Here is a 55,772-nt window from a genome sequence, read left to right as displayed (position 1 = left end):
GGTGTCAGCCGGGGCCGCCGACGGGGAGCTGGCGTTGCGGAGGCAGTGACGGAGGTTCGGGAGCAGGGGTGGTCCGGCGCAGCCGCAGCCGGTGTCGTGTGCGCAGCAGTGTTGTGCAGTGAGTGTTTCGCAGTGAGTCGAGAGAAGTGAGGGCCCCGTGCCGCCACGGAAGAAGAAGGAAGCCAAGCCGGAGGACATGAAGTCCATCCTCTGGAAATCCGCGGACAAACTGCGCGGAAGCCTGGACGCCGCCGAGTACAAGCACTTCGTGCTCGGGCTGGTGTTCCTGAAGTACGTGTCGGCCGCCATGGAGGAGAAGCGGGCGCATCTGGAGGAGGGACTGCGGCCCGGGGGGTGGCTGCTGAAGGAACTCGGCTTCGACGGGGAGCCTCCGGCCGCCGCGATTCCGCAGATCCTGGAGGACCGCGATCTCTACACCGGCGCCGGCATCTTCTACGTCCCGCCGACGGCCCGTTGGGAGACCGTCCTGGAGCGTGCCAAGGGCACGCTGGACGACCCGACCCTCGGCGAGGTCATCGACACGGCCATGGAGACGATCGAGAAGTTCAACACCTCGCTGAAGAAGGGCACGCTGCCTCAGCAGTACAACAGCGGCCGCGTCGACGAGACGACCCTCGCCGGCCTGGTGAAGCTCCTCGACCGGCTCACCTTCCAGGCCCAGGTGGGCGAGGACGGGCAACGGGTCGGGGCGCGGGACCTCATGGGCGAGGTGTACGAGTACTTCCTGGAGCAGTTCGCCCTCCAGGAAGGTCGCAAGGGCGGCGAGTACTTCACCCCGCCGAGCGTGGTGAAGCTCCTCGTGGAGATGCTGGAGCCGGAGGAGGGCGAGCGGGTCCTCGACCCGGCGTGCGGCTCGGGCGGCATGTTCGTACAGGCGGAGCGGTTCGTGGAGACGCACGGCGGCGACCGCATGAAGGTCAGCGTGTACGGCCAGGAGCGCAACCTCACGACCTGGCGCCTGGCCCACATGAACCTCGCGATCCACGGCATCGAGGCCGACCTCGGCGAGGGCCCGGCCGACTCCTTCCGCGACGACCAGCACGGCGAGCTACGGGCCGACGTGGTCATGGCCAACCCGCCGTTCAACATCTCCGACTGGGGCGGGGAACTGCTGGGCGTCGACGACCGCTGGACGTACGGCACCCCGCCGGTCGGCAACGCCAACTTCGCCTGGGTCCAGCACATGGTCAGCCACTTCGCACCGGGCGGCCGTGCGGGCATCGTCCTCGCCAACGGCTCGATGAGCAGCAAGTCGGGCGGCGAGGGCGACATCCGGCGCGCGATGGTCGAGGACGACCTGGTGGCGTGCATGGTGGCGCTGCCGGGCCAGTTGTTCCGGTCGACGCAGATCCCGGCGTGCCTGTGGTTCCTCGGGGAGGGCAAGGGGCGGCACTCGAAGTGGGTGCGGGGCCGGAAGGGCGAGGTGCTGTTCATCGACGCCCGGGAGATGGGCGCCATGGCCTCGCGCACGGAACGGGTGCTGACGGCCGAGGAACTGGACCGGATCGCAGGGACGTTCAGGGCGTGGCGGGGTGCGGAGGGTCCGGACGTCGGGGTGTACGAGGACGTACCCGGGTTCTGCCGGAGCGTGCCGCTGGAGGAGCTGCGCGAGCACGACTTCGTCCTCACGCCAGGGCGGTACGTGGGGGTCGCGGAACCGGAGGAGGATCCGGACGCGGAGCCGGTGGAGGAACGGGTGGCTCGGCTGAGCAAGGAACTGTTCGGGCTGTTCGAGGAGTCGGGGCGACTGGAGGCTGTGGTGCGTGAGCAGTTGGGGAGGGTCAATGACTGAGTGGCTGACAATCCAGTTTCACGAAATCGCCGCCAATGAGAAGAGTGCGTTCTCAAAGCCTTACGGCTCCGCCTTCACGAAGAATGATTACGTATCGCAAGGCGTTCCGATGGTCAGAGGAATAAACCTAGGTCATGGAATTTTCCACGACGATGACTTTGTATTCATCAGCAAGGAAAAGGCCAACGAGATGCCGGGGGCAAATCTGCGCCCGGGTGACCTGATCTTCACTCACCGCGGGACGATTGGCCAGGTGTCAATGATTCCACGCGCACCCCAATATTCGCGGTACGTTCTTTCAACAAGTCAGGTAAAAGCTCGCCTCGATCAGAGTCAGGCACTTCCGGAGTTCTACTATTACTGGTTCTCCTCGCCGGGTGGCCAGCATGAACTTCTGAGCAATGCATCCACTGTTGGCGTTCCCGGCCTAAGGCAGCCAGTAGCAACCATCAAGTCGCTAAGGGTCCCACTTCCTCCCTTGGCTGAGCAGCGGGCCGTTGCCGAGGTCCTCGGCGCCCTGGACGAAAAGATCGCCGTCAACGAGCGGATCGCTCAAACCGCAGCCAACCTGTGCCGCGCCATGATGCAGAGCCTTTGGAAACAGGGACGGGTGCCATCGCTCACCGTTGACCAGAGCCTGGACAGTCATGGTTGGACCCGTAGCACTCTGGGAGCTCTCTGTGCCGCAGGAGGAGGATCAATCCAGACCGGCCCCTTCGGCAGCCAACTCCACGCCTCCGACTACGTCGATGCGGGCATTCCCAGCGTGATGCCTCAGAATATCGGCGAAAACATCATCACGGAAGACGGCATCGCCCGCATCACAGAGGGTGACGCACAGCGCCTTTCCAAATATCTCCTACGAGAAGGCGACGTCGTCTACTCACGACGCGGAGATGTAAAACGCCGCGCTCTCGTACGACGACATGAATCCGGTTGGCTCTGCGGTACGGGTTGCCTTCGAGTGAGAGCCGGAAATGCCGTGGAACCACTCTTCCTCAGCCACTATCTCGGCGAGCCGGAAGTGCAGAACTGGATTCATCAGCACGCGGTGGGCGCCACCATGCCGAACCTCAACACGTCCATCCTAGGGGCCGTTCCAGTCGTCCTACCGCCCAATGATGTGAGAGCGCGTATCAACAAGGACTTCACCGCCCTTGACGCCCGCTCCATCGCGGCTGTCGGTGAGAACAAGACCCTCGCCGCCCTCCGCGACACCCTCCTCCCCCAACTGGTAACCGGCAAGCTCCGCATCAAGGACGCCGAACGAGCCATAGAGGACGCCGTATGAGCGTGGACCCCGACGAGCAGCCGCACCCCACCTCCGAAGCCGCCGCCACCCACACCGAGGCGCTCACCTTCTCCGAGAAGGACTGGGAGCACATCGCACTGGATCAGCTCGCGGAGTTCGGGTGGCTGCACGTCGACGGGAAGGACCTCGGGCCCGCCCACGGGCACCGCAAGTCCTGGGACGACCTGGTCCTCTACCCCCGCCTGCGCACCGCCATCGCCACCCGCTACCCCCACCTGCCCGAAACGGCGGTCACCGCCGCCATCGACGAGCTACTCAAGCAGTCCCCCGGCTCCGACGTCCGCCAGAACTGGCTGTTCTACCGCCGTCTCACCATGGACGCCGTGAAGGTGTCCTACCGGGACCCGCTCACCGACACCGACAGGCACGAGACCGTCCGCGTCGTCGACTTCGCGAACCCGCACGGCAACGACCTCGTCGCCGCCTCCCAGGTCCGCGTACGCAGTAACTCCCGAGGCCGGGAGTTCGTGTTCGACATCGTCCTGTACGTCAACGGACTCCCTCTCGGCATCATCGAGTTGAAGAAGGCCAGCGGCCCCGACGACTCCCGCAAGGCCTACGACCAGATCCAGAACTACCGGCGGGAGCTGCGCAACGACGGCATCTTCAGGTCCCTGCTCCTGGCCGTGGCCACCGACGGCATAACCGCCCGCCTCGGCACCCCCTTCACGCCCTGGCAGCACATGGCCCCCTGGCACGCCGACGAGGACGGGACCCTGCTCCGCAAGAAGGAGTGGCAGGACGGACGCGCCCTGGAGCGCATGATCCAGGGCCCGCTCGAACCCGACCGCTTCCTGGACCTGATCGGCTCCTACCTCTCCTACTCCGCCGAAGGCACCGGCGCCGACGTCGACACCGTCAAACTTGCCAAGGCCCACCAGTACTTCGCCGTACGCGAGGCCGTCGCCGCCACCGAGTCGGCCGCAGCCACCGACGGCAGGGCGGGCGTCGTCTGGCACACGCAGGGCGCCGGCAAGAGCGAGGAGATGCTGTTCTACACCGGCAAGGTGGTCCGCACCCCCGAGCTGTCGAACCCGACGGTCCTGCTCCTGACCGACCGCATCGACCTCGACACCCAGCTCTTCGGCACCTTCGCCAGGAGCCACAGCCTGCACCGGATCACCGGTGAGCCCGACAAGGCCCACAACGCCAAGGAACTCAAGGACCTCCTCACCCGGGGCACCAGCGGCGGCGGGATTGTCTTCAGCACCCTCCAGAAGTTCCGCGTGAGCCCGGCCGAGCGGAAGGCCGGCGCCCGGCACCCCGTCATCTCCCCCCGCCGCGACATCATCGTCATCGTCGACGAGGCCCACCGCAGCCACTACGACTTCGAGGACGGCTTCGCCCGCAACCTCCGCGACGCCCTCCCCAACGCCACCTTCATCGCCTTCACCGGCACCCCCATCGACAACGCCACCGGCAGTACCGAGGGTGTCTTCGGGCCCACCATCCACACCTACGACCTCACCCAGGCCGTGGACGACGGTGCCACCGTCCCCGTCTACTACGAGGCGATCCTCCACAAGGTCAAGCTTCCCGACGACATCGACCTCGACGACCTCGACGCCCAGGCAGAAGGCTTGGTAGAGGGGCTGACGGAGGCCGAACAGAAGCGCGCTCGGCGCCGGTTCGGCGCCTTCGAGGACCTCATCGGCGCTGACGAGCGGATAGAGGAGCTTTCGAAGACGGTCCTTGAACACTGGGACAACCGCCGCAAGGAGATGATCAAGCTCACCGGCCGCCCCGGCAAAGGCATGATCGTTTGCTCCTCCCGCGCCATCGCCGCCCGCCTCTTTGAGGCCATTGCCCGCCGCCGTCCCGAGTGGACCGGCGAACGGGACCCGGACAGCGGCCTCTACCCGGACGACACCGGCAAGGTACGCGTCGTCTTCACCGGCAACCCCGGCCACGAGGACGACGAAGTCGCCGACTACGTCCGCACGCCCACCCAGCTCAAGCGGATCCAGAAGCGTGTGGTGGACAAGGAGGAGAAGGACGAGCTCGAACTCGTCATCGTCCAGTCACTCTGGCTGACCGGCTTCGACGCCCCGCCCCTCCACACCCTCTACCTCGACCGCCGGATGCGCGGCGCAGCCCTCATGCAGGCCATCGCCCGCGTCAACCGCACCTGGGGCGAGAAGCCCTCGGGTCTCGTCGTCGACTTCCTCGGCGTCGCTCAGGAACTCACCGACGCCCTTCGCGAGTACTCGACCCCCGACAAGGAGAACCGGACCATCGGCGCCCCCATCGAGGAGGCATGCGCGGCCGTACGGCGCACGCACCAGCGGATCGGGGAGGTACTGCGCCCCTGCCCCTGGCGCTCGACCCTGGACTCCCACGGCTACAAGGAAGCCCTGTACGACGTCCTCGAATTCCTCAAGGAAGCCGAACCGGACCTGGAGCCCGGCAAGCCCACCCGACACCAACTGTTCATGCACCACGCACAGTTGCTGTCCCGGTCCTTCTCCCTCTGCTCCACCCACCCGGACGTCCAGGACCTCCTGCCCGACATCCGGTTCTACTCCTCCGTCCGCACGTCCCGCCAGAAGCTCACCGTCGACGACCGCCGCGTCGACGGACTCGCCACCGAGGCCGACGTGAACCGGCTCGTCAGGCAGCTCAACGCCGAGGTCGTCGCCGCCGACGGTGTCGTCGACATCTACGACGCCGCCGGGCTCACCAAGCCCGACCTGTCCCACCTGGGTGAGGACTTCGTCCAGCAGATGCGGGCCAGCCGGCACCCCAACCTCGCCATCGAAGCCCTGCGGCGCGCCGTCAAGAAGGAGATCAGGGACGCCCACCCCGGCAACGTCGTACGCCAGCGGACCTTCACCGAGAAGATGCAGGCGGTCATGAACCGCTATCACAACGGTCTTCTCAGCTCCGCCGAGGTCATGGACCTGCTCGTCGATCTGGCCCGCACGATCTCCGCCGACCGTTCACGGGCCAAGGAGCTCGGCCTGACGGAGGACGAGTTGGCCTTCTACGACGCCGTCGCCGACAACCCCTCCGCCCTGGAACTGGGCCAGGGCATCCTCGCCGAGATCGCCCACAAGCTGTGCGAACTCGTCCGCAAGGACGTCACCGTCGACTGGCGCGTCAAGGGTCAGGCCCGTGACCGCATCCGGGGCAAGGTGAAACTCCTGCTCCGCCTCTACGGCTACCCGCCGGACCAGGCCCCGGACGCGATCGATCGCGTGCTGAAGCAGACGGAGGTCAAGGCGGACGAGTGGACGTGAGTCAGCGGGCGGTCAGGAGGGGAAGCCACCACTCCTGACCGCCGTGACGAACGTCGACCAGGCGGAGGCAGGCACGATCACTGCCGGGCCGTGGGGATTCTTCGAGTCGCGTACGGGAACGCCGGCGGGGTGGCCATCCAACACTTCGAGGCAGCTGCCAGCCTCAGGTCCGCTGTACGACGACTTCCGCCAACCGCCCAGCGGGGCAACATCCGCTATGAGGGACTCAATCACAACGTCCGCACTCCTTCACGATCGCCTGCATCATGGCGACGGACTCCTTGAGCGACAGCGCGTCGCTCAGTGCCAGATCGTAGGCTCCCTCAAGGCGCGTGACCACAGACGGAGAGTCGTGCACCTTGCCCATTTGGACACCCTCCGAGTAAGCCAGCGGCGGTTGGTCCTCGAAGGACATCAGTGTGACCAAGCCCTGTAGGAGTTGGTAAGCGCCTACCCCGTAGGGGATCACATGCACGCGTACACGGCGCCGTTCCACCAAGCGAACCAGATGCGTGACCTGCTCCGCCATGACCTCCCGGCCGCCCACGGCCCGTCGCAGCACCGCCTCGTCCAACAGCGCCCACACTACGGGCGTCACCGGGTCGTCCAGGACCTTCGCTCGCTCCAGGCGTGTGACAACGAGCCTGTCACGTTCCTCTTCACCCACCGGAGGGAACGACGTGCTCAGAACCGCACGCGCGTACCTTTCCGTCTGCAGGATGCCCGGGACGAACGACAGGGCGAACTCCCGGATCATCACCGCCTGTTGTTCGAGCAGCCGGGCCGCCTCGAAGTAGTCGGCGACGGCGACGTCCTGCTCCGGCAGGAAGCGGCTCAGCACATTCCCCGTGTTCAGCGCGTTGTCCAGCCGCCGCGCGTCCTCCCGCGAGGGCACCCGGCGCCCCGCCTCGATGTGCGCGATGTGCGTTCGAGTCATGACCGCCGCCTCGGCCAGCTGCTGTTGTGTCAGCCCGGCCGCCTCGCGCTGCTCCTTGAGCCAGTCGCCGTAGTTGGTGCCCACGAGATCAACTCCTCCGTGACAAATGCTCTGTCACCTCAAACCCCCTGGCGAGCCTAATACGCGCCGTTTCACTCTGTATGTCGATCGCTACAGAACGCGACATCGATCACGGAGTCACCTCATGCTCGGCCTCATCGCCCGCCTCTTCGAACCGCTGCTCAGCCTCGTCGCACCCGGTACCGGACGACGTCGGCTCGGCGCACGGGACGGATACGACCCCTCGCCCCCACCCACCAAGGGACCGGCCCCGCACCAGTTCGGCGCACGCCCTCTCCGCGGCGAGGACCACCACCTCGTACGCCCCTACGTCATCGCGCACGAGCGCCGTGAACAGGAACGGCGCCGACAAGCCCGGCGCCGTTCCCTGCTGATCACACCACAGGGCATCCGCCTGCCCCCGCACCCGCACCCGACGCACTGCCTGGGACTGACCGCATGACACACAACGCCCTCACCCCCGCCCGCCTCCTGCCCTGGGCGAGCCCCGAAGGCAAGCCCTGCTATCTCCTGACCGACGGCAGCGGACGCCTCTCCCGGGCCGCCGACACCGCCGAGAGCATCCAGCTCGACATGGCCGGCGACCTGCTCGCCCACCTCGCCGACATGTTGGACGACGATCACGTGACCGCCGTCCAGCTCCGCTACCTCCTCGCCCGCATGAGCGAGGCCCTGACCGACGTGTGCCGCATCGCGGAGAGCAGGGGCGCCCGGCTTCTCGTGTACACGGACGTCAAGGCGCCTTCCAGCCCGGACGGCGCCCCCTCCCCCGATGCCGGTCCGTCGTGAGAGGGTGGCCAGGCTCCGGGGCAGAGGGCAGAGGGCTGAGGGGAGGGGCAGGTGTACGTATCCGGCATCGGATTGTCGAACGTCCGAGGCTTCACCGGCGCACGTGCCGTGGAGCGCCGACTCCCCTTGACCGCGCCCCGGGACGGCGGCGGCTGGACCGTGATCGCCGGGCGCAACGGCTCGGGCAAGTCCACGTTGCTGCGTGCCCTGGCCCTGTCTCTGGCGGGCCCGCAGGTGGCGCGGTCGATGGTGCAGGACTTCGGCGGCTGGGTCAGCACCGGTGAGTGGTCCGCCTGGACTCGGGCGCACGTGCAGCCCGACCCCTCCGTCGACCGGTTCACCGGACGTGACGCGGTGCCGGACGACGGCCCCCTCACCCTCGGGGTCCGCTGGACAGTGCCCAAGGACGCGCTGGACCTGCCCCGCTACGGGGCTCCGCCGCAGCCGCACCTGGTGTCCGACTGCGGTGGGGAGGACGCGACCAGAACCGCCGCGCGCGGCCCCTGGGCCCACAGCCCCCAGGGCTGGTTCTGCGCCGCCTACGGCCCCTTCCGCCGGATGACGGGTGGCAGCGGGCAGGCACAGCAACTTATGCTCGCGCCCGGCCCCGCGGGCCGGATGGCCTCCCTCTTCCATGAGGAGGCGTCACTCGCCGAGGGGGTCTCCTGGCTGCGGGAGCTCAGACACCGGAGCCTGGAGGAACAGCGGGACGCCGGCGAACTGCTCGACACGGTCATGCGGTTACTGTCCGACGGACTGCTTCCGGACGGCTACCGCGCCCTGCGGGTGACCGCCGACGGGTTATGGGTGGCTCCCGCCGATGCTCCTGAACGGGCTTACCCCCTGCGCGAGATGAGCGACGGCTTCCGGGTCGTGGCCTCCCTCGTCCTGGACATCGTGCGGCAGATGCAGAACGCGTACGGCACTCTGGACGCGGGACTGGACGACGACGGGCACCCCGTGGTGCGCATGCCCGGCGTGGTGATCATCGACGAGGTGGACGCCCACCTCCACGTGACGTGGCAGCGCCGTATAGGCGACTGGCTGCGTACGCACTTCCCGCGGATCCAGTTCATCGTCACCAGCCACAGTCCGTACATCTGCCAGGCCGCCGACCCCGGCGGGCTGATCCGGCTTCCCGGCCCGGAGGAGCAGGGCGGTCCGGAGGTCGTGGACGACGCGCTGTACCGGAGAATCGTGTACGGCAGCGGCGAGGACGCGGTGCTGTCCGAGTTGTTCGGGTTGGAAACGCCGTACTCGAACCGGGCCGAGGAGGAACGCCGCCGACTCGTGCGCCTGGAGGAGAAGGTCTTCTCGGGGGAGGCCAGCGAGCAGGAAGCCCTGGCCTACCGCGAGTTGGCCGCCCGGCTCAACAGCAGCCGTTCGACCCGAGTGCAGGAAGTGGCGGCCCGGCTGGGGAGCAGCCAGTGATTCCGTTACGACGGCCGGAGGCCGACGACGACCTGCTGAGACAGTGCGCGGACCGCACGAAGCGGATCCGGAAGCTGGGGGCGACCAGCAAGGTCGCCCAGAGCCAGTGGAGCGCCGGGACCGACGAGAAGGCCGGCATCCGCGCACTTCTGTTCCGCATGGCGCCAGGTGTGGGGCGGTGCATGTACTGCCTGAACAGCACCGGCACGGACATCGACCATTTCGAGCCCAAGTCCCGGCGCCCACTGCGCACCTTCTGCTGGCACAACCACCTGCTTGCCTGCTCGCACTGCAACAGCAACTACAAGCGTACGGAGTACCCCTGTGACGACTTCGGGCAGTGCCTGCTGATCGACCCGAGCGTGGACGATCCCTTCGACCACCTCACACTCCTGCCGGCCAGCGGGGAGTTCAAGGCGAAGACCCGCAAGGGCCGGGAGACGCTGAGGGTCTTCGGTCTCAACGACCGCTTCGAACTGGTCTCCGGCCGACAGGACGCTTACGTCAGGTGCTGCGATGTACTGACCGCCTGGCACCGGTGCATGATGGGCGGAGACTCCGACGGGGCGGAGCGCCGGGTGCACGCGCTGCACCGTGAGCCCTTCGCCGACGTACTGCGGGCCATCGAGGACATGGCCCGCCTGCCGTACGCGTCTCTGCTCCTGGACTCCGACGAACTCACCGAAGCCCTGGAAGCCTGGTTGACCACCGCGCGGGGCACGGTGCCGGAAGGGCGTCTCCTCGCCACCGTGCCTCCCTCCCGGTCGGAGACTTCAACCGTCCTCCCGTCCCCTACGGACGGTTGAAGCCCCCCACACTCACTTGCTCAGCCGGGCGAACCTCCGCACCGCCAGGGGGAAGAACACGGCGAGCAGGGCCAGGGGCCAGGCGACGGCCGCCCACACGTGCCCCGGTTCGCCGTCGGGGCTGCCGAACAGGTCGCGTACGGCCGTGGCGGTGTGGGACATCGGGTTCCACCGGACGACCGTGCCGAGCCAGTCGGGCATGGACTCGGGCGCGGCGATGGCGTTGGACAGGAAACCGACCGGCCAGACCAGGATCTGCACCGCCTGCACCATCTCCGGCTTCCCGGCCACCAGTGCCAGGTGGATGCCGATCCAGAGCATCGCGAACCGGAACAGCAGGAGCAGTCCCACGGCGCCCAGGAAGCCGGCCGGTCCGCCCTGCGTGCGCCAGCCGAGCGCGGCGGCGACGGCCAGGAGCACCGCCAGGCCGATCGCCGACTGCAGCATGTCGGCGGCGGAACGGCCCACCAGGACCGCGCCGTTCGTCATGGGCATGGAGCGGAAGCGGTCGACGACGCCCTTGTCCAGGTCCTGGGTGACGGCGACCATCGTGCCCTCCAGGCCGAAGGCCATGGTGAGCGCGAGCACGCCGGGGAGCAGGTAGTCGAGGTAGTGGCCGCTCACGCCCCGGCCGCCGCCGATCAGGTAGCCGAACATCAGCAGCAGCATCACCGGGAAGACCAGGTTCACCACCACCGCCACCGGCCGGCGTCCCCAGCGGGCGAGTTCGCGGCGGGTCATGGTCCAGGAGTCGGTCAGGGCGTACGTCATGGCGGTCACGCGGTCTCCTTCAGTCGGTCGTCGCGCCCGGTCAGGCGCAGGAAGACCTCGTCGAGCGTGGGCCTGCGCAGGGCGATGTCCTCGGCCTCGACGCCCGCCTCCTCCAGCGCCCGGACGACGCCGGCCAGGGCCGCCATCCGGTCGGTGACCGGGGCGCTCAGCAGCCGGCGGTCGGCGTCCACGGTGATCCGGTCCTTCGGTACGGGCAGCAGGGCGACGGCCGCGCCCAACTCCCCCGCGTCGCGCAGGACGACGTCGATGCGGTCGCCGCCGACCGCCGCCTTGAGCTCGTCCGCCGTGCCGTCGGCGATGACCCGGCCGGCGTCCACGACCGAGATGCGGTCGGCGAGCTGGTCGGCCTCCTCCAGGTACTGGGTGGTGAGCAGGACCGTCGTACCGCCGCCCACCAGGGAACGGACCGAGTCCCACACCTCCGCGCGGCCGCGCGGATCGAGGCCGGTGGTCGGTTCGTCCAGGAAGAGCACCTCCGGTTCGGTGATCAGGGAGGCGGCGAGGTCCAGGCGGCGCCGCATGCCTCCGCTGTACTGCCGTACCGCCTTGCGGCCGGTGTCGGCGAGGTCGAAGCGCGCCAGGAGTTCGTCGGCCCGCGCGCGGGCGCGCCGCGCGCCCAGGTGGTGCAGGCGGCCGAAGAGTTCGAGGTTCTGCCGGCCGCCGAGTTCCTCGTCGAGGGCCGCGTGCTGGCCGAGCAGGCCGATGCGCCGGCGCACCGCGTACGCCTCGCGCACCACGTCGTGGCCCGCCACCTCGATCCGGCCCGCGTCGGGGCGCAGCAGGGTGGCCAGGATCCTCACCAGGGTGGTCTTGCCCGCGCCGTTCGGGCCGAGCACCCCGTGCACCGTGCCGCGCGCGACCGTGAGGTCGAGCCCGTCCAGCGCGGGGCCGCTGCTGCCGCCCCTGTACGTCTTGCGTGCTTCCTCGACGATGATCGCCGCGTCGGCCACTGCGACTCCTCACTGACTCACTAGTCAAACTTGACTACACGCTTTCGAAAGTAAGCGGTGCCCAGTCCATTAGTCAAACTTGATCAGCGGGCGAGCGGCCGGATCAGCGCTCGTCGCCCGGGTGCCGCTCCCCCGTCGCGTACGGGTTCTCCTGGTCCTCGGCCAGGACGCCGACGAACGGCTCGCCCTCCCCGGCGAAGGTGTAGGCCCCGGCCTCGATCCGCCCGATCAGCCCTCTGGTCCACTCGGCCTCGGCGTCGGCCGTGTGCACCCACAGGTTCATGATCTCGCCGATGTGCCCCAGCTGTTCGGGGCCGTCCTCGGGCACGTAGTGCTCGAGGACGGCGGCCCGCCACTCCTCGATGCGCCGGGTCCGCTCCTCGAGCAGCGCCACCGCCTCCTGCCGCGGCAGATCGACGACGAAGCCGATGGCCGCCGACTTCACGTCCGTCTTCTGGTCGTAGGCGACGAGGGCCTCCCGCAGCAGCGTGAAGTACTCCTCGTCGCCCGCCGGGGTGATCTCGTACTCGGTGCGCGGAGGGCCGCCGGCCGTCGAGGGCGCGATCTCGTGCGCGTGCAGCAGTCCCTGCTTCGCCATCTGCTTCAGGGCGTGGTAGATCGAGCCGGGCTTGGCGTTGGACCACTCGTGCGCGCCCCAGTACTCCAGGTCGTTGCGGACCTGGTAGCCGTGGGCCCGCCCGTGCTGGCGCACCGCGCCGAGCACGAGGAGACGGATCGCTGACATGCGGTCCAGCGTAGGACGCCACGGCTCACGCCCAGGAGCTGCCCTGCTCCTTGGCGACCAGTTCGAAGGCCGTGGCCCCGTCCAGGGACTCGCGGATGATGTCGGCGTGACCGGCGTGCCGCGCGATCTCGCGGATCAGGTGCAGGCACAGCCAGCGCATCGAGAGCCACTCGTCCTTCGGGTTCCAGGACGTCTTCGCCAGCAGGAAGGTGTCGTCGAGACCGGGCACCGAGCGGATGAACGACTCCGTCTCGGCGGCCACCTTCTCCTGGTACGCGAGAGTGGACTCCACGGTCTCCTCGCCGACCAGCCGGAAGCACTCGTGCCAGTTCGACTCGTCCCGGTGGACGGCCGGCGGCTCGCCCTTGGCCCGGGCGATCCAGCTCTGCTCGACCTCGGTGACGTGCTTGAGCAGCCCGGCCAGGGACAGCTCACTGGCACTGGGGCGGGAGGACGCCTGCTCCTCCGTGAGGCCGAGCAGCGCCCGCCTGATGCCGCCGCGCTGCTCGGCGATGAAGGCCAGGAGCGCTCCCCGCTCGTCGCCCCGCTCCTCGGGACCCACGTGAGTGACCATGACCGTCCGCCTTTCGCCGTGCCGTCGTCCTGTCGCTCCGCCGCAGGTGGCCCCTGCCGGCTGACATCGACGGACGCTACGGGCCGACGAGGACAGAGGCTGTCCTCGTCGGCCCGGGCGGGAGGAGAAGGGAGTCAGAAGGAGGTCAGAGGGGGTCAGGGGGTGGTCAGAACGGGAATCCGCTGCGGCCGTGCTGCACCGAGATCCACTTCGTGGTGGTGAAGGCGTCCAGCATCGTGTCGCCGTTCAGCCGGCCGATGCCGGAGTGCTTCTCGCCCCCGAAGGGGACGATCGGCTCGTCGTGCACGGTGCCGTCGTTCACGTGGAACATGCCGGTGTCGACCTGCTTGGCGAAGTTCACCCCGCGCTCGATGTCGCCGGTGTGCACGGCGCCGCTCAGGCCGTACGGGGTGTCGTTGACGAGGCGGACGGCTTCCTCCTCCCCGTCGAAGGGGATCAGGAAGACGACCGGGCCGAAGACCTCCTGCTGGAGCAGGGCCGAGTCGGCGGGGACACCGGTGAGCACGGACGGCTCGAGCAGGTTGTCGGTCCGCGTGCCGTGCACCGGCGCGGTCGCGCCCTCGGCGAGCGCCTGCTCGACGACACCGGTCAGGGCGTCCGCCTGCTGCGAGTTGATCACCGGGCCGATGACGGTCTCGGGGTCGCGCGGGTCGCCGACCTTGAGGGACTTGACCTTGGCGACGAACTTCTCGGTGAACTCGTCGGCCACCGAGCGGTCCACCAGCACCCGGTTGGCGGCCATGCAGACCTGCCCCTGGTGGACGTACCGGCTGAAGACGGCGGCGTCGACGGCGTAGTCGACGTCCGCGTCGTCGAGGACCACCAGCGCGCTGTTGCCGCCGAGTTCGAGGACCGAGCGCTTGAACAGGGAGGCGCAGACGGTGGCGACGTGGCGGCCGACCTTGTCGGAGCCGGTGAAGGAGATGACCTTCGGGATCGGGTGCTCCAGGAAGGCGTCGCCGATCTCCGCGATGTCCGTGATCACGACGTTCAGCAGGCCGCCCGGCAGTCCGGCGTCCTCGAAGATCCTGGCGATCAGCGAGCCGCCGACGATCGGGGTGTTCTGGTGCGGCTTGAGCACCACGCCGTTGCCGAGCGCCAGCGCCGGGGCGACCGACTTCAGCGACAGCAGGAACGGGAAGTTGAAGGGGCTGATCACGCCCACGACCCCGACGGGCACGCGGTAGACGCGGTTCTCCTTGCCGTCCACCGGCGAGGGGATGATCCGGCCCTCGGGGCTCAGCGCCAGGTGCACCGCCTCCCGCAGGAACTCCTTGGCGAGGTGCAGCTCGAAGGCGGCCTTCAGACGCGTACCGCCGAGTTCGGCGACGATCGCGGCGGAGATCTCCTCCTCACGCTCCTCGACCAGCCTGAGCGCCTTCTCGAACACCGCACGGCGGGCGTAGGGGTTGGTCGCCGCCCACTGCTTCTGCGCGCGGGCCGCCGCACGGTACGCCTCGTCGACCTCGTCGACGGTGGCTATCGTGATCGACGCCAGCTTCTCGTCGTCGTACGGATTGAAGTCGATGATGTCCCAGGAACCGGTTCCCGGGCGCCACTCACCGTCGATGTACTGCTGGGCCAGGTCGGTGAAGTACGACGACATGTGATCCCTCAACCCTTCGATCCCTCGCTGCCGGACCGGGCCCGCCCCGACCGGCCCCACGCTGCTGATCGTTCGTCATCGTACTGATGTTTCAAGAGAGTTGGAGGATTCCCCGGAGAAGATCCCGACTCTCCGACGGCCCCGGGCTCTCCTGCTGGAGCTCCTTGAGCGCCTTCTCGTACTGGGCGACGTCCTCGGCCTTGTCGAGGTACAGCGCGCTCGTCAGCTGCTCCAGGTAGACGACGTCCGACAGGTCGGACTCGGGGAAGCTGAGGATGGTGAACGCGCCGGACTCGCCGGAGTGGCCGCCGAGACCGAACGGCATGACCTGCAGCCGGACGTTGGGCCGCTCGGAGACCTCGATCAGATGCTGGAGCTGGCCCCGCATCACCTCACGGTCCCCGTACGGGCGGCGCAGCGCGGCCTCGTCGAGGACGACGTGGAACTCGGGGGCGTTCTCGGAGACCAGGTACTTCTGCCGCTCCAGGCGCAGCGCCACCCGCCGTTCGACGTCGGCCTCGCTCGCGCCCTGCATGCCGCGCCGGACCACCGCGCGCGCGTACCCCTCGGTCTGCAGCAGGCCGTGCACGAACTGCACCTCGTACGCCCTGATCAGCGCGGCGGCGCCCTCGAGGCCCACGTAGGTGGGGAACCAGCTGGGCAGCACGTCCGAGTAACTGTGCCACCAGCCCGCGACGTTGGCCTCCCGGGCCAGGGAGAGGAGCGAGGCGCGCTCCTGCTCGTCCGCGATGCCGTACAGCGTCAACAGGTCCTCGACGTCCCTGGTCTTGAAGCTCACCCGGCCCAACTCCATCCGGCTGATCTTCGATTCGGAGGCGCGGATCGAATAACCCGCGGCCTCCCGCGTGATCCCCCGAGCCTCACGCAGTCGCCTGAGTTGTGATCCGAGCAGCATGCGCCGCACCACCGATCCCGGCTCTCCCGCGCTCACGTTCGCCAGCCTCCCCAACGTCTGCCAGGGCCCGAAGTCTGCCACTAAAACACTTCGAGCAGTACTCGGGCGGTTACGGAAACGGAATCGAGCCAGGGGTTTCGTCCGGGAGGGGGCACGGTTCGGACAACAGGAGGGACTGAGGGGACGGAAAGACGGCGGAAAGACGACGGAAAAATTGACCAACAAGCGGTACGGGAGGGACGATTTCGGTCAGCTGCACGTGCATCTGCCCTTGCATCTGCCTTGCGCATCCGAAACCATGGCCCTCGCACCACCGCTGTATCGCCGTATCGCTACGACCGCGAATTCCGGGAGTGCCTCGCATGGGGACGAATGGATCGACCATGCTCGAGCCGTTACGGCAGGGCCTTCCGCCGCTGGACCCCGCGGCCGTGTCCGACGCCGCCTCCTGCTCCCTCCCGGCCCGCTACGAAGCGGTGCGCGAGGCCCGCCGGTTCACCCGGAAGACCTGTGACCAGTGGGACGTGGGCGACCGCTTCGACGACATGTGCCTGGTCGTCTCCGAGCTGGTGACCAACGCCCTGCGGCACGGTTTGCCGGCCGAGGCGCCACGGCCGGCGGAGCAGGAACCGCCGGTGCGGCTGCACCTGATGCGGTGGACCGGGCGGCTGGTGTGCGCGGTGCGCGACCCTAGCCACGGCAGTCCCGTCGCCGGTGCGGCGGGCGACTTCTCCGCCGAGTCGGGCCGCGGACTGCTGCTGGTCGAATCGCTCAGCGACAGCTGGGGCTGGCAGCCGATGAGGAGAGCGCTCGGCGGCAAGGTGGTCTGGGCCCTGTTCCGGCTCCACGATCCCGTCCCGTGACGCGGCACTGCGCCGCACACCCGGGGACCGTCTTCTCTCTACGCGCGTCACCACTCCGGAGCCGGGGTACGGGGGCGGAGGACCGCCGGGTCAGCCGGCGACGAGGTGGTCGAACTCGCCGTCCTTGACGCCGAGCAGCATCGCCTCGATCTCCGCGCGGGTGTAGACGAGCGCGGGCCCCTCGGGAAAGCGGGAGTTGCGCACCGCCACCTCGCCCCCGGGCAGCCGGGCGAACTCCACGCAGGACCCCTGCGAGTTGCTGTGCCGGCTCTTCTGCCAGGCCACGCCGGGCAGCCCGGTGGCCGCCATGCCGTTGTACACGCGGGACGCGCCGGCGCCGCCGTACACGTCCCCCTCGTACACGTCGCCGTCGTACACGTCGTGGTCCACAGGTCGCTCCCCGGTGTGCACTGGCTGGTGTGGCCATTGATGCAGTGGTCAACTGATCCGGATCATAGCTTTGTTCATGTGCAAACGCATGGGCAGATGCACGTGCACGAGGGGTGCTCCTGCGGTTACAGCGCTGCCGCCGGTCCTGCCGGTCCCCCGTCTGGAAGTGAGACGCACGCGAGGGCCTTCCTGTTCCCTCGTGTGTCTTCGTGTGTCCTTCGGTTCCCTGTTCAGTCCTGCAAGCGGTCTCTTTTCCGGCACGTGGTGTCACCGGGGGTGGTGGGATGCCGGGTACGTCCTGTTAGCTGGCCCCGGCCGTCCCGGCCGACGGGACCGACCACAGGCAGGGGGCTTGCGGTGACATCGGTGGATCAGTGGATCGCGGGGGCGTGCACCGCCTCGGGCCGTCGTATGCGGATCGCGTACGCGGCTCTGGCACTGGCCGGCGCGCTGGTGCTCACCGGGTGCGGCGGTGACGGCGACTCCCGCAACGGCTCCGCGCCCAGCACCACGCCGTCCGCACCTGCCGCACCGGCCGCGCCGACCACGCCCGGGTCAGGCGGCGCCGGGGCCGGGTCCGACGACGGAGGTGCGGAGGCGACCGGCGTCCCCACGGACAAGCTGGAGGGCAGCTGGTTCACCACGGTCGGGGGCAAGGCCGTGGCCCTGATGTTCACCGGCGACCAGGCGGCCCTCTTCGCCATGGGCGGCACCATGTGCAGTGGCACCGCGCGGGAGGACACCGGGGCCTCGACGATCAGCCTGGAGTGCGCGGACGGCAGGACGGACCGGACGAGCGGCACGATCGACCTCGTGAGCGGATCCACCCTGGAAGTCACCTGGGAGGGCCCTCTCGGCACCGAGACGTTCACCAAGGCCGAGGGCGGCCGGCTGCCGCAGGGGCTGCCGGCCGCGGGGCCGGGGTCGTAGGGGCTGCCGGCCGCGGGGCCGGCGTCGTAGGGCCCGCGCGGCCGGCAGCCCCTGCGGAGTCCGCCCTCCGGGTGCACCGGGAGGGCTCCCGGGGTGTGATGATCTGGGGGCTGCTCCACGACCCCAGGGGAATCATCATGCGCGCCATGCCGACCACCGTCACCGCCGTCACCGCCCTCCTCCTGCTGACCGCCTGCGGCGGCGAGGGCGGTGGCGACGGGGCGAAGGACGACGCGAAGCAGAAGCAGGAGATCAAGGCCTGTTCGGTCGCGACGGTGAGCCCGGAGGTCGGCCCCGCGAGCGAGGCCCCGGCCGCCGGTGACACCGGTGAGGTCCCCGTGGACCTCGTCAACCAGGGCCCCGCCTGTGTCCTGGACGGCTTCCCCGAGGTGAGCCTGGTGGCGGCCGGGGGCGAGCCCGTCGCGCTGACGCCGACGGACGGCGCCACGGCCCAGAAGCTGACCCTGACCGAGGGCGGGTCCGCCTCCTTCACGGTCACCTACGTGCGCGGACCGGAGGGCGCCGGCCTGAGCCTGGACGCGAAGACCCTGGAGATCGGCCTTCCCGGCGGCTCCGACACCCGCGAGTTCCCCTGGTCGTACGGACCGGTGGCGAACCAGGGCGAGGGGGCGGGCGCGGCCGACGCGACCGTGAGCGCCTTCCAGCGGGCGGGCGACTGAGCGGTCGGGGACCGGGCAAGCAGTGACCGGGCGGGCGGGCGTGGGGTCGAGCAGCCGGGGGACCAGACGGACAGTGACCGAGCAGGGGGGAGACCCAGCGGGCGGGGGACCGAGCGGTCAGGGGCCAGACGGTCGGGAGACCAGGCAGGCGGGAGACCGAACGGTCGGGAGACCGAGCAGGCGGGGCCGGGCGGTCAGGGACCGGGCAAACAGTGACCGGGCAGGCGGGGGCCGGGCAGACGGCCGGGCAGGCAGTGACGGGGCGGGGCCCGGTTCAGGGGCGCCGTCCGGGAAGCCGTCCGCGCGCTTCGACCTGGGCGTCGTCCGCCGCCCGCGCGCCCTCCTCCCATCCCGCCGCGTCGCTCACCCCGCGCAGCCGGGTGGTCGTCGTCTCCGGGAACAGGCGGTCCAGCCGTTCGGTGACCGCGACGTCGCGGGAGGCGAGCACCGGGAGCAGGTCGTCCGTCACCTGCCCCTCGGCGGCCGCCGCGAGACGCGCGCCCACGCGGTGCGCGTACGCCGCGAGGAAGGACTGCCGGAAGGTCTTGGTCCGCCTGCGTCCCCCGGCCCGCTGGGCCGCTTCCGCCTTCGTCATGGCCGTACCGGCCTGCACGAGCAGGGAGGTGTAGAGGAGTTCCACCGCCTCCAGGTCGGGGGCGAAGCCGACCACGGTGGAGAAGCCGAAGGCCTCGTTCCACACGGCCCGGCAGTGGTTCGCGGTGGCGATCGCGTCCAGCAGCACGGCCTTGGTCTGCTCGTACGGCGGCTCCACCCCGATCCGGCACGCGCCCGGGGCCGTCGCCGAGGGGGCCCGCACCGCGAGCAGTGCCTCGTCGACGCTGTGCCGTGCCATCAGCTCCTGCGCCTTGGCGGTGAGGGCCTCCGCCTCCTCCGGGAACCCGGTCGCCTCCGCCTTGGCCAGCAGCGCCCGGATGCGGCCCAGCATGCGGGACTCCGGGCGCCGCTCCCGCGCGGGTGAGCCCGTGCCCCCGTCGGGCTCGTCGAGGGGTTCGAGGGCGGGCAGGCGCAACAGCAGCCGGTACAGCTCCAGTACGGCGGTGGCGTGCGAGAAGCGGTCGGTGCGTTCACCGCGTTCACCCGGGCCGCCGTGGCCCTCGAGCTCGCCGAGCTGGGCGCGCCAGCGAGGGCCGCGGGGCCGGTCCCGCGGCGCCTGCGCGCGGATCAGCGCCGCGACCAGCCGTACGTGCACCTCGTCCAGTTCGCGCCGGACGATCCGTACGAGGTCGGCGGGCTGCCAGCCGCGCCGCCAGGCCGTCGCCACGAACTCCTCGCCCCGCCCGGCGAGTTCGGCGTCCGCCGCCGGATCGGAGGCGAGCAGGGACGCGCCGGCGTCGAGGGCGTCGTCGGTGGTGGCGTACAGGGCGGCCCGGAAGGCGCGGTCGACGGTGCTGGACGTGCTCACGGGCCGATCGTGCCATGCCCCCTCCCCCCGCCGAGCCCTGGACCTGACGCACCCATCTGTCAACTCGCGGTTGACGCCTCCCTGCTGTCAACCTAAGGTTGACACATGACGACGAACCCCGGCATCAAGTCATCCGTGCGTCTCGACGACCTCATCGCGGCCATCAAGAAGGTCCACGAGGAGCCCCTCCAGCAGCTTCAGGACGCGGTGCTCGCGGGAGAGCACCTCGGCGACGTGGCGGACCACCTGATCGGCCACTTCGTGGACCAGGCCCGGCGCTCGGGCGCCTCCTGGACGGACATCGGCAAGAGCATGGGCGTCACCCGGCAGGCGGCCCAGAAGCGTTTCGTGACGAAGGACTCGGCCCCGCTCGACCCGAACGAGGGCTTCCACCGCTACACGACCCGCGCCCGCACCGTGGTGATGGCCGCGCACAACGAGTCCAAGGCCGCGCGGAACGCCGAGGGCCTGCCCGAGCACCTGGTCCTCGGCCTGCTGGCCGAGCCGGGCAGCCTGGCCGCGAAGGCGATCACCGAGCAGGGCGTCACCCTGGAAGCGGTCCGCGCGGCCGCGACCGCGCTGCTCCCGCCGCCCGTCGAGGAGGCCCCCGAGCTGGTGCCGTACGGCCCGGCGGCCAAGAAGGTCCTGGAACTCACCTTCCGCGAGGCCCTCCGCCTCGGCCACAACTACGTCGGCACCGAGCACCTCCTGCTCGCCCTGCTGGAGCACGAGAACGGCGAGGGCGTGCTCAGCGGCCTCGGCATCGACAAGGCCGCCACCGAGCAGTACGTCACCGAGATGCTGGCGGAGTTCCTGGAGACGCGGGAACCGGAGGCGGCGGACGGACGGCCCACGAAGCCCGATTCCGAACCCGGGCAGGGCTGACCCGGGCATCCGGGCCCGGGGGTGTCGTCAGACCGCTGTCAGACCCCCCTGCCACACTCGCGGCATGGCCGACCGGTGGGCGCTCGCTCCGGCCGAGGACGGTGGCGTGGACGTCGCCCCCCTCGGCCCGGACGGGCTGCCCACCGCTCCGGTGCGGCGGGAGGAGGATCCCGCCGAGGCCGTGCGGAGCCGTCCCGGCGTCACGCGGTGGGTGTGGCGGTCCACCGCCGAGGTCCATCCGCGCCTGCTCGCCGCGGGGGTGCGAGTGGCGCGGTGCTACGACGTCGAGGCCGCCGAGACGCTCCTGCTCGGCCACGAGGGGCGGTACGGGGAGCCCCGTTCGGCCGCGGCCGCCCTGGCCCGGCTGCGCGGCGGCCCCGTACCGCCCGATCCGCCGCAGCGTCCGGCCGAGCCGGGCGCACAGTCCTCCCTCTTCGAACCCCGCACCGCGCACATACCGCTGGAGGACCTCCTCGCGGTCTACGCCGAGCAGCAGCGCCGGCTCGGCGCGACCGCGCATCCGGACAGGATGCGGCTGCTGGTGGCCGCCGAGTCGGCCGGGATGCTCGTCGCCGCCGAGATGAACCGCGCGGGGGTGCCCTGGCGGGCGGACGTGCACCGCGCGGTCCTGCACGACCTCCTCGGCGAGCGGTACGCGGGCGGCGGCGAACCGCGCAGACTCGCCGAACTCGCCGACGAGGTGTCCGCCGCCTTCGGCCGCCGGGTACGGCCCGACCTGCCCGCCGACGTCGTCAAGGCGTTCGCGCAGGCCGGGATCAAGGTCTCCTCGACCCGCCGGTGGGAGCTCGAGTCCATCGACCATCCGGCGGTCGAGCCGCTGATCGAGTACAAGAAGCTGTACCGCATCCGGGTCGCCCACGGCTGGTCCTGGCTCCAGGACTGGGTGCGCGACGGCCGCTTCCGGCCCGAGTTCCTGGCGGGCGGGACGGTGACCGGCCGTTGGGTGACCAACGGCGGGGGCGCGCTGCAGATCCCCAGGGTGATCCGCCGCGCGGTGGTCGCCGACCCGGGCTGGCGGCTGGTCGTCGCCGACGCCGCCCAGATGGAGCCGCGGGTCCTGGCGGCGATCTCCCGCGACCCCGGGCTGATGGAGGTGGCCGGCCGGGAGACCGACCTCTACCAGTCGGTGTCCGACCGCGTCTTCTCCGGCGACCGCGCGCAGGCCAAGCTCGCCGTCCTCGGCGCGGTCTACGGCCAGACCTCCGGCGACGGCCTGAAGAACCTCGCCGCCCTCCGGCGCCGTTTCCCCCGGGCGGTCGCCTACGTCGACGAGGCCGCCCGCGCGGGCGAGGAGGGCAGGCTCGTACGGACCTGGCTGGGCCGCACCTGCCCGCCCGCGGCCCGTGCGGCGGACGACACGGCGGAGGAGGCGGGCATCCCGGCCGCCGAGGAGGAACCCGACGCCGCCCGGCAGTGGGTACCGGGTTACGCCTCGACCGACGCCCGCGCGCGGGGCCGCTTCACCCGCAACTTCGTCGTCCAGGGCAGCGCCGCCGACTGGACCCTGCTGCTGCTCGCCGCACTGCGGCAGACCCTGACGGACATGGCCGCCGAACTGGTCTTCTTCCAGCACGACGAGGTGATCGTGCACTGCCCCGAACGGGAGGCGCAGACGGTGGCGGCCGCGATCCGCGACGCCGCCGCCCTGGCGGGCCGGCTGACGTTCGGACAGACCCCGGTCCGCTTCCCGTTCACGACGGCGGTGGTGGAGTGCTACGCGGACGCCAAGTGAGGCCTCGGCATGAGGAGCTGAGGGGGCATGAGGACATGGCGTACGCCGGTCCTCACCCACCGCTCAGATGACCGGCGGCCGCCCCAGCCGCGTCAGCCGCCGCACCGTCCGCCGGCGCATGGCGCGCCGCTCCCCGGCCGGCTCCCGCAGGCCCTCGCCTCAACGGCCCCGGTGACCGTCCTGACCTCGGATCCCGAAGACCTCCACCTGCTGTGCGGCCCCGGCGTCCGCATTGCCGAGGTCTGACACAGCGCGCCGCCGGGGAGCGCCGGTGGCCCGCGTCGTCCCGGTCAGCGGCGCCGCTTGCGGGTGTTCCTGCCGGCGGGGCGCCCGCGTTTGCGGGAGCGGCCGGTACGGGCGGCGGAAGAGCGCAGCACCCGGCCCGCCAGCTGCCTGAGTTCGTCGAGTCCGGCCCGGTCCGGGTGCGTGGAGGCCAGGGCGGCGGCAACCGCCTCCCCGGCCTCGGGGCCCTGGGCGCGCAGCGCCTCCTCGGCGCCGTCCCGGCCGCCCGCCAGCTCCACGAGCTGAAGCAGGCTCTCGGCGAGCACCAGCAGATGCTCGGCATCGGTCATGTCCTCGGGAGACAGCAGTTCACGCTGCGCCAGCGTGTTCAGCGCCGGCGGCGCCAACCGGCTGTCACCCCGCAGCCGGTGCAGCAGCCGCTCGCCCTCACCGTCCGGCAACGCCACCTGCAGCACGTCGAGCATCGCCTGCGCACGGGTGCGGAAGGCCATGTTCCCCACGGCGTCCGTCAGTTGCCGCAGAGCGGCCTCCCGCTCCCCGCGGGCCGAAAGCCAGCCGGCCAGCTCCACACGGGCGGTGTCCAGGTCGTAGTCATCGGCCAGTGCCCCCAGCAGACCGGCCGCCGGCGCCTGAGCCAGCTCACCGACCAGCGGCGCGTCCCGGCCGTCCGCCAGCAGCCGCTGCCGTACGGCCCGGGTGCCCAGCCCGGTGAGACGAATGAGCTCCACCGGACCCGCCGTCAGCTCCGCACGCCGGGCATCGGCACGCTCCTGCGCCGCCGGGTCCGCTGCAGCCCCCGCGACGCCCAGCAGCTCCGCGAGCTCCGGCGGCATGCCCGCGGGCAGTTCAGGTCCGGCATCGGGGAGGTCGACTTCCAGGAACACCGGATCGGCCATCCCCTGGTCGCGCTCGATCGCCCCCAGGCCGTCCAGCACGTCGAGCACCGTGCGCAGGTCCCGGTCGGCGTGCTCGAACCACATCCGGTGCCGGCGGTCCGACCCGTCGCCCAGCTGGAAGCGGGCGCGGTAGGCCAGGTGCACGGAGTCGCGCAGCCGCGGCCAGGGCATCGGGTACGGCAGGCTGTAGAGCGTGTTCAGCACATCCTCCAGCACGTCCTCGTAGGCGTCGAACAGCATCGACTCGACGTGCCGGCCGCCGCGCGCCCCGATCAGGGCCCGCCGCAGCTCGAAGCACGCGTCGAAGGCGCGCAACCACAGCTGGAGCGGGTCGGCCAGCACCGGCCGGGCCTTGGCCACCGCGTGCAACCGCCCCTTGGCCACCCGGACCAGCCGCGCCTTCTTCGCCCACTCCACCAGCAGCCCCAGTTGCGGCAGGTCGGCCGACGAACGCACCCCCTCGGTCCTGTCGCCGGTGCCCAGCACGTCCACCAGCTCACGGGCGTCCGCCATCCGCAGCCGCCCCGTTCCCGTCACCATCCGGCCGCCCGGCCCCGCCCACTCGGCGAGCCCGCGCAACTGCGACACGATCGCCGACCCTTCGGCCCGTCGTCGCAACTCGTCGTCCGTGGGGAGCGTCACGGGCAGCTGCGGTTCGGCCCGGGCCGCACCGGACGGTGCACGGCCGGTGAGCCGTTGCTCCATGATCGCGTCGAGGGTCTGCTGGTCGTAGGCGACCTCGCCGCGCTGCGCCCGGTCCGCGAAGCGCTGCAACGCCGCCCCGTCCCGGATGTCCACGCCCTGCTCGGCGGCTGTCGTCATCCAGTACTTCGCCAGACCCCAGCGGGTACGGTCCGCCATCACCGCCGGGTACCGTTCCGCGGCCGCGTCGACCGCGGCGAGGGACTCCTCGAGCACGGGGCCGCGCGGGTCCGCCAACTGCGCGGCGTGCAGATAGCGCAGCAACGTGCGCAACGTGCCCGGGGCGTCGCCGCGTTCCTCCCCGGGGAGTTCGGTGACCTGCCGGGGAAACCAGGAGAGGAGCAGTTCCTCCACGTGCCGCGGCTCCCACCACCCGAGTCGGCCGTCGACGGTCGCCCGGTGCCGGTACTCCAGCGCCGCCTCGGCCAGGAAGCCGTCCACCGGCAGACCCTGCTCCCCGGCCCACCGGACCAGCCGGTCGACCAGCAACCCGCACGCCGCCTCGAACTCCTCCTCCGCCTCGGCCTCGAACCGCATCCGCATGAACCCGCCCGCCCCACTCGCCCGCAGTGCTTTGTGTCACGCCACGCTACCGCCGCACCACACCGCACCACGCCGAGTCCGCGCGGCCGAGATTGACTCGTCGGAATCCTCTACGGCCGACGGCGTACCGGAAAAAGCTTCCTGTTGCGCAGCCTCCACCACCCGCTCGACGTCCTCACCACCTCCGGATTCCTCATCAAGGACGAGGACCTGCTGCTGCAACGCCGTCCCGTCCTACGGCTCGCCGACCCCGCCGTACGCCTCCACCGGCTCGGCACCACACCCCGGCTCGCCGCCTTCGAGGAACGCAGGGCACAGCCTGCCTGGCGCGCCGCCGAACACACCGTCAGCGCCCAGATCTTCGGTCCCGCCTTCGAGCAGCTCGCCCGTGAATGGGCATCCCGCCACGCCTCGGCACACACCCTCGGCGGCGCCATCGGCAAAATCGGCAGCACCGTCGTGAACGACCCGGCCGGCAAGCAAGCAGCACGAGATCGACGTCGTGGCACTGGACGAGGGCGAGCGCAGGCAGACTCACAACCCGGTCGTCCGCGCCATCGGCGAAGCAAAGTCTCCGACCGCGCCCGGACCCTCGTCGGCCTCGACCGGCTCGACCGGCTCGACCGCATCCGCGGTCTGCTGGTCGCGCGCGGGGCACGCGCGGCGAGCGCGAAACTGCTGCTCTTCGGACGCCCCGGCTTCGACCTCGACCTGACCCGGGCCGCAGCGGAGCGTCACGACGTGGAACTCGTGGATCCGCACCGGATCTGGCACGGGGAGTAACACGACGAGGCCGACGAAGCCGCCGGAGAACGGCACTCCAGCCATGCGCCCCGCCACGCCCCGAGCAGCAAGAAACCCCAAGTCAGCGGCTGTCTGACCTGGGGTCTCGGCGGAGCCGCCTTCGGGATTCGAACCCGAGACCTACGCATTACGAGATCAATAGAGCCACCCTCGCGACCTTGCTTTTCGGGCGAGAACGCCGCTGACCTGCACTTTTCCCATCCTTAGCTGTCTCGCCATATCCCTGACTTTCCCTCACTGACGTGTACGGCATGTGTACGGCAGCGCGAGTGACCCCCTTCTCCAGATGAGTTGATTTCAGACTCAAGTAGGCGTACTTTGGATTCACTGCTTCCCGAAAACGAAGCAGCCCCGCCCGGTGCTCCAACACCGATGCGGGGCCTAGGTGCCGACCCTCCTACAAAGGGACCGAACCATGCACAACAACGTACCCTCCGCCGCGCTCTGCGGCGCCCGCCGGCCCGGTTGGGAGCACGGGCCGGCGATTGGTATCCACCGCATCCCGTGCGTCCTCGAGCGCGGGCACGTCGGCGAGCACGCGAACGCGTTCGGCCAGGCGTGGCCGGACCCGCTGGCCGACGCCGACCAGGCGGCCGTCGAGTGCGCGTTCTGCCGCATCCCGGCCACCGAGCAGTACTCGGCCCGCACGGGTGGCACGTTCGCCACGTGCGGCCCGTGCGGCCGGTCGCACCGCTACTCCGTCGCCGGAGAGAAGACGGCCGTCCTGTTCCTCAAGGAGATACCGGAACTCGCCGGACGGATCACGGTCGGCGAACTCGCCGTCGTCTTCGCCGGCGCGATGAAGGCCGCGGGGGTGACCGTCTGATGAGCAGCAGCACCGAGCCGCGCACCGTCACCCTGGCCACCATCGACCACGGGGACGTGACACTCCCCGAACCGTCGTGGTGTGTCGGCCACGCCGACCACCGGCCCGACACCTACCGCACCGACATCGCTCACAACGCCCCTGAGATCGCCCTCACCGTCCACGGCCGGACCATCGGCCACGCGGTCGTCTCGCAGGCACCGTGCGCCGAGCGCAGCACCCGCGAGATCCAGGCGTTCGTCGTCCTCTCCTACGAGGGCGCCGGCGGTTTCGACCCGGCAGGCCTGTACGACTTCGCCGCCGAGCTGGACACGCACGCCGACCGGCTGCGCGACCTCGCCGACCAGCTGGCCGTCATCGTCACCGAGGAGACCCTGTGAAGCGCGACCCTTCCCGCGCCCTCGCCATCGGCGCCGGCCTCGTCATCATCGCCCTCACGGCCGCCGCGTTCTGGCTGTCCTACGCCCACCTCGCCGAGGTCGCCCTCGCCCACGGCATGGAAGGCAAGGAGGTCCGCGCCTGGGTCTGGCCCGCCACCCTGGACCTGTTCATCGTCGCGGGCGAGCTGCTGATGCTGCGCGCCGCCCTGAGCCACCGTGTCGACTGGTGGGCGATCGGCCTGACGGTCGTCGGCTCCGGCAGCTCCATCGCGTTGAACGTGGCCGGGGTGGGTGAGAACGCCGGGCGGCTCGACTACGTGGTCGCCGCCGTGCCGCCCACGGCCGCGCTCCTCGCCTTCGGCGCCCTGATGCGGCAGGTACACCAGGCCCTCGCCGGTCAGGACGACGCACCCGAGGTGACCACCGAGGTGACCGAGCCGGTGACCGTGGAGCGGGTCGGGGATGACCAGCCGCGGCCGGTGCTGGAGCCCGCCCCGGTGGTCATCCCGCAGGCGCCCGCGCTGGAGTCAGTGACGATCTGGGACCCGTTCAAGGGCTCGGATCTGAACTGCAAGGTGACCGCTGCGGTGCCTGCCGAGACAGCCCGGGAGGTGGTCACCGAGGTCATCGCGCTCACGCCCGCTGACCTGCGCAAGAAGGCCCGCAGCCTGCACCGGGAGGCGGTCAGGTCGACGCGCCGCCCGGTGACCATCAAGCGGCTGCAGGATGAGCTGGGGCTGTCCCGCCGTGAGGCGACCGAGCTGCGCCGCGCGGTGGTCACGGAGGCGGCATCGTGAGCGACCTGGAGAAGGCCGCCCGCGACGCTGCGGAGGCCGCCGACAACTCGGAGATGGTCCGGCAGATCGCCGCGATCCTCGCCGCCCAGCAGCTGCTCAACCAGCAGCAGCCGCAGCAGCCGGCATGCCAGCACCAGCAGGGGCGCAGCGCGGGCGAGTGGCTGGGCATCGGCGCCGCCATCTGCGTCGGCGGTGTGGGCCTGGCGTTCGCGTCCATCGCCATCGCCATCGGTGCCCTGTCCGTCGCGGTCCTCGCCCTGGTCCTCCGCTCCATCTGGCAGGACGCCCAGAAGAAGCGCTGATCGGCTGACCTGCTGCCCGATCCGCCCGGCCTGCCCGGGCGGTGAGGGGAGCCGGGACAGCCCCGGTCCCATCGCGAGAGGACCGCTCATGTTCGGACGTAGCGAGAAGCCCCGCAACGAAGGCGGCTTTGTCACCGACGAGAAGGTTGAGGGCGGCGTTGACGTCGTGATCGTCACGACCGAGGGCGTGCGCGTCCACCACATCCCCGGCGGTCTCACCGAAGACGAACTCCTCGACTGACCGGCGCACCCACACGAGAGGAACCTTCCATGCCCGCCACGAATCACGACCCGCACACCTGGGCTGAGCTGGCCCGCGTCGTCGCTCTCGGCGCGCAGATCCAGCGCCGCAAGGCACAGGGCAAGGGCACCGCCCGGCTCGAGAAGCGCGTCGACGAGATCCGAGCGAAGGCGCAGGCCCGCGAGGACGCGCGCCGCAAGCAGTAGCAACGCCCCGGGGCGGCCGTCCGCCTGGCAGCAAGTCGGCCGCCCCGGGCCTCCCGTCCCTCCGCAGAGAGAAGGAACGCCCATCATGACCGAGATCGCAGAGCACCCGCTGCACGTCCCGCCCACCCTCATCGCCCCGCCGATCGCACCGGAGCCGGCCGCACCGGTGCCGGTGGACAACCCGACGCTGCCCGCCCCGGGCGTCACCAGCGAGAAGCGCCGCCCGATCGTCGCCCCCTGGCTGCGCTCCCGCCGCGACCTCATCGCGACCGTGGAGCGGGCCGCCGGCCATGCCTGGTATGCCACCGCTTACCACGGGCTGCGCGCCCCCTGGTACGCCGCGCAGCTCGCCCTCATGGCACCGCGCGGCACCGCCCGGCTGGTCGCTTCGACGAACCGGTGGGTGTGGGACCGCGAGGCCGCCCCGCTGCGCGACCACGCCGTCCGCCAGGAGGACGCCGCCGAGTACCTGACGCTGGCCCGGTTGCGCGGCAACCGGGTCCGGCTGCGCGGCCTGGTCACGCTCGTGGCCTGCGTGTTCGGCCTCGGCTTCGCCCTGTGGCTGTACGTCATGGCCCCCGCCTTCCTGTACGCCTTCGCCGCCGGCGGGGTGCTGACCCTCGGCTACTTCGGCCAGCAGCCGGACGCCCCCGTCATCGGCCCCGCGGTGATGCGCACCGAGCTGCAGAAGCTCACCGGCACGATCGTGCTGCGCGCCCTGGAGTCGATCGGCAACCCGCGCATCACCGCCGCCATCAAGCGGGGCGGCGACATGAACGGCATGCGCTTCACCTCGGAGATCACCCGCGACGGGCCCGGCTACCGCGCCGACCTCGACCTGCCCTACGGCGTCGTACCCGAGGACGTGATGGAAGAGCGCCAGGCCCTCGCCTCCGGCCTGCGCCGCAAGCTCGGCTGCGTGTGGCCCTCCGGCGACCCGGAGGAGCACGAGGGCCGGCTGATCCTGTGGGTGGGCGACAAGCCGATGAACGAGACGACGAAGCCGCCGTGGCCACTGCTGAAGGACGGCCAGGTCGACCTGTTCAAGCCCGTCGTGTTCGGCAACGACCAGCGGATGCGGGACATCGTCGTCACCCTGATGTTCGCCTCCGTGGTCATCGGCTCCATCCCCCGCATGGGCAAGACGTTCCTGCTGCGCCTGCTGCTGCTCATCGCCGCCCTGGACCCGCGCGCCGAGCTGTACGGCTTCGACTTCAAGGGCACCGGCGACCTCGGTCCGCTCGAGCCGGTGATGCACCGCTACCGGTCCGGCGAGGACGATGACGATCTGCTCTACGTCCTTCACGCGATGCGGGAGCTGAAGGAGGAACTGCGCCGCCGGGCCAAGGTGATCCGCAACCTGCCCAAGTCCCGCTGCCCCGAGTCGAAGGTGACCCCGGCCCTGGCCAACGACCGCAGCCTTGGCCTGCACCCGATCGTCGTCGGCTTCGACGAGTGCCAGGTGCCGTTCGAGCACGACAAGTACGGCGCCGAGCTCGAGTCCATCTGCACCGACATCGCCAAGCGCGGCCCGGCGCTGGGCATCGTCGGCATGTTCGCCACCCAGCGCCCCGACGCCAAGAGCCTGCCCCCCGGCATCAGCGCCAACGCCGTCCTGCGGTTCTGCCTGAAGGTGATGGGCCACACCGCCAACGACATGGTCCTCGGCACTGGGGCCTACAAGGCCGGCATCCGCGCGACGATGTTCTCCCGCTCGGACCGCGGCATCTGCTGGATGTCCGGCGAGGGCGACGACCCGCAGATCGTGGCGTCCGCGTTCGTCGACGGGCCCGGCGCCGAACTGGTCGTCGCCCGCGCCCGGCAGCTGCGCGAGGACTACGGCAACGTCACCGGCCACGCCCTCGGCCAGGGCCCGAAGCAGACGGCCGGCTTCGACGTCCTCGGCGACGTGCTGAAGGTCGTGGGCGCCGACGAGAAGGCCGTGTGGTGCGAGCGGATCGCCGCCCGCCTCGCCGAGCTGCGCCCCGACGTCTACGGCGAGTGGAAGGGCGAGAACGTCACGGCCTCACTCAAGCCGTGGGGCATCCGCACCGGGCAGGTGTGGGGGCAGACCGACGAGGGCGAGGGCAAGAACCGGCGCGGTATCGAGCGCGCGGACGTGGCCGCCGCCATCACGCGCCGTGACGCCGACCGGGCCGCCGGATAGGACGCGCACGGGGGCTAGGTCTAGCGGATCACCCTGCTAGGCCTAGCACCCCTACTAGCAGTGAACATCGCCCGTGACCAGGCACCTAGCGTCTAGCGGAGGCGGTGCGAGGAAACGGGAAACACCCACATCAGAAGGGGGAGAGGCATCGTGCTGGTTGCTATGGCCGTGCTGCTGCTCGGCATCGGCGGTTACTCAGTGTTGTGCGCGGTGAAGCCGTTCGGCCCGTGCCGCAGGTGCGCCGGCGCCGGTGTAGTCGAGCGGTTCGGGAAGCCGCGGACATGCCCGCGCTGCCGTGGCCGCAGGCTCCGGCTGCGCCTCGGCAGGCGGGCGCACAACGCGTGGCGTCGCACCCACGAGGCGGGCAGTAGCTGAGCCTGCAGAACACACAGAACAGCCCCCGAGGGCCTGCCTCGGGGGCTGTCTGCTGCCCGGCCCGACCGCTTCGCCCGGGGGAAGCCTCAGCGGCCGGACCGGAGTCTCATCGGCCGCGGGCGGCCTCCCGCAGGGTCCGCACCAGCGCCCTGCCCGTCGCGCACTGCCCGACGTCGTCCACGCACTGCTTGCACTGCTGCGTGTGCTCCAGCAGCGCCCGGTAGGCCAGTCCGGCGGGCCCGGTCCGGTAGGTGCCTGTCGCCGCCGCAGGGGTCGGCGAACGCCGACTCGCCGCGCTCACGGCCGGTCCGCGAACGGCACCAGGCCGTGGACGCCGCGGCACGGCTCGCAGGCGAAGTGCGTGATGCCCGAGCCGGAGCCCTGCTCGATGACGTCGATCAGCCGCACGCCGTCGGTGTTGCCCTGATGCCAGTGGCACCAGCCGAACGCCGTAGGGGTGGCGGGGGTGTCCGTGGGGGGCTCGGTCTGCGTAGTCTCTGCCATGTCGTCGCTCCCTCGTAGCGGTGGCCATACCCCCGGGCCCGGCAGCCGCGGGGGTTTTCGCTGGTCGGACGGTACCGCTATAGGCCACTACATGGCACCCCATACGGCCACATGGTGCCACCTACGGGTGCCTGTTGCAGGGTGCCGCCCTACGTTCCGGAGCATGAGCGAAGACCCGTTCGTCTACGTCTACGTGCGCGTCGCCAACGAGGTGGAAGCCGAGATCCGGTCCGGCCGACTCCCGCACGGCGCGCGCCTGCCGAACGAACGCGAGATGGGCGCCCAGTACGGCGTAGCCCCGGGTACCGCACGCCGCGCTGTGCAGGAGCTGCGCGACCGCGGCCTCGTCGTCACGCTGCCGAACAAGGGGACGTTCGTCGTCGCCCCCGAGCAGTGACGGCTGCCGGGGCGGCCGCCCCGCCCCGCTATTCCGCTGGCCTTGACACCGGCGGATTAGGGGCAAAGCGAGCAACCGACCTGCAAATTCGGACACAAGGGGCGCAGGGTGCATGTGGGTCGCATCGCCTAATCCGTTGGCCTTCGCTTCAGCGGGATAGCGGCTCGATCGGGCCGCGCGCAAAACCGACCACGAAGGGCAGTTGGGTCGCCCGTCTCCCGGATCTCACGATGGCCCAAGGCCCCCCTCCCCTCGGCCCGACCGGTCGCGACCGCGCTGCTCATCGCTTCGTCGCGTGAAGGCGATCATGATGCGTGAGCGGCTCGGCTCGGGGTGGACCGACCGAGGGGCGGTGTGTCCGGGTGGGGTGGCCGGCCTGCCCGGGCCGGGTGCCGCCCGCCCTGCCTGCCAGTGCTTCCGGGCCCGGCCCGGTGAGTGACCGGGGCGCCGTGAGCGCAGCAGTCACCAGGCTCGGGATGCCTGTCGTCCGGCTGGCTGGCCGATCCCGCGGTTGGCGTGCTGCCGGTACCAGCGGGTGGCGACGGCGGTCATGGCCGGGCTTCGTCGCGTGAAGCCGATCATGATGCGTGAGCGGCTCGGCTCGGGGTGGACCGACCGAGGGGCGGTGCGTCCGGGTGGGGGTGGCTGGGTACGACTGTGCCCGGCACGCTGGGTGCCGGGCACAGTCGATGATCAGCGGGGAAAGGTGATGCGGCGCTCGCGTTCGATGCGGTCGGCGAGCCTGGTCACCGCGGCCTGGTGCTGGTCGAGGATGTCGAGGGCCAGGCGCTCGGCCTGCCACAGCCGGGACAGGCCGTGCTGCCGCTCGAAGGTGGCGAGGTCGCCGCATCCGAGGTCGACGTAGGAGACGCTGCCGCGGTGCCGGCCGTAGGCGTCGCCTGCGGCGATGATGGCGGCCTGCTGCATCGGATCGGTGGCTACGTCGTGCATGGTGTAGCCGTTGCCCGGGGTACGGGCCACGACCTCGTGGACGCGTAGCCCGAAGTGGGCGGCGACGACGGCATGTGCCGCTTCGTGCTCGGCGATGTTCCGCCAGGTCGGGCGGTTCATCCCTGGTCTCGCAGCCAGGCGTCGGCGGCGTCGAGACCCTGCGCGTCCCGAATGCGCTGCCACGTTCGTTCCTGCCGCTGCCGCTCCTGGTCGGCACAGCGTCGGCGGATACGGTGCTCGGCTGCGCTCCGCTCGAGGTCCTGTGATCGGACGCTGAAGACGAGGCCGGCGTCGAGCAGCTGCTCGCGCTCGGCCGGCTGCCGCGGTGTACGTGCTGCTGCGGGGCGTGCGGCCGGGGGAGCGATGCTCTGCGAGCGGTCAGCGGTGCCGTTCATCCACTCGGTGGCGAAGCGGTGTAGCGCTCGGCCGGCGGGGCTTTGCTGGCGGGCGATGACGGCCTTCATGTGGGCCTTCCATGCGGCTTTCTCTTCTGGGGTCATGCCTGGTTCTCCAGTTCTGCGAGGTGAGCGGAGATCTCTGCCGCGGTGCGGTTCCAGTAGGACTCGGGGGTGTTGTTCGTGAGCTGGGCGAGGCGTTCGACCAGAACAACGGTGAGCCCGAGGAAGGAATTGATGACGTCGTCCGGGTCGGCTGCCCGGAGGTCGTCGATGACGGCCCGGACGACGGTCTCGTGGGCGGGGTCGGTGGTGGGGAAGATGCCACCGCCGACGAGGGCGATGGTGTCGCGGAGAGTGGCGTTCAGGGTGGTCATGGTGTCCTCTCGTGGCCTGGGGCCGTGGTGGTTGGGGGTCGTCATGTCGTCTCCTTATGCGGCCGTACTGGCGGCCGGTCGGATGTCGGAGGGCTGCGCCCAGACGAGTTCGCACGCTGGGTCCTGGCATTGCAGGAGGGTGTGCGGCAGGCGCCGGACGGTCGTACTGCCGACGTGGCGGGCCGGCCGGACCGCGCGGCAGGAAGGGCAGTGAGCGCGGACGAGGGTGGGTGTGGGCATGAGGCCCCTTCCTCGAGGTTCAGGTGGTGGGGATGAGGCCGGGTGGGGGCTGGTCAAGCCAGACCCTTAAGGCGCATGGCCCACATTGCTTTACGGATCTGCGGGGTTACGTCGCCACACTTTTCTGCCCTCAACACCTCGCGCATCAAGGTGTCCTGCGTCCAGAGGGGGACCAGTGGGTACTCCACGGCGATAACAGTCCCCGCCGGCCCGCAGGCGTGTTTCAGACGGTTGTCAGGGTCGGGGCGTGAAACGTCCAGCTGGACCCGGTAGACCGCGCCGTCCGGGTAGATGGCAGCGCAGGCAACGGCAATCTCGATGTCGGTCGTTCCGTACACGAGGTGGCTGTGCCGTAGCCAGGGTTCCGACTCAAGCTCGGCTTCGGTCGTGAAGTTGGGCATGGTGTGACGGGCGCCAGTTACGTCAGGTGGAAGGATGCGGTCGCCTGCCTGCAAGCCGGGGATTCCGCCGTGGAACAGGGCTTTGTATCTCACGTCATGTCTCCGTATTGGGTCAGCAGGATGGGTGGGTGGTTTGGCCGTTGCGGGTCGGGGCGAGCGGTTCGCCGCATACGGCGCACGGGACGAGCGAACGTCCGGACAGAGCCTCTGGGCGGACGTCACCAGAGAGAGACTGCATTCCAGCGTCCCCCAGCGTTCCAGCGTCCCCCCTGCCGTGTTTGCGCTGGTCAGAGGTGGCGCGCCGGGGGGACGCTACGGACGGGTCAGCGTCCCCCGCAGCGTTCCCAGCGTCCCCCTGGGGGGTGGGGGGACCGCTAGCGTCCCCCATGTAGCGTCCCCCCTGTTCTCCCAGGTCAGGAGCGGTTTCCCCCGTGTTGGGGGACGCTGGGGACGCTGTTTCGTACCTTCTCTCTGCTGATGCCGTCAGCGTGTACAGGCGCTGCTTCTTCGGCTTCGGGCCGCGCTTGCTGTCGTCGACCTCGATGCCGATCGTCCGCAGCGCCGGGGCGAGCCGCTTGAGCTGTCCTCCGGCGCGCGTCGGGTCCTTCGGCCACTTCTTCGGCAGCCGCTCGGGAGAGGGCACCCGCTCCAGCAACTCGGAGGCCGTCAGGGTGATGCCGTCGGCGCCGGCGCGGTCGACGAGCGCCACGACGGCCTGGGCGAACGGCTCGCCGTCCAGGACGTCGGCCACGGCGTCGCGGGCGGTCGCCTTGTAGCTGTCGAGGGTGCTCCAGCCCTTCACCTTGTCGACTGCGGCCAGGACGCGCGCGAAGTCGGCCATGCGGGGGCGTTCCTCCAGATGCACGTCGGGCAGGATGGCCAGGACGTCGGCGAGGAGATCGAACAGGGACGCCAGGATGGAGGCGTGCGCGTCGGCGTAAGCCGCGTCCAGCTCGGCTTCCTCGCGGCGATGGCGGTCCGGGATCGTGTGCAGCTCGATGGTCAGCAGCCGCTCGGCAAGGTCTCCGGCGAGCGCCCCGGCGTCGATGGTGGTCATGGCGAGGACGCGGCGGAACTCGAGGACGACGACGTCGTCGTCGGTGTACAGCGCGCGGTCGACGATGCCGTCCCCGGTGACTGCCCGGCACAGTGCGTCGGACAGCCAGTCGGCGATGACGGAGACGTTGTCGAGGCACAGCGCCCACGAGTTGAAGGCCTGCGTGGCCCATGACTTGATGTCCCGGGGTGCGGTCCGCTTGGGGGCGCCGGACGGGTCGACGATGCCGATGACCATCTTCGCGCTGTACGACTTGCCGGTGCCCTGCTCCCCGCGGAACGTCAGGATCGGGTGCGGCAGGTCGGGGATGAACGCTGCGACGAGCCAGGCGACGAGGAGACGGAACCCTTCGTCGTCGGTGTTGAGCAGCGCCTGCAGCTTGGCCAGGCCGTCGCCGTCCCGCACCGGGGCGGGGAGCGGCTTCATGGCTCCGGAGCGGCGGAACAGGACGGGGGAGCGGGCGGCCCGTTCCCAGCCGTTGGGGCGGATGATGACGCACCGGCCGTCGGCGTCGGCCAGGTCGACGACGATGCCGTCGCCGTGGCGTCCGATGCGGACGTGCGGCACGCGCGGGTCGGCGTCCTGGGCGACACCTTCCAGCACGGTCATCGCGTCGGCGAGCGCCGACTGAGAGGGCACCGACCCGCCGTGCTCGTCGGTGAAGATGCGCGCCAGCTGCGAGCGCAGGCCGGCCTTCCCGCGCAGCGGCAGGGCGATGTTCGCGCCGTCGGCCTTCACCCCGTAGGGGCGGCCGTCCTCCGACATGAACAGGTCGTACCGTTCGCGGGCCAGGGCGACGAGCTGGGACGCCTGCGACGGGCCGCGCCCCTTCTCCACCTCGGTCCCCGTGCCCTCGACGATCTCGCGGGCGAGGTTCTTGCTGTCGGTCACTTCGCGGCTCCCAGGACTTCACCGCGGGCGGACGCGATGGTCGCCACGGCTTCGCTGTCGGGCAGGCCCACCACGGCGGCGGCCTGCGTGAGCGCCGCGGCGGCGGCGTCGGTGTCGAGGCGTCCGGCCGCCGCGTGCTCGAACGCCTTGCACGCCGCCCAGAACAGGCGGTCGTTGCGCTGTCCCTGCGCGGAGTCGAGGACGAACTGCACCAGGCCGACGAGGAGTCGGCCGCCGCCGACCCTGCGCAGCTTGGCGTCCGCCATCGGGGGGCGCGCCGGGCGGTCCTTCCCAGCCGTCATGAGCTGCAGCAACTTGGCGGGCACCGGACGCACGGTGACCTCGTCGAGCGAGGCGAGGGCGTACAGGCCGTGGGTGCTGCGTGAGCCGGGGCCGACGAGGTAGCCGCCCGAGCCGCGCACGTCGATGCCGGGCGCCAAGTGCCCGGCCCGGTTGGGCACCTTCACGTCGGCCGGGCCGGTCCACCAGGCGTGGAAGCCGCCGGTCGGTGTGCTGATGACGACGGTCTGCGGCACGCTGATGCCATGCTGTGCGGCCAGCTTCCGCAGCTCCCACACCCCGTTGACGCCGTTCTTCCGGTCGAGGTCGAGGCCCACCAGGTGGTGCGGCGGCCGGCCGCAGGCGATGCCGTAGCCGGTCGCGTGGCGCGCCGTCTCGAACATGGCGCGGATGCGGGCCGGGTCGCTAGAGGCGTCGTGGATGCCGTGCCCGAACTGCCCGCACTCGCCCCGGCAGCCGTGCCCCTTGTCGTGGGGGGAGCGGATGGCGGGCAGCTTCCGCACGGTCAGCGGGATGACGTGGAAGCCGTGGAACTGGGCGGCTTGCAGGGCGTTGTCGAGGGCGCGGTGCCAGTCGGCCACCATGGGGTCCTGCGGTGCCCTCCAGCCGTGCGCTACCGTGTCGGGAGACCCGCCGTCCAGTCGGTCGTTCTGCGCCCCCGTTGCCGCGGGGGCGTTTTTCTTGTTGCTCATGCTGCGGCGCCTCCCGCCTGCACGGTCTGGGCGTCGAGCCATGCCTCGATGGCGCTACGCCGGTACTTGATGCGTCCGCCGCGGCCGGGGCTGGTCTTGATGTAGGCGGGGCCGGTGCCCATCCATCGCCAGTTGGCGAGGGTCTGCTGTGTGAACCCGTAATCGCCGTGCACCTGCCGGGGGGTCAGCAGTTCGTCAGCCACGTTTCCACCTCGAATGAGTTGTCTTTCGACTCGCATGCGTCGATACTAGACACATGAATGTGACAGTAGCAGAGAGTTCAAAGCGGTTGGGGATTCGCTTGAGTCGTAAGCTGACTCACATGACTGACGAAGCCCGCCCGAAGACGCAGATCACCGATCCGATCGGCCGCAACGTGGCCGCCAACGTCCGGCGCATCCGAGAGGCGCGAGGGTGGTCCACCTACCAGCTCGCACGGCACCTCAAGGAAGCAGGTCGCCCGATCAGCCCCTCGGCGGTCGCCAAGGTGGAGCGTGCAGAACGCCGCGTCGATGTCGGTGACCTCGTCGCCCTGGCCGTGGTGCTCAACGTGAACCCCTCGGCGCTGCTGCTGCCCCGGGACGACTCGCCCGGGACGATCCTGGAACTGCTTCCCGGACGGCACGTCGACGGCGGGGAGATCCGCGCGACGGCCTGGCAGGTCTGGCAGTGGGCGGACGGGCAGGGCCCTCTCTTCGACCACCCCGACGCGGAGAAGGCGTTCGAGATCTACCTGGACTTCTTCACCCACGCCCGGCCGCCGCGCCGCGGGCGGGCGGAGATGAGCGAGGCTCTGCAGCAATTCGGACGCGAGGGGGAGACCGATGGCCCGAGTGTGGATTGAGGACCGCGCCACCCACGCGGACTATCAGGCCGCCGTCGAGAACTGGCAAGCGGCGAAGCGCGCGGGCAGCAAGCGGCAGCCTCCGGGCCGGTGGCGGGTGCGCTGGTACGGGCCCGACGGCAAGGGCAAGGCGAGGACGTTCGCGAAGCTGCCGCAGGCCGAGGCGGAGAAGGACGCCATCACCGCGCGCCTGGACAAGGGCTCATACCGGGACCCGAAGTCGGGGAAGGCGCCGGTGCGGGTGGTGGCCGAGGAGTGGTTCGCGTCGAAGCGGAAGATCGGCCGGACCACGAAGCGCGACTATCGGGACCTGCTCGACAACTACATCATCCCGAAGTGGGGGGACTGGCAGGTCGCCGCTGTCCAGTGGGAGGACGTGAACGCGTGGGTGACCGACCTGGAGACGAAGCCGGGTAAGGCCGGCAAGCTGCTGGGCGCGGCCCGCATCATCAAGGCGTACCGGGTGCTGTCCATGGTGATGAAGCACGCGGTGTTCTCCAAGCGGGTTTCCGTGAGCCCGTGCCACGACCACGAGCTGCCGCGCCCGGACGACGAAGACGAGCACGTCTACCTCACCTACAACCAGCTGGAGCGGCTCGCGCTGGCGGCCGACGAGTACCGGCTGCTCATCCTGACGCTGGGGTACTGCGGCATCCGGTGGGCAGAGGCGTCCGCGGTGAGGGTGGGCCGGCTGCAGGTGCCGCAACGCCGTATCCGGATCGTGCAGAACTACACCGACGTCAGCGGGCACCTGGCCCTGGGGCCGGTGAAGAACCACGAGAAACGCTCTGTGCCACTGCCTCGGTCGTTCGCCGACGAGCTGGGCACCCTCGCGCGCGGGCGGAAGGCGGACGATCTCCTGTTCACAGCGCCCGAGGGTGGGCCGCTGCGGTACGCCAACTTCCGCTCGAGGGTGTTCGATCCCGCGGTGAAGGAGGCGGGCCTCGAGGGCATGGGCATCACGCCGCACAAGCTCCGGCACACCGCGGCGTCGCTCGCCATCGCGGCCGGCGCGGACGTGAAGGTCGTACAGCTGATGCTCGGGCACAAGGACGCGTCGATGACGCTGAACGTCTACGGCCATCTGTTCCCGGACCGGCTGGACGAAGTGGCGGACGCCCTCGATGCCGGGCGGAAGGTCGCACTGGCGCTTGCCGATGCGCCACTCACGGATGCTTAGCGATCAATCCAGCATGTACAGAATGCGTATGGGGCCCGGTCAGCGATCTTGACCGGGCCCCATCGCGTACCGCTGTTGACCAGCGGTTTCACCACAGAGCCGCCTTCGGGATTCGAACCCGAGACCTACGCATTACGAGTGCGTTGCTCTGGCCATCTGAGCTAAGGCGGCGTGTGCTGTCGGCACCATGGTGCGATCAGCGACGTCGGTAAGTCTACACAGTTTCGGATGGTGCTTCGTACCGGCCCCGGAGGCGGGCCGGGGGTCCGCCTCCGGGGTGGGTGCACCGGCTACGAGCAGCGCTTTCCGTTCGCGGGCGGGGTGCCGCGGAGGAGGTAGGTGTTGATCGCGGAGTCGATGCAGTCGCTGCCCCGGCCGTAGGCGGTGTGGCCGTCGCCCTCGTACGTGAGCAGGCGGGCCGAGGAGAGCTGGTCGGCGAGGGACTCGGCCCAGCGGTAGGGGGTGGCGGGGTCGCGGGTGGTGCCGACGACGACGATCGGGGCCGCGCCCTTCGCCTCGATGCGCTGGGGCTTGCCCGTGGCGCCGACCGGCCAGTACTCGCAGTTCAGGGCGGCCCAGGCGAAGCTCTCGCCGAAGACCGGGGAGGCCTTCTCGAAGTCGGGGAGGGCGTCCCGCACCTGGTCCGGGGAGGTGAAGGCGGGCGGAAGGTCCAGGCAGTTCACGGCGGCGTTGGCGAACATCAGGTTGGCGTAGTCGCCCTTGGCGTCACGTTCGTAGTAGCTGTCGGAAAGGGCCAGGAGCCCGGCGCCGTCGTTCTCCTTCATCGCCGCCGTCAGCGCCTCGCGCAGCCGTGGCCAGGCGCCCTCGTCGTACATGGCCGCGATCACGCCGGTGGTGGCCAGCGACTCGGTGAGCCTGCGGCCCGCGGTGTCTCCGGTGGGGATCGGCCGGGCGTCGAGTTCGGCGAAGAACTCCTTCAGGTTCTCGCCGACCTGTTCGACCCCGGTGTTCCGGCCGCCGAGGGGGCAGTCGCTCTGCCGTACGCAGTCCTTGGCGAAAGCCGTGAACGCCGTGTCGAAGCCCGCCGTCTGCTCGAGGTTGAGCTGCCGCGCCGGCAGCGAGGGGTCCAGCGCGCCGTCCAGCACCAGTCGGCCCGTCCGCTCCGGGAAGAGTCCCGCGTACGTCGCCCCGAGGAAGGTGCCGTAGGAGGCGCCCACGTAGTTCAGCTTCTCGTCGCCCAGCGCCGCCCGCACGATGTCCATGTCCCGGGCCGCCTCGACGGTCGACACATGGCGCAGCAGCTTCGGCGCGTCCGTCCCGCAGCCCTCGGCGAACTTCCGGTACGCGGCGACCAGCGTGTCGGCCTCCTTCGCGTCGTCCGGTGTGACGTCCGTCTGCGTGTACGCGTCCATCTCGGGGCCGTCCAGGCACTCGACGGGTTCGCTGCGGGCCACGCCCCGCGGGTCGACGGCCACCATGTCGTAGCGGGCGCGCACCTCGGCGGGGTAGCCGATGCCGGCGTACGCCTGGAGGTAGCCGATCGCCGAGCCGCCCGGCCCGCCGGGGTTGATCAGCAGCGAGCCCAGCCGCTCCCCCGGACCCGTGGCCTTCTTCCGGGACACGGCGAGGCGGATGTCACCGGCGGACGGGTCGGCGTAGTCGAGCGGGGCCTTCAGCGTGGCGCACTGGAAGCCGGGCACCCCGCAGTCGCGCCACTTCGGCTTCTGCTCGTAGTACGGGGTGAGCGCCGCGGGCGTGGCCCGGGGCAGTGCGGCCAGTGTCGCCGTCTCCTTCGCCGCCGATTTCGCGGAACCGGTGGTGCTCGCCGTGCTCCCGGAGGAGCAGCCGGAGACCAGGAGCGCGGCGGCGGCGAGCAACGTGGCCGCGGTGCGGGTCCTGCGGTGGGGGGTGCGCCTTGTGTACATGATGCGAGCGTAACTGTGAGCGACGGACCGGGTGCTCTGTGTGCGACCCGTGCCTCGTACGAGTTACGGGACGCGCGGGTTCAGCCCGCTCTGAGTGCCATGGTCATCGCCTCCACGGCCAGCAGCGGGGCCACGTTGCGGTCGAGGGCGTCGCGGCAGGCGGCGATCGACTCGATGCGGCGGAGGGTGGACTCGGGTGAGCTGCCGCGCGCCAGGCGCTCCAGGGCGTCCTCGGCGTCCGTGTTGGCGAGGGCGACGCGGGAGCCGAGCTGGAGCGCGAGGACGTCGCGGTAGAAGCTGGTGAGGTCGGTCAGGGCCACGTCGAGGCTGTCCCGCTGCGTACGCGTGCGGCGGCGCTTCTGCATGTCCTCCAGGTCCTTGACCACGCCCGCCGTACCGCGGGGCAGCCGACCGCCCTGGGCCGCGCCGAGCGCCGCCTTCAGCTCGTCGGTCTCCTTGGTGTCCATCTGCTCGGCCAGTTGCCTGGCGTCCTCGGCGGCGGCGTCGACGAGTTCCTGGGCCGCCCTGAGCGCGCTCCCCACGTCGTCGACCCGCAGCGGCAGCTTGAGCACGGCGGCGCGGCGCTCGCGGGCCGCCGGGTCGGTGGCCAGGCGGCGGGCCCGGTCGACGTGGCCCTGGGTGGCGCGGGCGACGGCGGCCGCCACGTCCGGCTCGACGCCCTCGCGCCGGACGAGCAGGTCGGCGACGGCGTCCACGGAGGGCGTGCTCAGGTTGAGGTGGCGGCAGCGGGAGCGGATCGTCGGCAGGACGTCCTCGACGGACGGGGCGCAGAGCAGCCAGACCGTGCGGGGGGCGGGCTCCTCCACGGCCTTGAGGACGGCGTTGGCGGAGCTCTCGTTCAGCCGCTCGGCGTCCTCGACGAGGATCACCTGCCAGCGGCCGTTCGCCGGGGCGGTGAACGACTTGCGGACGGTGTCGCGCATGTCGCGCACCAGGATCATCGCGCCGACGGCGGTGATCGTGCTCACGTCGGCGTGGGTGCCGATCAGGGCGGTGTGGCAGCCGTCGCAGAATCCGCAGCCCGGGACCCCGCCGAGGGCGCGGTCGGGGCTGACGCACTGCAAGGCGGCGGCGAAGGCGCGCGCCGTCTGGTGGCGTCCGGCGCCGGGCGGGCCCGTGAACAGCCAGGCGTGGGTCATCTTCGACGCCGTCGGCGCGGGGGCACCGACCGCCGTGGCGGTGACGAGGGCGTCGGCGTCCCGGGCGGCGGCGGTGAGCTGTTCACTGACCCGCTGCTGCCCGACGAGGTCGTCCCACACGGTCATGGGTCGCGCCGCCCTTCCATCCGCCGTCCTTCCGTCCGCCGTGCCTCCGTCATGCCCGCCGCGCCTCCGTCACGTTCACCGTGTACGAGGCGCCGCCGCTTCCGTCAGCGGCGGCCCCGGCCGCCCTCGTCACCGTACTCGCCGTGCTCGCCCTGCCCGTTGCCGCGCCCGTCGCCGCGCGGGCCCAGCAGCTCGTCCGCGAGCGTCGGCAGGTCGTCCAGCGGGGTGTCCTCGGCCCAGTCCGGACGCCGCCTGTTCCGGCCCGGCATCTTCTCGAGGTCGACCCGGGGCAGCTCGCGTGTGCTCACCTCGTTGTCGTCCCGCGTGACCGTGGGCAGCACCGCCGTCTCCTCCACGTCACCCCGCGGCGGCACCACGGGCAGCACCTCGGTCTCGTCGGTCGCCCGGGGCGGAACCGACACCTGCGGCAGCTCGGTGGTCACCTCGGCCTCGGAGGGCCCGAACGAGGCCGGCGAAGTCGACGGAGCCGACGGCGCCGACGCCCCGAAGGAACCGGCCCCGTCCGTCGCCTTGGGGCCCGTCTCCGCCGCGGCAGCGGCCCGTTCCGCGCTGCGCCGGGCCTCCTCGGCCCGCCGCAGCGCCTCCTCCGCCTTGCGCTGCTTCTCCAGGCGCAGCGCCTCGGCCTCGGCGCGCAGCCGCTCCTCCTCCTCGGCCTGCTTGCGGCGGCGTTCCTCCTCGGCCCTGCGCCGGGTCTCCTCCTCCGCCCGCGCCTTCTCCTCGGCGAGGAGCCGCCGGCGCTCCTCCTCGGCTCGGCGGGCGGCCTCCTCGGCACGCTGCCGGGCCTCCTCCGCCTGCCGTTCGGCCTCGCGCCGCTGCGCCTCCTCCAGCTCGCGCCGCTTGCGCTCCTCCTCCTCGGCACGCAGCCGCGCCATCAGCTCCTGGCGCTCGCGCTCCAGGCGCTCCTCCTCGGCCTTGCGTGCCGCTTCCTCCTCCGCCTTGCGCCGGGCCTCCTCCTCGGCCCTGCGCCGCGCCTCCTCACGGGCCCGGATCTCGGCCTCGGAGAGCGGCAGCACCTGGTCGAGCCGGCGCCGGATCACGGTGCCGACCGCGTCCGGCTCCTGACCGGCGTCGACCACCAGGTAACGGCCGGGGTCGGCCGCGGCCAGGGTGAGGAAACCGGCCCGCACGCGCGCGTGGAACTCGGCGGGCTCCGACTCCAGCCGGTCCGGTGCCTCGGTGAACCTCTCGCGCGCGGTCTCCGGCGCCACGTCCAGCAGCACGGTGAGGTGCGGCACGAGGCCGTTGGTCGCCCAGCGGTTGATGCGGGCGATCTCGGTCGGGGACAGGTCGCGCCCGGCGCCCTGGTAGGCCACCGAGGAGTCGATGTAGCGGTCGGAGACGACGACGGCGCCGCGCTCCAGTGCGGGCCGTACGACCGTGTCGATGTGCTCGGCCCGGTCCGCCGCGTACAGCAGCGCCTCCGCGCGGTGGGACAGTCCGGCGCTGGAGACGTCCAGCAGGATCGACCGCAGCCGCTTGCCGACGGGCGTCGCCCCCGGCTCGCGGGTGAGGACGACCTCGTGGCCCTTGGCCCGGATCCACTCGGCGAGCGCCTCGGCCTGCGTGGACTTCCCGGCCCCGTCGCCGCCCTCCAGGGCGATGAAGAAGCCGGCGCCCGCCGCGACCGGCGCCGGGTCGTCGCCGCCGAGCAGCGCGTCCCGCAGGTCCTGCCGCAGCGGCACCCCGGAGCGGTCGTCGACCTTGGCCAGCACGAGCGCGGCCACCGGCAGCAGCAGCGCGCCCACCAGCATCAGCGTGAACGCGGCACCGCCGTGCGCGAAGACGAACCGGCCGCTCTCCAGCCGGTGCGGCCCGATGGCCGCGGCCACCAGCGGGGCGATCACCGCGCCGAGTGCCACGAAGACGCGGACGACCGCGTGCAGGTGCTCCGTCGTACGGGCCCGCCGCTGCTCCTCGGTCTCCTGGTCGAGCAGCGTGTGCCCGATGTTGGCCGCGATGCCCGCGCCCACACCGGCCAGCGCGACGATCAGCAGCACGCTGGTGACGTCCGGCACCAGACCGGCGGCCAGCAGCGCGACGCCGGTGAAGGCGAGCGCCAGCGCGAGCAGGCGGCGCCGCGACAGCGACGGCAGCAGGGAGGGCGCCGTCCGTATGCCGACGACGACACCGCCGGTCAGCGCGCCCACCAGCAGGCCGTAGAGCACGGGCCCGCCGCCCAGGTCCGTGGCGTGCAGCACGAACACCGCGACGGCGGCCGACACCGCGGCGGCCACCAGGGCGGACGCCAGCACCAGCAGCGGCATCACTCCGGTGCGGCCCTTGTCGGGGCCGGTGCCGGCGGTGCTCTTCGGGCGGCGCAGTCCCTCCAGCGGCGAGCGCGGGCGCGGGGTGCGCGCGGCGGGCAGTTCGAGGGAGGCCAGGATCGACAGCGACGCGGCGAACAGTCCGGCCGCGACGTACGAGGCGAGGGCGGCCTGGTGCTGGGCGAACCAGGCGATGCCCGTGCCCAGCAGGTTGTTGAACAGCCCGGCGACGACGAGCACGACGGCCGCGACCGGCACCGCCACGAAGGTCGTACGCAGTGACAGGCGGCGCAGCGCGTCCATGTGGTCCGGCAACGGCCGCACCGTCGCGCCCTCCGGGGGCGGGGCGGGCAGCAGCGCGGGGGCCGCGCCCTCCCGGCACACCGTCCAGAACCGCTCGGCGACCGAGGCCACGAAGGCGGTGACGAGGAGGACGGCCAGGGCGTTGTCGGGCATCCAGTCGATCCACAGCGGGGCGACGATGAGCAGGGCCGCCCGCAGCCCGTCCGCGCCGACCATGGTCCAGCGGCGGTCCAGCGGTCCGTCCGGCGAGGTGAGCGAGGTGAGCGGGCCGAGGAGTACGGCGCCGAACAGCAGCGTCGCGAGGATCCGCACCCCGAAAACGGTCGCCACTGCGAACGCGGCGCCCCGGGAGCCGCCGCCGAACGAACCTTCGACGATCGTCGCCTGGAGGGCGAGGAGGACCAGCACGAGGAGGGCGAGGGTGTCACCGACACCACCCACGAAGTGCGCGCCCCACAGCCGCTTCAGCTGCGGACGGCGCAGCAGGGCGCGGACGGCGCGCTCGCGGGAGTCCGCGACCAGTGCGTCGTCGGGGGCCGGTTGAGGGGCCGCTGGCGGTTCGGCTCGCATCATGCGTTCAGCCTATCGGCCCGCGCCGACATCACGGCGCTCCGCCCTGACATGCGCACGCCCCGGCACCGAAGTGGTGCCGGGGCGTTCGCGTTCCGAACCTTTGGTGAAGATCCGCACCTGGGAGCCGACGACGGACCGCCGTGCCGCACGGGGTCCCGGGGCGCCTCAGTCCTCTCAGCCCTCGGTGCTGTTCGCGGCCGTCGCCTTCTTCGCGGCGGTCTTGGTCGCCGTCGCCTTCTTCGCCGTCGTGGTCTTCGCGGTCGTGGCCTTCGCCGCCGTCTTCTTGGCGGCCGTCTTCTTCGCCGGAGCCTTCTTGGCGGCCGTCTTCTTCGCCGGGGCCTTCTTCGCCGTCTTCTTGGCGGGCCCCTTGGCGCGCTTCTCGGCCAGCAGCTCGAAGCCGCGCTCCTGGGTGATCGTCTCGACGCTGTCACCGGAGCGCAGGGTCGCGTTGGTCTCGCCGTCGGTGACGTACGGACCGAAGCGGCCGTCCTTCACCACGACCGGCTTCCCGCTGACCGGATCCGCGCCCAGCTCCTTCAGCGGCGGCTTGGCCGCGGCCCGGCCACGCTGCTTGGGCTGGGCGTAGATCGCCAGCGCCTCCTCCAGCGTGATCGTGAAGAGCTGCTCCTCGGACTGCAGCGACCGCGAGTCGGTGCCCTTCTTCAGGTACGGCCCGTAGCGGCCGTTCTGCGCGGTGATCTCCACGCCCTCGGCGTCGGCGCCGACCACGCGCGGCAGCGACATCAGCCTCAGCGCGTCCTCGAGCGTCACCGTGTCCAGGGACATCGACTTGAAGAGGGAGGCCGTACGCGGCTTGACCGCGTTCTTGCCGGTCTTCGGCGTGCCCTCGGGGAGGATCTCCGTGACGTACGGTCCGTAGCGGCCGTCCTTGGCGACGATCGGGCGGCCGGTCACCGGGTCGGTTCCCAGCTCGAAGTCGCCGCTCGGCTTGGCGAGCAGCTCCTCGGCCAGTTCGACGGTCAGCTCGTCAGGCGCCAGGTCCTCGGGGACGTCGGCCCGCTGGTGGCCCTCCGCGTCCTTCTCACCGCGCTCGACGTACGGGCCGTAGCGCCCGACCCGCAGCACGATGCCGTTGCCCACCGGGAACGACGACACCTCGCGCGCGTCGATCGCGCCCAGGTCGGTCACCAACTCCTTGAGACCGCCGAGGTGGTCCCCGTCTCCGTTGCCGGCCTCGGCCGCACCGCCGTTGCCGGTGCCGGTTCCGATGCCGGTGCCGGTGCCTTCGCCGAAGTAGAACCGCTTCAGCCACGGCACGGACTGCGCCTCACCGCGTGCGATGCGGTCGAGGTCGTCCTCCATCTTGGCGGTGAAGTCGTAGTCGACGAGCCGGCCGAAGTGCTTCTCCAGCAGGTTGACCACGGCGAAGGAGAGGAAGGACGGCACCAGGGCCGTGCCCTTCTTGAACACATAGCCGCGGTCGAGGATCGTGCCGATGATCGACGCGTACGTCGACGGGCGGCCGATCTCCCGCTCCTCCAGCTCCTTGACCAGCGAGGCCTCGGTGTAGCGGGCCGGCGGCTTGGTGGCGTGGCCGTCGGCCGAGATCTCCTCGGCGGTGAGGGCGTCGCCCTCGGCGACCTGCGGCAGCCGGCGCTCACGGTCGTCGAGCTCGGCGTTCGGGTCGTCCGCGCCCTCGACGTACGCCTTCAGGAAGCCGTGGAAGGTGATGGTCTTGCCGGACGCGCTGAACTCGACGTCCCGGCCGTCGGACGCGGTGCCGCCGATCTTCACGGTGACGGAGTTGCCGGTGGCGTCCTTCATCTGGGAGGCGACGGTCCGCTTCCAGATCAGCTCGTAGAGCCGGAACTGGTCGCCGGTCAGGCCGGTCTCGGCCGGGGTGCGGAAACGGTCTCCCGAGGGCCGGATCGCCTCGTGCGCCTCCTGGGCGTTCTTCACCTTCCCGGCGTAGGTGCGCGGCTGCGGCGGCAGGTAGTCGGCGCCGTACAACTGCGTGACCTGGGCGCGGGCGGCGGCGACCGCCGTGTCGCTCAGCGTCGTCGAGTCCGTACGCATGTAGGTGATGTAGCCGTTCTCGTACAGCTTCTGCGCGATCTGCATGGTGGCCTTCGCGCCGTAGCCGAGCTTGCGGCTCGCCTCCTGCTGCAGCGTCGTCGTACGGAACGGGGCGTACGGCGAGCGGCGGTACGGCTTGGACTCGACGGACCGCACGGAGAACCGCGTGTTCTCCAGGGCGGCGGCCAGGGCGCGGGCGTTCGCCTCGTCGAGCTGGAGGGTGTTCGCGCTCTTGAGCCGGCCCAGGGAGTCGAAGTCGCGGCCCTGCGCGACGCGCCTGCCGTCGACGCTCTGGAGACGGGCGACCAGCGACGCCGGGTCGGAGACGTCCCCCGCACGGCCGGTCGAGAAGGTGCCCGTCAGGTCCCAGTACTCGGCGGAACGGAACGCGATGCGCTCGCGTTCCCGCTCGACCACGAGCCGGGTGGCGACGGACTGGACACGGCCGGCGGACAGCCGGGGCATGACCTTCTTCCACAGGACCGGCGAGACCTCGTAACCGTAGAGGCGGTCGAGGATGCGGCGGGTCTCCTGGGCGTCGACCAGCTTCTGGTTGAGCTGGCGCGGGTTGGCCACGGCCTCGCGGATCGCGTCCTTGGTGATCTCGTGGAAGACCATCCGCTTGACCGGGATCTTCGGCTTGAGGACTTCCTGGAGGTGCCAGGCGATGGCCTCCCCCTCGCGGTCCTCATCGGTGGCGAGGAAGAGCTCGTCGGACTCCTTCAACAGGTCCTTGAGCTTCTTGACCTGGGCCTTCTTATCGGCGTTGACCACATAGATCGGCTGGAAGTCGTGTTCGACGTCCACACCGAGACGGCGGACCTCACCGGTGTACTTCTCGGGCACCTCCGCGGCGCCGTTGGGAAGGTCGCGAATATGCCCGACGCTCGCCTCGACGATGTAGCCAGGGCCGAGATAGCCCTTGATCGTCTTCGCCTTGGCAGGCGACTCGACGATGACGAGTCGGCGGCCGCCCTTCGCGGTCTCGCTGGTCGGGGACAACTTCGCTCTTCTCTCCGGTCGACACTGGGGCCTCCCCGGGCTCTCGTCCCGGGGTCGGGTCTGCATGCACGGCTCGTGACGCTGCGGAGTGTGACGGTACCTCCCGCCCCCGTGTCAAACGGGAAAAGCCCGCAACGGCCACTCGAACGGTAACCCGACTTGCACCGTTCCTGCCGCCCGGACTGTCCGGACCCGGCCCGTTCCCCTGCGGAGCGCGACCTCTCGATTACCCGAATCCCCAGTTCGCCGACGGTCCTCAGAAGCGGGTGAGACACCACACGCCGAGGACGAGGGAAATCAGCGAGACGAGGCTCGCGACGCCGACCGATGCGACGGGGCTCACACCCTGGGCCACGGGGCGACCGCGGCGGACACCCGTCACGGTCCAGGCCAGCAACCCGCCCCCGAACAGGCAGAACACCAGTCCTGCGAAGATCGCCGGTCCGCTCTCCATGGTTCCCTGAGCCCCTTCCCCCGGGCCGCTGACGCCGGCCCGGGAATGAGGCTGACACGCACGAGCGGCGCGCAGGCGAACCGGAGGTGAACGCGGGGACGACGGTGGTGGGTGGGACGGCGGCCGGCGCGGCCCGGCTCCCGGTGAAGGTGTCCGGAACGACTCGAAAGTTGGCGAACCGAACACTTCTCCGAGCACCTGCCGGGCACGCTCCCCGCACCGCGCGCATCGTGCACCGCACGCATCGCGCACCGCACGCACCGCGCACCGCACGCACCGCACCACCGGGCACCCGCCGCCCTCGCCGCCCCGCGGCCGGGCGCCCGCGGCCGGTCACCCCACCGGTTCCAGGAACCCCTGTTCCACCAGCAGCCGGATCTGGGCGGGCGTGCGGTCGCGCAGCAGCACCGGGTCCTCGCCGAGGAGCTGGGCGATGGCGTCCAGGATGCGGCCCGCGCTCATCGTGCCGTCGCACACGCCCGCGAAGCCCGCGCCGATCGTGTCCACCCTGGTGGCCCGGCGCATCCCCCGGTTCTGGCGCAGCACCACATGCTCCGGGTCCTCCGCGCCGGGCAGCCCGACCTGCTCCTGCACGACCTCGTCGGCCAGCCGGAAGCTCGCCTCGAGCAGCGCCGCGTCGTCGTGCGTACGGAGGTAGTCGAGCCGCTCGAAGTGGGCCCGCACCGTGTCCCCGAGCGGCTGCTCGACCGGATGCGGCCACTCCTCCACCGTGACCGACGGCAGGGCGGCGCCCGACTTGCGCAGGGTGATCCATCCGAAGCCGACGGCCTTCACGCCGCGCGCCTCGAACTCGTCCAGCCAGGCGTCGTAGCGCGCCTGGTATTCGGCCGCGTCGCCGCGGTGGTCGCCGGCGTCCCGCAGCCACAGCTCGGCGTACTGAGTGACGTCCTGTACCTCGCGCTGCACGATCCAGGCATCGCATCCGCGGGGCACCCATGACCTGAGCCTGTCCTGCCAGTCCTCCCCTTCGACGTGCTGCCAGTTGGCGAGGAACTGCGCGAACCCGCCTTCACGCAGCCGTTCCCCCGCTTCCTGAACGAGCGTGCGGCACAGATCGTCCCCGCCCATCCCGCCGTCGCGGTAGGTGAGCCGCGCGCCCGGCGAGATCACGAAGGGCGGGTTGGAGACGATCAGGTCGTACGTCTCGTCCTCCCGGACCGGTACGAACAACGACCCCTCGCGCAGCTCGGCGGCCGGGGCCCCGGAGAGGGCCAGGGTGAGCGCGGCGATGTGCAGCGCGCGCGGGTTGACGTCCGTCGCCGTCACGCGCGTGGCGTGCCGGGTGGCGTGCAGCGCCTGGATGCCGGAGCCGGTGCCGAGGTCGAGCGCGGAGGCGGCGGGCGTGCGGACGGTGATCCCGGCCAGGGTCATGGACGCCCCGCCGACGCCGAGGACGACTCCCTCCTCCCGGCTGCCGATGCCGCCGGCGCCGCCGACCGCGCAGCCCAGGTCGGACACGATGAACCAGTCCTCGCCCGCGGGCCCGCCGTAGGGCCGCACGTCCACGGTCGCGGTGAGCTCGTCCGCGCCGACGCGCGCCAGCCACCCGTCCGCCAGGCAGGCGTCGACCGGCAGGACGTCCGCCACGCGCGCGCGGGGCACGGGTTGCTGCAACAGGAACAGCCGTACGAGTGTCTCCAGCGGCGTGTCCCCGCGCGTCGCCCGGAACGCGGGCACGGTCTCACTGCGGGCCAGCGCCGCGTACGCGGGAGCACCGAGCAGCTCGAGCAGTCCGTCGGCGGTGAAGGAGGCCCCGAGCAGCGCCTCGCGGAGACGGGCGGCGGTGTCGGAGCGGCCCGGCGGTGGAGCCGAAGGGGCCGAGGGGGCCGAAGAGACCGAGGGGGACAGGGGCAGGGGCGGCAGGCCGGTGTTACTCACACCCTCCATTGTGGCCGCCGCCCTCGCCCCACGCGTGCCGTGGCCCCGTGGCCCCGTGCCCCCACGGCCGTCGTGACGGCCTCGGCTGCCGCGCCGTCAGCTCTGTGCGGTCTGCCCCGGAGCGGTGGCCGTCTTGCAGCTGGGCTGGCGGGCCATCGCCTCGCCGACCTCGCCCTCCTCCAGTGTCTTGAGGGCGTCGTTGCCGCTCTTGCTGAGCTTGTCCAGCTCGGTGGCGATGTCCTTCAGACCGTCGGCGAACTTCGCCTGGTCGTCCGTGTCGAGCTCGTCGACCTGCTTCTTCAAGGAGGCGTACGACGCGGAGATGCCGTTGAGTTCCTTGACGGCGTCCGCCTGCTTCTTCTCGCCGTTCTCGACGTCCGGCGCCCCCGCCTTGTTCACGGCCTCGCCGATCGCCTTGTAGGCGTCGGACATGTCCTGGAAGGCCTTCGAGTCGGTCTTCTGGACGTTCTCCGGCGTGCTGTTGTCCGAGGTCTCCTTCTGGATCGCGGCGTTGGCGGCCGCGATCTTCTTCGCCTGCGGCTGCACCGCGTCGCAGACCTGGTTCGCCCAGGAATCCAGCTTCTCGTTGCCGTCGTCGCCGCCGCATCCCGTCAGCGCCAGCACCAGTACCGCACCGCCGGACAGTGCGGCCGCGAGCTTCTTGTTCACCGGATTGGCCCCTTCCTTGGCTCCCGGCCCCGGAACATACACGCCAGATGGGCGACATCCCCCCGCCGGGCGTCCGTTAAGCCGAGTTTTGAAGCCATTTGCACCAAGCGAGAGAAGGCTCACGGCGAGGGGGCGCGCACCGCACGACGCGGGCGGGCGACGCATCAACTCACGCCGCCCGCCCGCGCCTTGAGCAAGCCTTCGGTGACCGGCCCTACGAAACCACCGCCGGATCGACAGACTTGGGGTCGGGTTCGGAGTTGCCTTCGTCACCCATGGCGATACCGCGCCGTTTGGACACGTACACCGAACCGACGATCACGGCCAGCGCCAGGACCGCGATCAGCACCCTTACGGCGACGCTCTTGTCCGCGCCGTAGGAGAACTGGATGACCGCGGGCGCGATGAGCAGCGCCACCAGGTTCATCACCTTCAGCAGGGGGTTGATGGCCGGCCCCGCGGTGTCCTTGAAGGGGTCGCCGACGGTGTCACCGATGACGGTGGCCTCGTGGGCCTCGCTGCCCTTGCCGCCGTGGTGGCCGTCCTCGACGAGCTTCTTCGCGTTGTCCCACGCGCCACCGGAGTTGGCGAGGAACACCGCCATCAGCGTGCCCGCGCCGATCGCGCCCGCGAGGAAGGCGCCGAGCGCCCCGACGCCGAGCGTGAACCCGATGAAGATGGGCGCCATCACGGCCAGCAGACCGGGTGTGGCGAGTTCGCGCAGGGCGTCCCTGGTACAGATGTCGACGACCTTGCCGTACTCCGGTTTCTCGCTGTAGTCCATGATCCCGGGCTTCTCACGGAACTGCCGCCGCACCTCGAAGACCACCGAACCCGCCGACCGCGAGACCGCGTTGATCGCCAGCCCCGAGAAGAGGAAGACGACCGCCGCGCCCGCGATGAGCCCGACGAGGTTGTTGGGCTGCGAGATGTCCATCATCAGGCTCATCGGCGCGCCCTCGCCGCTGAGCCGTTCGCCCACGTCCCTCGCGCCGGTGGTGATGGCGTCGCGGTACGAGCCGAACAGCGCCGCCGCCGCGAGCACGGCCGTGGCGATGGCGATGCCCTTGGTGATGGCCTTGGTGGTGTTGCCGACGGCGTCCAGGTCGGTGAGCACCTGGGCGCCCGCGCCCTCGACGTCGCCGGACATCTCGGCGATGCCCTGCGCGTTGTCGGAGACCGGTCCGAAGGTGTCCATCGCGACGATCACACCGACCGTGGTGAGCAGGCCGGTGCCGGCCAGCGCCACCGCGAACAGCGCCAGCATGATCGATGTGCCGCCGAGCAGGAAGGCCCCGTACACGCCGAGGCCGATCAGCAGGGCGGTGTAGACGGCCGATTCCAGCCCGAGGGAGATACCGGCGAGGACGACGGTGGCGGGGCCGGTGAGCGAGGTCTTGCCGATGTCCCTGACGGGACGCCGGGTGGTCTCGGTGAAGTAACCGGTGAGCTGCTGGATCAGGGCGGCGAGCACGATGCCGATGGCCACCGCGACGAGTGCGAGGATCCGCGGATCGCCGTCCATGCCCTGGATCGCCTCGTCGGTGACGCCGTCGAGGTCGGCGTAGGACGAGGGCAGATAGGTGAACACGGCGATCGCGACCAGGACGAGGGAGATCATCGCGGAGATGAAGAACCCGCGGTTGATCGCGCTCATGCCGCTGCGGTCGGAGCGTCTCGGAGCCACCGCGAAGATGCCGACCATCGCGGTGAGGACGCCGATCGCGGGCACCAGCAGCGGGAAGGCCAGTCCGGCGTCGCCGAAGGCGGCCGAGCCCAGGATCAGCGCGGCCACCAGCGTCACGGCGTACGACTCGAACAGGTCGGCCGCCATGCCCGCGCAGTCGCCGACGTTGTCGCCCACGTTGTCGGCGATGGTCGCGGCATTGCGCGGATCGTCCTCCGGGATGCCCTGTTCGACCTTGCCGACCAGGTCGGCACCGACGTCGGCGGCCTTGGTGAAGATGCCGCCGCCGACCCGCATGAACATCGCGATCAGCGCGGCCCCGAGCCCGAATCCCTCGAGCACCTTCGGCGCGTCGGCCGCGTACACGAGCACCACGCAGGTGGCGCCCAGCAGGCCGAGCCCGACGGTGAACATACCGACCACGCCGCCCGTGCGAAAAGCGATCTTCATCGCTTTGTGCGCGACGGCGGTGAGGTCCTTTTCCGGCTCGCCCGGAGCCGGTGTGGCTTCGCGGGCCGCCGCGGCAACTCGCACGTTGGTGCGTACGGCGAGCCACATGCCGATATATCCGGTGGCCGCCGAGAACGCCGCTCCGATCAAGAAGAACACCGATCGTCCGGCACGCTGATTCCAGTCGTCCGCGGGCAGCAGCATGAGCAGGAAGAACACGACGACGGCGAAAACGCCGAGTGTGCGCAGCTGGCGGGCCAGATAGGCGTTCGCGCCCTCTTGGACCGCTGCGGCGATCTCCTTCATGCTGTCGGTGCCCTCGCCGGCCGCGAGTACCTGGCGCACCAGGATGCCCGCGACCACCAGTGCCGTCAGTGCCACGACCCCGATGATCACCACGAGCACACGGTTGTCGTCGGTCAGCACGGCCGCTGCGAGAGAGATGGGTTGGCCCGACTGATGTGAGACGGAAAGCCCCGCCATTCGTCCTCCTTGACGCTTGGGCTGAGCTCAAGATGTGGACGGGATTCTAGGTACCCGGAACCTGATCGAAACAGAGCGCGTTAAATGTAAATCGCGGCACCTACTCTTCACGCCATGATCACCTGTAATGCTTCTGGAACATTCACCGATCGCCCGATGGATCGTGAATGAATTCACGCGATGAACCGCACGGGAACGGTGGAACAGAAACCACAGTAAGCGCGGGCGGTGACCCCCGCACATGCCGAAGGGCCCCACGGGTGGGGCCCTTCGGAAAAGAAGTCGCTGTTCGGGTGACTCGGGTCGGGCGGACGGGTGGCCGGGAAGTCCGACTGCCGGGGCAGGCGGTCGGGCGGATCAGCCGTCCGTGGAAGGTGGCCGGGCGGTCAGCCGTGGAAGGTGGCCGGCGGCGTGGTGGACCACCTCATGCGGATCGTTCCGCCCTGCTCCCCGGAACTGACCTCGACGTCGTCGACGAGTCCGCTGATGACCGCGAGGCCCATCTCGTCCTCCTCGATCTCGGCCTCGGTGCCTCCCGGCCCGTCGCCGGGCGTCCGCCCGCCGGGAGCCGGATGGGGCGCCTCGTCACCGACCTCGATGGAGAACTGCTTCTCCTCCTCGGTCAGCAGCACCTTCACGGGGGCCGAGATTCCACCGTTCCGGTGGAGTCCGACGGCCCGGGTGCACGCCTCCCCGACAGCGAGCCGGACCTCGTCGAGGACCGTCTCGTCCACTCCGGCCCTGCGCGCCACCGCCGCCGCCACCAGTCGGGCGGTCCTGACATGCTCGGGCAGCGCGCTGAAGCGGAGCTCAACGGTGGCCATGCAACCCCCTCGCTGACTTCGGGCGTGCGGTGGAGGGGCCGGGCTGTCGAAGAGCCCGGTCCTCCTCGTACTTCACTGCTCTGCCCGGACGCGGACGCCCGGGCCAGATGATCAGTCGGTGGCCGCCACCGCTTCCTCGACCGAGGTGTGGATCGGGAACACCTTGGTGAGGCCGGTGATACGGAAGATCTTGAGAATGCGCTCCTGGTTGCAGACCAGGCGCAGCGAGCCCTCATGGGCACGCACCCGCTTCAGTCCGCCGACCAGCACGCCGAGTCCGGTTGAAT

At 70.8% G+C, this 55,772-nt stretch carries 53 protein-coding genes, 1 tRNA gene and 3 pseudogenes (1 of these 57 running past the window's edge); 25 read left to right on the top strand and 32 right to left on the bottom strand.

The window, feature by feature from the left end:
• From ACWEQO_RS29225 to ACWEQO_RS29210, 4 genes are all read left to right on the top strand, one after another.
• On the top strand, positions 1-49 hold the 3' portion of the coding sequence (locus ACWEQO_RS29225) for an N-6 DNA methylase (protein WP_452985826.1). It extends 2,228 nt beyond the left edge of the window; 49 of the gene's 2,277 nt are visible here — the last part of the coding sequence; its start codon lies beyond the left edge, outside the window; its stop codon occupies positions 47-49.
• 108 nt (positions 50-157) lie between these two features.
• Complete coding sequence (locus tag ACWEQO_RS29220) at positions 158-1,813, top strand: class I SAM-dependent DNA methyltransferase (RefSeq protein ID WP_452985825.1); 1,656 nt, start codon at positions 158-160, stop codon at positions 1,811-1,813.
• Complete coding sequence (locus ACWEQO_RS29215) at positions 1,806-3,104, top strand: restriction endonuclease subunit S (protein WP_452985824.1); 1,299 nt, start codon at positions 1,806-1,808, stop codon at positions 3,102-3,104. The genes ACWEQO_RS29220 and ACWEQO_RS29215 overlap by 8 nt, the downstream gene beginning before the upstream one ends.
• On the top strand, positions 3,101-6,364 hold the full coding sequence (locus tag ACWEQO_RS29210; RefSeq protein ID WP_452985823.1) for a type I restriction endonuclease subunit R: 3,264 nt from the start codon (positions 3,101-3,103) through the stop codon (positions 6,362-6,364). Before ACWEQO_RS29215 ends, ACWEQO_RS29210 begins: the two co-directional genes overlap by 4 nt.
• Before the next feature lie 12 nt (positions 6,365-6,376).
• Here ACWEQO_RS29210 and ACWEQO_RS29205 read toward each other — a convergent pair whose 3' ends face one another.
• Both ACWEQO_RS29205 and ACWEQO_RS29200 read right to left on the bottom strand, forming a co-directional pair.
• Positions 6,377-6,598, bottom strand: a complete 222-nt coding sequence (locus tag ACWEQO_RS29205) for a DUF397 domain-containing protein (protein WP_452985822.1) — start codon at positions 6,596-6,598, stop codon at positions 6,377-6,379.
• Positions 6,591-7,385 (bottom strand): helix-turn-helix domain-containing protein, encoded by a 795-nt coding sequence (locus ACWEQO_RS29200; protein WP_452985821.1) that lies wholly within the window; start codon positions 7,383-7,385, stop codon positions 6,591-6,593. The genes ACWEQO_RS29205 and ACWEQO_RS29200 overlap by 8 nt, the downstream gene beginning before the upstream one ends.
• Positions 7,386-7,506: 121 nt before the next feature.
• Here ACWEQO_RS29200 and ACWEQO_RS29195 point away from each other — a divergent pair, with 121 nt between their 5' ends.
• The 4 genes from ACWEQO_RS29195 to ACWEQO_RS29180 are packed head-to-tail and all read left to right on the top strand — an operon-like array spanning position 7,507 to position 10,408.
• Positions 7,507-7,824: a hypothetical protein gene (locus tag ACWEQO_RS29195; RefSeq protein ID WP_452985820.1), complete on the top strand. Its 318-nt coding sequence runs from the start codon at positions 7,507-7,509 to the stop codon at positions 7,822-7,824.
• A complete protein-coding gene (locus ACWEQO_RS29190; protein WP_452985819.1) occupies positions 7,821-8,171 on the top strand; it encodes a hypothetical protein in 351 nt (116 codons plus the stop codon). Before ACWEQO_RS29195 ends, ACWEQO_RS29190 begins: the two co-directional genes overlap by 4 nt.
• Positions 8,172-8,222: 51 nt before the next feature.
• Entirely contained in the window at positions 8,223-9,602 is a 1,380-nt protein-coding gene (locus ACWEQO_RS29185; protein ID WP_452985818.1) for an AAA family ATPase, read from the top strand.
• Positions 9,599-10,408, top strand: a complete 810-nt coding sequence (locus ACWEQO_RS29180) for a hypothetical protein (protein WP_452985817.1) — start codon at positions 9,599-9,601, stop codon at positions 10,406-10,408. The genes ACWEQO_RS29185 and ACWEQO_RS29180 overlap by 4 nt, the downstream gene beginning before the upstream one ends.
• 12 nt (positions 10,409-10,420) lie before the next feature.
• Here ACWEQO_RS29180 and ACWEQO_RS29175 read toward each other — a convergent pair whose 3' ends face one another.
• The 6 genes from ACWEQO_RS29175 to ACWEQO_RS29150 all read right to left on the bottom strand — a co-directional run bounded on the left by ACWEQO_RS29175 (position 10,421) and on the right by ACWEQO_RS29150 (position 16,012).
• Positions 10,421-11,179, bottom strand: coding sequence for an ABC transporter permease (locus tag ACWEQO_RS29175; protein WP_452985832.1), 759 nt, complete (start codon positions 11,177-11,179; stop codon positions 10,421-10,423).
• Positions 11,180-11,184: 5 nt separating this feature from the next.
• Positions 11,185-12,150 carry an ATP-binding cassette domain-containing protein gene (locus ACWEQO_RS29170; protein ID WP_361459585.1) on the bottom strand — a complete coding sequence of 322 codons (966 nt, stop codon included), beginning with the start codon at positions 12,148-12,150 and terminating at the stop codon, positions 11,185-11,187.
• A gap of 103 nt (positions 12,151-12,253) precedes the next feature.
• Complete coding sequence (locus ACWEQO_RS29165; protein ID WP_452985816.1) at positions 12,254-12,895, bottom strand: PadR family transcriptional regulator; 642 nt, start codon at positions 12,893-12,895, stop codon at positions 12,254-12,256.
• 25 nt (positions 12,896-12,920) lie between these two features.
• Positions 12,921-13,469 carry a DinB family protein gene (locus ACWEQO_RS29160; RefSeq protein ID WP_452985815.1) on the bottom strand — a complete coding sequence of 183 codons (549 nt, stop codon included), beginning with the start codon at positions 13,467-13,469 and terminating at the stop codon, positions 12,921-12,923.
• Between the two features lie 166 nt (positions 13,470-13,635).
• Positions 13,636-15,096, bottom strand: coding sequence for an aldehyde dehydrogenase family protein (locus ACWEQO_RS29155; RefSeq protein WP_452985814.1), 1,461 nt, complete (start codon positions 15,094-15,096; stop codon positions 13,636-13,638).
• 91 nt (positions 15,097-15,187) lie between these two features.
• The gene (locus tag ACWEQO_RS29150; RefSeq protein WP_361459636.1) at positions 15,188-16,012 is read right to left on the bottom strand and encodes a helix-turn-helix domain-containing protein; all 825 of its coding nucleotides are present in this window, start codon (positions 16,010-16,012) and stop codon (positions 15,188-15,190) included.
• A 383-nt stretch (positions 16,013-16,395) separates the two neighbouring features.
• Between ACWEQO_RS29150 and ACWEQO_RS29145 the strand changes: the two genes are divergently transcribed.
• Complete coding sequence (locus ACWEQO_RS29145; RefSeq protein ID WP_452985813.1) at positions 16,396-16,875, top strand: ATP-binding protein; 480 nt, start codon at positions 16,396-16,398, stop codon at positions 16,873-16,875.
• 90 nt (positions 16,876-16,965) lie between these two features.
• Here the strand turns inward: ACWEQO_RS29145 and ACWEQO_RS29140 are convergent, their stop codons facing one another.
• On the bottom strand, positions 16,966-17,265 hold the full coding sequence (locus ACWEQO_RS29140) for a DUF397 domain-containing protein (RefSeq protein ID WP_452985812.1): 300 nt from the start codon (positions 17,263-17,265) through the stop codon (positions 16,966-16,968).
• A 357-nt stretch (positions 17,266-17,622) separates the two neighbouring features.
• Here ACWEQO_RS29140 and ACWEQO_RS29135 point away from each other — a divergent pair, with 357 nt between their 5' ends.
• Together ACWEQO_RS29135 and ACWEQO_RS29130 are read left to right on the top strand one after the other, a co-directional pair.
• Positions 17,623-18,195 carry a hypothetical protein gene (locus ACWEQO_RS29135; RefSeq protein ID WP_452985811.1) on the top strand — a complete coding sequence of 191 codons (573 nt, stop codon included), beginning with the start codon at positions 17,623-17,625 and terminating at the stop codon, positions 18,193-18,195.
• Positions 18,196-18,332: 137 nt separating this feature from the next.
• Positions 18,333-18,875, top strand: coding sequence for a DUF4232 domain-containing protein (locus ACWEQO_RS29130; protein ID WP_452985810.1), 543 nt, complete (start codon positions 18,333-18,335; stop codon positions 18,873-18,875).
• A gap of 274 nt (positions 18,876-19,149) precedes the next feature.
• On the opposite strand, the gene ACWEQO_RS29125 is transcribed toward ACWEQO_RS29130, so the two are convergent.
• A complete protein-coding gene (locus tag ACWEQO_RS29125; RefSeq protein ID WP_361459592.1) occupies positions 19,150-20,298 on the bottom strand; it encodes a DUF2786 domain-containing protein in 1,149 nt (382 codons plus the stop codon).
• Between the two features lie 105 nt (positions 20,299-20,403).
• Between ACWEQO_RS29125 and ACWEQO_RS29120 the strand changes: the two genes are divergently transcribed.
• Together ACWEQO_RS29120 and ACWEQO_RS29115 are read left to right on the top strand one after the other, a co-directional pair.
• Entirely contained in the window at positions 20,404-21,183 is a 780-nt protein-coding gene (locus ACWEQO_RS29120; protein WP_361459593.1) for a Clp protease N-terminal domain-containing protein, read from the top strand.
• Between the two features lie 64 nt (positions 21,184-21,247).
• Positions 21,248-22,936 (top strand): bifunctional 3'-5' exonuclease/DNA polymerase, encoded by a 1,689-nt coding sequence (locus ACWEQO_RS29115; RefSeq protein ID WP_452985809.1) that lies wholly within the window; start codon positions 21,248-21,250, stop codon positions 22,934-22,936.
• Positions 22,937-22,999: 63 nt separating this feature from the next.
• On the opposite strand, the pseudogene ACWEQO_RS29110 reads toward ACWEQO_RS29115, so the two are convergent.
• Positions 23,000-23,092 (bottom strand): annotated as a pseudogene (locus tag ACWEQO_RS29110) (glycosyltransferase family 2 protein); the annotation flags it as partial.
• Between ACWEQO_RS29110 and ACWEQO_RS29105 the strand changes: the two are divergent.
• A pseudogene (locus ACWEQO_RS29105) lies at positions 23,087-23,182 on the top strand (DNA-binding protein); the annotation flags it as partial. The pseudogenes ACWEQO_RS29110 and ACWEQO_RS29105 overlap by 6 nt on opposite strands.
• Positions 23,183-23,226: 44 nt before the next feature.
• Here the strand turns inward: ACWEQO_RS29105 and ACWEQO_RS29100 are convergent.
• A complete protein-coding gene (locus ACWEQO_RS29100) occupies positions 23,227-25,320 on the bottom strand; it encodes a hypothetical protein (RefSeq protein WP_452985808.1) in 2,094 nt (697 codons plus the stop codon).
• 144 nt (positions 25,321-25,464) lie between these two features.
• On the opposite strand from ACWEQO_RS29100, the gene ACWEQO_RS29095 reads away from it, so the two are divergent.
• From ACWEQO_RS29095 to ACWEQO_RS29060, 8 genes are all read left to right on the top strand, one after another.
• On the top strand, positions 25,465-26,103 hold the full coding sequence (locus ACWEQO_RS29095; protein ID WP_452985807.1) for a hypothetical protein: 639 nt from the start codon (positions 25,465-25,467) through the stop codon (positions 26,101-26,103).
• A 436-nt stretch (positions 26,104-26,539) separates the two neighbouring features.
• Positions 26,540-26,950 carry a hypothetical protein gene (locus ACWEQO_RS29090; protein ID WP_452985806.1) on the top strand — a complete coding sequence of 137 codons (411 nt, stop codon included), beginning with the start codon at positions 26,540-26,542 and terminating at the stop codon, positions 26,948-26,950.
• The gene (locus ACWEQO_RS29085; protein WP_452985805.1) at positions 26,950-27,330 is read left to right on the top strand and encodes a DUF6907 domain-containing protein; all 381 of its coding nucleotides are present in this window, start codon (positions 26,950-26,952) and stop codon (positions 27,328-27,330) included. Before ACWEQO_RS29090 ends, ACWEQO_RS29085 begins: the two co-directional genes overlap by 1 nt.
• Positions 27,327-28,127, top strand: a complete 801-nt coding sequence (locus tag ACWEQO_RS29080; RefSeq protein ID WP_452985804.1) for a DUF2637 domain-containing protein — start codon at positions 27,327-27,329, stop codon at positions 28,125-28,127. Before ACWEQO_RS29085 ends, ACWEQO_RS29080 begins: the two co-directional genes overlap by 4 nt.
• On the top strand, positions 28,124-28,429 hold the full coding sequence (locus ACWEQO_RS29075; RefSeq protein WP_452985803.1) for a hypothetical protein: 306 nt from the start codon (positions 28,124-28,126) through the stop codon (positions 28,427-28,429). The genes ACWEQO_RS29080 and ACWEQO_RS29075 overlap by 4 nt, the downstream gene beginning before the upstream one ends.
• 88 nt (positions 28,430-28,517) lie before the next feature.
• Positions 28,518-28,670 (top strand): hypothetical protein, encoded by a 153-nt coding sequence (locus tag ACWEQO_RS29070; protein WP_452985802.1) that lies wholly within the window; start codon positions 28,518-28,520, stop codon positions 28,668-28,670.
• Positions 28,671-28,699: 29 nt separating this feature from the next.
• The gene (locus tag ACWEQO_RS29065) at positions 28,700-28,876 is read left to right on the top strand and encodes a hypothetical protein (protein WP_452985801.1); all 177 of its coding nucleotides are present in this window, start codon (positions 28,700-28,702) and stop codon (positions 28,874-28,876) included.
• 85 nt (positions 28,877-28,961) lie between these two features.
• A complete protein-coding gene (locus tag ACWEQO_RS29060) occupies positions 28,962-31,043 on the top strand; it encodes a cell division protein FtsK (RefSeq protein ID WP_452985800.1) in 2,082 nt (693 codons plus the stop codon).
• 481 nt (positions 31,044-31,524) lie between these two features.
• Here ACWEQO_RS29060 and ACWEQO_RS29055 read toward each other — a convergent pair whose 3' ends face one another.
• Both ACWEQO_RS29055 and ACWEQO_RS29050 read right to left on the bottom strand, forming a co-directional pair.
• Positions 31,525-31,719 carry a hypothetical protein gene (locus tag ACWEQO_RS29055; RefSeq protein WP_452985799.1) on the bottom strand — a complete coding sequence of 65 codons (195 nt, stop codon included), beginning with the start codon at positions 31,717-31,719 and terminating at the stop codon, positions 31,525-31,527.
• Positions 31,716-31,922 carry a hypothetical protein gene (locus ACWEQO_RS29050; RefSeq protein WP_452985798.1) on the bottom strand — a complete coding sequence of 69 codons (207 nt, stop codon included), beginning with the start codon at positions 31,920-31,922 and terminating at the stop codon, positions 31,716-31,718. Before ACWEQO_RS29050 ends, ACWEQO_RS29055 begins: the two co-directional genes overlap by 4 nt.
• Positions 31,923-32,085: 163 nt before the next feature.
• On the opposite strand from ACWEQO_RS29050, the gene ACWEQO_RS29045 reads away from it, so the two are divergent.
• Positions 32,086-32,319 (top strand): GntR family transcriptional regulator, encoded by a 234-nt coding sequence (locus ACWEQO_RS29045; RefSeq protein WP_452985797.1) that lies wholly within the window; start codon positions 32,086-32,088, stop codon positions 32,317-32,319.
• Between the two features lie 693 nt (positions 32,320-33,012).
• Here the strand turns inward: ACWEQO_RS29045 and ACWEQO_RS29040 are convergent.
• The 7 genes from ACWEQO_RS29040 to ACWEQO_RS29010 form a co-directional block, all read right to left on the bottom strand.
• Positions 33,013-33,390 carry a hypothetical protein gene (locus tag ACWEQO_RS29040; protein WP_452985796.1) on the bottom strand — a complete coding sequence of 126 codons (378 nt, stop codon included), beginning with the start codon at positions 33,388-33,390 and terminating at the stop codon, positions 33,013-33,015.
• Complete coding sequence (locus ACWEQO_RS29035) at positions 33,387-33,770, bottom strand: hypothetical protein (protein WP_452985795.1); 384 nt, start codon at positions 33,768-33,770, stop codon at positions 33,387-33,389. The genes ACWEQO_RS29040 and ACWEQO_RS29035 overlap by 4 nt, the downstream gene beginning before the upstream one ends.
• The gene (locus ACWEQO_RS29030) at positions 33,767-34,087 is read right to left on the bottom strand and encodes a hypothetical protein (protein ID WP_452985794.1); all 321 of its coding nucleotides are present in this window, start codon (positions 34,085-34,087) and stop codon (positions 33,767-33,769) included. Before ACWEQO_RS29030 ends, ACWEQO_RS29035 begins: the two co-directional genes overlap by 4 nt.
• A 248-nt stretch (positions 34,088-34,335) precedes the next feature.
• Positions 34,336-34,776 carry a hypothetical protein gene (locus ACWEQO_RS29025; RefSeq protein ID WP_452985793.1) on the bottom strand — a complete coding sequence of 147 codons (441 nt, stop codon included), beginning with the start codon at positions 34,774-34,776 and terminating at the stop codon, positions 34,336-34,338.
• A gap of 19 nt (positions 34,777-34,795) precedes the next feature.
• Positions 34,796-36,631, bottom strand: a complete 1,836-nt coding sequence (locus ACWEQO_RS29020) for an ATP-binding protein (RefSeq protein ID WP_452985792.1) — start codon at positions 36,629-36,631, stop codon at positions 34,796-34,798.
• A complete protein-coding gene (locus tag ACWEQO_RS29015) occupies positions 36,628-37,515 on the bottom strand; it encodes a bifunctional DNA primase/polymerase (RefSeq protein WP_452985831.1) in 888 nt (295 codons plus the stop codon). Before ACWEQO_RS29015 ends, ACWEQO_RS29020 begins: the two co-directional genes overlap by 4 nt.
• 104 nt (positions 37,516-37,619) lie before the next feature.
• Positions 37,620-37,826, bottom strand: a complete 207-nt coding sequence (locus tag ACWEQO_RS29010) for a helix-turn-helix transcriptional regulator (protein ID WP_452985791.1) — start codon at positions 37,824-37,826, stop codon at positions 37,620-37,622.
• A 119-nt stretch (positions 37,827-37,945) separates the two neighbouring features.
• Here ACWEQO_RS29010 and ACWEQO_RS29005 point away from each other — a divergent pair, with 119 nt between their 5' ends.
• Together ACWEQO_RS29005 and ACWEQO_RS29000 are read left to right on the top strand one after the other, a co-directional pair.
• Entirely contained in the window at positions 37,946-38,467 is a 522-nt protein-coding gene (locus ACWEQO_RS29005; protein WP_452985790.1) for a helix-turn-helix domain-containing protein, read from the top strand.
• Entirely contained in the window at positions 38,448-39,647 is a 1,200-nt protein-coding gene (locus ACWEQO_RS29000; RefSeq protein WP_452985789.1) for a tyrosine-type recombinase/integrase, read from the top strand. Before ACWEQO_RS29005 ends, ACWEQO_RS29000 begins: the two co-directional genes overlap by 20 nt.
• Before the next feature lie 97 nt (positions 39,648-39,744).
• Here the strand turns inward: ACWEQO_RS29000 and ACWEQO_RS28995 are convergent.
• The 11 genes and pseudogenes from ACWEQO_RS28995 to bldG all read right to left on the bottom strand — a co-directional run.
• Positions 39,745-39,818, bottom strand: a tRNA-Thr gene (locus tag ACWEQO_RS28995).
• A 119-nt stretch (positions 39,819-39,937) separates the two neighbouring features.
• Entirely contained in the window at positions 39,938-41,533 is a 1,596-nt protein-coding gene (locus ACWEQO_RS28990) for an alpha/beta hydrolase (RefSeq protein WP_452985788.1), read from the bottom strand.
• Between the two features lie 80 nt (positions 41,534-41,613).
• Positions 41,614-42,819: a DNA polymerase III subunit delta' gene (locus tag ACWEQO_RS28985; protein WP_452985787.1), complete on the bottom strand. Its 1,206-nt coding sequence runs from the start codon at positions 42,817-42,819 to the stop codon at positions 41,614-41,616.
• A gap of 104 nt (positions 42,820-42,923) precedes the next feature.
• Positions 42,924-45,980, bottom strand: coding sequence for a dTMP kinase (gene tmk, locus ACWEQO_RS28980; protein ID WP_452985786.1), 3,057 nt, complete (start codon positions 45,978-45,980; stop codon positions 42,924-42,926).
• Positions 45,981-46,154: 174 nt separating this feature from the next.
• The gene (topA, locus tag ACWEQO_RS28975) at positions 46,155-49,019 is read right to left on the bottom strand and encodes a type I DNA topoisomerase (protein WP_361459605.1); all 2,865 of its coding nucleotides are present in this window, start codon (positions 49,017-49,019) and stop codon (positions 46,155-46,157) included.
• 256 nt (positions 49,020-49,275) lie between these two features.
• Positions 49,276-49,473 carry a hypothetical protein gene (locus tag ACWEQO_RS28970; RefSeq protein ID WP_361459606.1) on the bottom strand — a complete coding sequence of 66 codons (198 nt, stop codon included), beginning with the start codon at positions 49,471-49,473 and terminating at the stop codon, positions 49,276-49,278.
• Positions 49,474-49,806: 333 nt separating this feature from the next.
• A complete protein-coding gene (locus tag ACWEQO_RS28965) occupies positions 49,807-51,381 on the bottom strand; it encodes a DUF7059 domain-containing protein (RefSeq protein WP_452985785.1) in 1,575 nt (524 codons plus the stop codon).
• An 87-nt stretch (positions 51,382-51,468) separates the two neighbouring features.
• Positions 51,469-52,041: a small secreted protein gene (locus ACWEQO_RS28960; RefSeq protein WP_361459608.1), complete on the bottom strand. Its 573-nt coding sequence runs from the start codon at positions 52,039-52,041 to the stop codon at positions 51,469-51,471.
• Between the two features lie 214 nt (positions 52,042-52,255).
• Positions 52,256-54,661, bottom strand: coding sequence for a sodium-translocating pyrophosphatase (locus tag ACWEQO_RS28955; protein ID WP_361459609.1), 2,406 nt, complete (start codon positions 54,659-54,661; stop codon positions 52,256-52,258).
• Positions 54,662-55,047: 386 nt separating this feature from the next.
• A complete protein-coding gene (locus ACWEQO_RS28950; RefSeq protein ID WP_361459610.1) occupies positions 55,048-55,485 on the bottom strand; it encodes an ATP-binding protein in 438 nt (145 codons plus the stop codon).
• Between the two features lie 111 nt (positions 55,486-55,596).
• Positions 55,597-55,772 (bottom strand): annotated as a pseudogene (gene bldG, locus ACWEQO_RS28945) (anti-sigma factor antagonist BldG); the annotation flags it as partial.

Source organism: Streptomyces sp. NPDC004051, from assembly GCF_053604275.1.
This window is presented reverse-complemented; position numbering and strand designations above follow the sequence as displayed.

Excerpts from the sequence above, each read along its gene's own strand:
- ACWEQO_RS29215 (WP_452985824.1), top strand. The coding sequence starts at position 1,806 with ATGACTGAGTGGCTGACAATCCAGTTTCACGAAATCGCCGCCAATGAG.
- ACWEQO_RS29210 (WP_452985823.1), top strand. The coding sequence starts at position 3,101 with ATGAGCGTGGACCCCGACGAGCAGCCGCACCCCACCTCCGAAGCCGCC.
- ACWEQO_RS29195 (WP_452985820.1), top strand. The coding sequence starts at position 7,507 with ATGCTCGGCCTCATCGCCCGCCTCTTCGAACCGCTGCTCAGCCTCGTC.
- ACWEQO_RS29190 (WP_452985819.1), top strand. The coding sequence starts at position 7,821 with ATGACACACAACGCCCTCACCCCCGCCCGCCTCCTGCCCTGGGCGAGC.
- ACWEQO_RS29175 (WP_452985832.1), bottom strand. The coding sequence starts at position 11,179 with ATGACGTACGCCCTGACCGACTCCTGGACCATGACCCGCCGCGAACTC.
- ACWEQO_RS29165 (WP_452985816.1), bottom strand. The coding sequence starts at position 12,895 with ATGTCAGCGATCCGTCTCCTCGTGCTCGGCGCGGTGCGCCAGCACGGG.
- ACWEQO_RS29160 (WP_452985815.1), bottom strand. The coding sequence starts at position 13,469 with ATGGTCACTCACGTGGGTCCCGAGGAGCGGGGCGACGAGCGGGGAGCG.
- ACWEQO_RS29155 (WP_452985814.1), bottom strand. The coding sequence starts at position 15,096 with ATGTCGTCGTACTTCACCGACCTGGCCCAGCAGTACATCGACGGTGAG.
- ACWEQO_RS29150 (WP_361459636.1), bottom strand. The coding sequence starts at position 16,012 with ATGCTGCTCGGATCACAACTCAGGCGACTGCGTGAGGCTCGGGGGATC.
- ACWEQO_RS29145 (WP_452985813.1), top strand. The coding sequence starts at position 16,396 with ATGCTCGAGCCGTTACGGCAGGGCCTTCCGCCGCTGGACCCCGCGGCC.
- ACWEQO_RS29130 (WP_452985810.1), top strand. The coding sequence starts at position 18,333 with ATGCGCGCCATGCCGACCACCGTCACCGCCGTCACCGCCCTCCTCCTG.
- ACWEQO_RS29120 (WP_361459593.1), top strand. The coding sequence starts at position 20,404 with ATGACGACGAACCCCGGCATCAAGTCATCCGTGCGTCTCGACGACCTC.
- ACWEQO_RS29115 (WP_452985809.1), top strand. The coding sequence starts at position 21,248 with ATGGCCGACCGGTGGGCGCTCGCTCCGGCCGAGGACGGTGGCGTGGAC.
- ACWEQO_RS29100 (WP_452985808.1), bottom strand. The coding sequence starts at position 25,320 with ATGCGGATGCGGTTCGAGGCCGAGGCGGAGGAGGAGTTCGAGGCGGCG.
- ACWEQO_RS29090 (WP_452985806.1), top strand. The coding sequence starts at position 26,540 with ATGCACAACAACGTACCCTCCGCCGCGCTCTGCGGCGCCCGCCGGCCC.
- ACWEQO_RS29085 (WP_452985805.1), top strand. The coding sequence starts at position 26,950 with ATGAGCAGCAGCACCGAGCCGCGCACCGTCACCCTGGCCACCATCGAC.
- ACWEQO_RS29070 (WP_452985802.1), top strand. The coding sequence starts at position 28,518 with ATGTTCGGACGTAGCGAGAAGCCCCGCAACGAAGGCGGCTTTGTCACC.
- ACWEQO_RS29065 (WP_452985801.1), top strand. The coding sequence starts at position 28,700 with ATGCCCGCCACGAATCACGACCCGCACACCTGGGCTGAGCTGGCCCGC.
- ACWEQO_RS29060 (WP_452985800.1), top strand. The coding sequence starts at position 28,962 with ATGACCGAGATCGCAGAGCACCCGCTGCACGTCCCGCCCACCCTCATC.
- ACWEQO_RS29050 (WP_452985798.1), bottom strand. The coding sequence starts at position 31,922 with ATGGCAGAGACTACGCAGACCGAGCCCCCCACGGACACCCCCGCCACC.
- ACWEQO_RS29045 (WP_452985797.1), top strand. The coding sequence starts at position 32,086 with ATGAGCGAAGACCCGTTCGTCTACGTCTACGTGCGCGTCGCCAACGAG.
- ACWEQO_RS29040 (WP_452985796.1), bottom strand. The coding sequence starts at position 33,390 with ATGAACCGCCCGACCTGGCGGAACATCGCCGAGCACGAAGCGGCACAT.
- ACWEQO_RS29035 (WP_452985795.1), bottom strand. The coding sequence starts at position 33,770 with ATGACCCCAGAAGAGAAAGCCGCATGGAAGGCCCACATGAAGGCCGTC.
- ACWEQO_RS29030 (WP_452985794.1), bottom strand. The coding sequence starts at position 34,087 with ATGACGACCCCCAACCACCACGGCCCCAGGCCACGAGAGGACACCATG.
- ACWEQO_RS29015 (WP_452985831.1), bottom strand. The coding sequence starts at position 37,515 with ATGGTGGCCGACTGGCACCGCGCCCTCGACAACGCCCTGCAAGCCGCC.
- ACWEQO_RS29005 (WP_452985790.1), top strand. The coding sequence starts at position 37,946 with ATGACTGACGAAGCCCGCCCGAAGACGCAGATCACCGATCCGATCGGC.
- ACWEQO_RS29000 (WP_452985789.1), top strand. The coding sequence starts at position 38,448 with ATGGCCCGAGTGTGGATTGAGGACCGCGCCACCCACGCGGACTATCAG.
- ACWEQO_RS28990 (WP_452985788.1), bottom strand. The coding sequence starts at position 41,533 with ATGTACACAAGGCGCACCCCCCACCGCAGGACCCGCACCGCGGCCACG.
- ACWEQO_RS28985 (WP_452985787.1), bottom strand. The coding sequence starts at position 42,819 with ATGACCGTGTGGGACGACCTCGTCGGGCAGCAGCGGGTCAGTGAACAG.
- tmk (WP_452985786.1), bottom strand. The coding sequence starts at position 45,980 with ATGATGCGAGCCGAACCGCCAGCGGCCCCTCAACCGGCCCCCGACGAC.
- ACWEQO_RS28970 (WP_361459606.1), bottom strand. The coding sequence starts at position 49,473 with ATGGAGAGCGGACCGGCGATCTTCGCAGGACTGGTGTTCTGCCTGTTC.
- ACWEQO_RS28965 (WP_452985785.1), bottom strand. The coding sequence starts at position 51,381 with ATGGAGGGTGTGAGTAACACCGGCCTGCCGCCCCTGCCCCTGTCCCCC.
- ACWEQO_RS28955 (WP_361459609.1), bottom strand. The coding sequence starts at position 54,661 with ATGGCGGGGCTTTCCGTCTCACATCAGTCGGGCCAACCCATCTCTCTC.
- ACWEQO_RS28950 (WP_361459610.1), bottom strand. The coding sequence starts at position 55,485 with ATGGCCACCGTTGAGCTCCGCTTCAGCGCGCTGCCCGAGCATGTCAGG.